This is a genomic window from Paenarthrobacter nitroguajacolicus, assembly GCF_029952445.1.
Classification (GTDB): Bacteria; Actinomycetota; Actinomycetes; order Actinomycetales; family Micrococcaceae; genus Arthrobacter; species Arthrobacter nitroguajacolicus_B.
In genome coordinates, this window is sequence record NZ_JAQPPK010000027.1 from 1 (window position 1) to 57,671 (window position 57,671).

Sequence of the window (57,671 nt, forward strand, 5' to 3'; positions counted from 1 at the left end):
GACCTACCACCGCAGGCGTCGGCAACGACGGCTGGGGAAGCTCACGCCCATCGAATATGAAACAATCAACCGGACCGCGCTCACAGCGGCCTAAGACCCCGAGTCAACAAAAGCCGGGGCAGTCCCGAGTCAACAATTGTCGGCTTTGGAGTGTGCGCTGGGTCGGTAACGAGCGCGATAGCTTTTTGACCGAGAAGCGTTGAGATTTGAGCTACTGGTTTCGGTCGTTTGCTGACGTGGATGAAGGCTCTGAGGGGTCGGTGAGATCAGTGCCACGTTGCCTCCTAATACCCCCAGGGGGTATTCTTGGAGTGCTATCAGTGACATGGTATGTCCCCGGCCGCGATGCTGAACCCGCGGCCCTCACAGCCGTCAACCCCAGCACCCATTGATGTTTCGTCAAGAATGGAAAACTGGCATGTCTCAATCTGAAATCCGCCCCGTACTACCCCTGGCTTCGTCGGCTGCGGGGTGCAGCTGTTGCTCCTCCGAGCCGTCGTCTTCGCGTGCCGGCGCGGGTGCCGTAGGGTACACGCTCAAAGGCCTTACGTGCGGGCATTGCGTCCGGACTGTTGAGAAGGCTGTTTCGGCCCTTGATGGAGTGGCGGCTGCTTCTGTTGAGCTCGTTCCGGGCGGCCGTGCCCGTCTGGTGGTTGACGGTGAGGTCGCCGCGTCCGCCATTCGTGAGGCCGTGAGTTCTGCCGGTTACGCCCTGGTCCAGTGACCCCGTGGAACTTCGTGCTTCCCTGCGTCTGCCAGGCATGTCTGAGCCTGCGACGCTACCCCTGAGGGGTATGACTGAGCTTCGTGTTGCCGGACCTGCCCGGTCTGCAACCTTTTTTGAGGAGATGTTATGACGTCAAGAACAGCACAGCGGCGCGGGTTGGTGCCGCTGTTGGTGATCGCGACCGCGCAGTTGATGTTGGTCCTGGACGACTCGATCGTCAACATTGCGCTGCCCAGCATTCAGCAAGAGCTGGGTGTGGGGCCGGTGGAACTGCCGTGGATCGTGAACGTGTACATCCTCGCGTTCGGTGCCTTGCTGCTGCTGGGCGGCCGGGTTGGGGATCTCCATGGGCGCCGGCGTGCCTTGAGGGCCGGCTTGGTTATTTTTGTACTGGCCTCATTGGCCGGAGGACTCGGTATCAACAGCGAGACGCTTATCGCAGCCCGGGCCATCCAGGGACTCGGGGCGGCTTTGGTGGCCCCGAACGCGCTGGCGCTGATCACGACGACCTTTTCGGACCGAAAGTCCCGGGATGCCGCCTTGTCACTGTACGGTGCGATGGCTGGCCTGGGGATCGTTGTCGGGCTGCTCTTGGGCGGTGTCCTGACTGGCACTTTTGGGTGGCGGTGGGTGTTCTTCATTAACGTCCCGATCGGAATCCTCGTACTGCTGGGCAGCCGGACCCTGGTCGGAGCAGACAGGCATTCCGGCAGCCTCGATGTCCCGGGAGCAGTACTGGGAACCGGCGGCATGGTCGCCCTGGTCTATGCCATCACCCGTTTTGGTGAGGACGGCTTCACCGATGCGACCGGGCTGGGACTTATCGGCGCGGCGATCGTGCTGCTCGCAGCGTTCGTCTTCACCCAGAACCGCAGCCACACCCCGCTGGTCCCCCTGAGCCTGTTCCGGGACCGCAGCCGTGCTGGGGGCTACGCATCCATGCTCCTGCTGGCGATCGGCCCGATGGGTACCTTCTACGTGGTCACCCTCTACCTGCAGCAGGTCCAGCACTACAGCCCCCTGCAAGCCGGGGTGAGCTGGCTGCCCTTCGCTGCCGGCTTGGTGCTGGGGGCAGGTACTGCCCCGAAGCTTCTGAACCGGGTTGCGCCGCGTTTCGTCGCTGCGGTTGGTGCACTGCTCAGCGCCACGGCAGCCTTCTGGTTCTCCTTCATTCAGGTCGACACGAATTACTGGCTGCAACTGGCACCGGCGATGTTCGTGATCGCAGTCGGTTTCGGCCTCGTTGTAATCACGCTGACTCAGGCAGCGGTCTATCACGTCGACAGCGACAAGGCTGGCGTTGCTTCGGCCCTTCTCAACTCAGCCCAGCAGATCGGCGTCGCACTCGGCCTGGCCATTCTGGCAGGCGTAGCCGCGACCGTGTCCGGCAACGCCCGAAATTCCGACCTCGCAGAGGCCGGGCAGCTGGTTACCGGGTATGGAACGGCGCTTGGAGTTGCCGCCGGTCTGCTGCTGGCAGGAGGAGTGTTGGCTCTGGTCACCCTGCCAGCCCGGACAATCAGCGAATCCGAGACAAAGACGACCATGACCCCGGGAGTAGAAGCGGAACACTAGACAAAGGCCGAAGACCCGACGTGCCCGCACCGGTATCGGTGTGGGCACGTCGGGTCTTTCGGTTGTCGGGCTGGTCGTTAGCGCACGCCCTTCACTTTGAGTACCGCGAGTGCGCCGATGATGGTGCACGCGCCGGCGACGAGGAACAGTACTGAGTAGTTCCCGCCGCCGATGACGAGGATCGCTGGCGCGATTGCCGGGGCGATGGATTGCGGGAGCGCGCTGGCGATGTTGAATACGCCGAGGTCTTTGGCAGCATTTTCGCGGTTGGGCAGTACGTCGGTGACGAGCGCGAGGTCAACTGCGAAGTAGATACCGATGCCGGCACCGGTGATCGCCATCGCGATGAGGAACGCATTCATTTCAGAGGAGAGCGCGACGACGATCAAGCCGATGCCGTAGACGAGCGCCGATGAAAGGACGAAGATCTTCCGTCGGCCGGTTGAATCGGAGAGTTTGCCGCCGACGAGGCTGAACAGGATCCAGCAGATCGATGAGACGACAGTGGCGATGAAAATGCTGTCCGGGAGCTCCCCTTCGGAGATGCCGATCTTGTTCAGCAGGTAGAAGGCTTGGTAGGTGAGCAGGAAGGACTGTCCCATGACGAACAGGAAGCGGCTGATCCAGGCCCAGGCGAAGTCCGGGGCCTTGCGTGGGTTGGTGTAGAAGGTGGAGGCGAACTCCTTGAATGACCATGCATGCTTGTCGTCGCCCGAGAGCCTGCGGTCCCTGAGGACGAGCATGAAGACGACCACGAATACGGCTGTGATGGCCATGGGGAACAGGAACATGGCGAGCTGTCCCAGTGGGGCTACGAGCTGAACGACGTATGCGCCGACCAAGAGCGCGATCGGTGCGCAGATGCCCAGCACTCCGGAAACGATCCCTCGCTGCCTTTCCGGAATCTGGTCTGCCATGATGGCGACGACGGCGGCCAGGAGAGCGTTGAAAGAGAGCTGGGTGATGGCCCAGCCAATCACTACGGTCCAGAGCGCGGGTGCCATCGCGACGATGGTCAGGCCTGCGATTGCGCCGACGAGGCCGACGATCATCCAGGGTCGGCGCATGCCGAGCCTGGCGGTGGTCCGGTCGCTGAGCCGTCCGAAGAAGGGGTTCCCGAACAGTGCGAGCAAGGCGCCGATGCCGGTGACCAGTCCGAGTGCTCCGGGTGCCGCGGCCGCGCCGACGAGGCCGTTGATTTTCAGCGGGAGCGTCACCAGGATCGGTGCCAGGAGCGCAAGCCACACGCCCATGTAGGCCAGGACGTAGAGGGTTATGAAGCCTACTCCTACGCGATTGATAATCGCTGTGGCGGAGGTGTTGGGAGCATCGGACATGATCCGATTCCTTTCTGATGAGTGCCGGGTGTTTCAGGCCCGGCAGGGTGCTCCGAGAAGGCGTAGGTTGCGTGGAGCACGGAGGTTTTTGGGGGTAAGTCTCTGGTCCTACAGGGAGGACAGGCGTGCGAGCAGGTGCTCGCGTTTGGTATCGGCGAGGTCGGCGGCGACCATGGCCACGACGGAGGTCACATCCATGCCCAGGGATACATTGAGCATGGGATGGATGAGCAGTTCGGGGAGTTCTTCGGTGAGAATTCCCTCGGCTTCGGGGTCTTTGAGCAGCAGCCCGATGCTGGTCCGGTGGAGTCGGTAGCGGCCGCCCTTACGACGGGAGAGCGTCGTGGATGCCTTCTCTTCATCGGTGGGGTGCGGACGGGGCTGCCAGTCCTGGTATCGCAGGCCGAAGCCGAATTCGAAGGCCGGGCTTTCGCTGTCCGATGGCACATCGGGTCTGCTCGCCTCGACGGCGGCCATGGAGGAGGGCAGTTCGATCGGCAGCTTTCCCAGCGGCTCGGCCTCGCCGAAGATGACGCGGGCGAAGGCCTCGTCGCTTGCCCCGAACTCGGCGATCAAGGAAGCGGCGTGTGGGAGCAGCGGCGTGAGGATCGCACCACGGTCCAGGTAGACGCCCACGACGGTGGGTAGGACGCTGGCGATGTCTTTCAGGTGCTCGATGTCCTCGTCCGGGAAGTTCAGGGACCCGGCGTGGAAGAACGATTCGAGGTCTCCGGGGTTTCCGCGCTGTTCAAAGGGAGCCGCGATACGGACGATCGCGACGTCGGCCTCATGGGCGGTCGCCACAACGTTGGCCCTTCCCGCCAAGGCGAGGGGGTCCATCCCTTCGACGTACACGTTGATGCCGTGGTCCAACGGGAGGCGGGCGCGCTTGGGGCTGTTCACGAGCAGTGTGTGAGCAGCCGCCTGTGCTTCGAGCCCGGCTTTGCGGGCGTCAGTGGCTCCGACGACACGTTCGGCGCGTTCCACATCGACCAGCGGGGCGTCGAATAGGCCCAGCGTGAACTTTTCCCGCAGCAAGCGCCGTGCCGACTCGTCGATGCGGGCTTCACTTACCAGGCCGGTACGGACCAGCTTGATCAGGATCTCGGGGATGGCCTCGCCCCCGAACTGGTCAAGGCCCGCCTCGAGGGCTTTGACCATCCGTTCTTCGAAGCTCAGGTGCTCCACGCCCCACGGGGTGGCCCCGATGATGCCCCAATCGCTGCACACGACGCCCTCGAACCCAAGATCCTTGCGCAGCAATTCGGTGATGATTTCCTTGTTGAAGCTGAACCCGACCTCCTCATACGTGGTGCCCATCGGGACGCCGTAGTACGGCATTATCTGGGAGATGCCGGCCGCCAGGACGTCCCTGAACGGCTGCAAGTGCATCTCCCACAGCCCGCCCGGGTAGACCTGCTCCTTGCCATAGGCGAAATGGGGATCCTCCCCATCGAGTTGGGGGCCGCCGCCGGGGAAATGCTTGCCCATGGCAGCGACCGATGCCGGGCCGAGTCCGTCCTTGCCCTGCAGGCCGCGGACGTACGCCACCGCGAGCCGGGAGGTTATTTCCACGCTCTGCCCGTAGGTGCCCCCGGCGCGGGCCCAGCGCGGATCAGTTGCCAAGTCAAGTTGGGGGTGCAGGGCAAGCGAGATGCCAACCGCGCGGTATTCCTGACGGACGATGTCAGCGAAATGCTCCGTCAGTTCCGGATCGTCCAGGGCGCCGAAACCAAGGGGCTCAGGCCACTGAGAGAACGGCCCCGCCCCGAGGCCGGTGCCAGGGTTGTTCCCGAACGCATGGCGCGGGTCACTGGATATCGTCACCGGGATCCCGAAGGGTTGCTTCCTCACCTCTTCCTGCACCGCGTTCGCCCACTGCGCCAATTCACGGGCCTTCGGAGCCTGCAGGGTGTTGAAATGATTGATCTTCCGTTCAAACAGCGTCCGGGTCGACGGATATCCGATCGGACCGGGGGCGTCGAAGTCCCCAACCGCGGCAAGCGGCTGGAACATCAGCCCCACCCGGTCTTCCAGGGGTAAACGGAGGATGAGATCCTCGGCCCTCTGCATCGGGCTCAAAGTCGGATCCTGGTAGGGGTAAAGCGCTTCGCTGGACACGAAGGGACCTGCTCTCAAGGACGAAGGCGGCTGTCAGGGCACACATCGCTTCCACGCGAGAGCGCCACAGCCGGCCAAGGGTGAACGTCTGCAACATCAGTGGAGGGGCGCCGGCGGCATCGCCAGGCTCCCTCGAAGCGCCGCACAGGACCGAGGACCTCATGAGTCCTCATCCCGTCGCGCCAGGATTAACCGAAAGAAAATCCTGAACAAACTGGTGAATCCTGTCACTGAATCCTGTCAGTGACACCATTCAGTGTTAGGCTTATCACGTCAGTTGTCAAGAGTTCCGCGATGAGGGAGGTCAGTGAAACTGTGTCGGCCAACACCCAAAAACGTGTGACCAGCCAAGATGTTGCCCGGGAAGCCGGTGTGGCACGTTCAACGGTCAGCTATGTGCTCAACCGGACTCCCCACCAGACCATCCCGGACAGCACCCGCAAAAGAGTGCTCCAGGCGGCCGAGCGGCTGGGCTATACGCCCTCCTCCGCTGCGCGCACGCTCAGGCGTGGCCGATCGGATGTCGTGCTGTGCATCCTTCGCGCTTGGCCTTTTGGATCGGCGGCGGGGACCCTGCTCGCCGAGCTGACTGCCTCCTTTAGCGAACGGGGGCTCAGCCTGGTGACCCACATCGAAGGCGCCGGAATGAAGACCCCGGACAAGGTATGGCAAGAAATCTCGCCCGCTGCCGTCCTGACCTACCACCCTGTCCCGCGGGATACCGAAAGGGCCATGCGCTCAGCTGGGGTCCAGTCCGTGGTGGTCCTCTTTTCCGCGGAAAACGAAACGGCCGGAAACCTCATCCGCCCCGACGGCAGGATCGGCCGCATGCAGGCCGAGCACGTGATCGCTGCAGGCCATCAACGGATCGGGTACGCCTACCCAGAGCCGCCAGCGCTTCAGGACTTCGCGGGACCGCGGCTCCAAGGGGTGAAGACGGTGTGCTCCGAAGCCGGGCTCCTTCCACCCGACGTCTGTACCGTCCCACTCGACGCGCAATCGGCTTCCAACGCCATCAAACACTGGCAGTCCCTCCCCCAGCCGGTCACTGCCGTCTGCGCCTATAACGACGAAGTGGCACAGGCACTGATCGCCGGAGCACGGCTCTCTCGCGTGGACATTCCCGGGGAGCTGGCCATTATCGGCGCCGACGACATTCCAACAGCCGCTTTGGCGACCCCACCGCTCACAACCATTCGGATCGACCACATCAGCGAGGCGCGGCGAATCGTCGACACTGTGACTGCCACGCTGGCAGGCAAAGAACCACCTGCCTCTTGGGATACCGCTGAGCTCTTCACTGCGGTCATCCGCGAGTCGGCCTGACGGCACCGTTCGTGAACGTGGAAGCCTCCGCCTCGGCATCGCGGGCACCGGAAACCGCTGCCCTCTCCCCCTAAGCAGCAGTCCGCGAGCAGGAAGCAAGCAGGGAAGCATCATGACCTCGCCCGCACCACCGTCCGAACCTTCGGCTTTCCGGGTGAGCCTGCGTTGGCTGAGGCCGAACTCATGACCACCGCCGTCAAAAAGACCGGCAGTCAATGATCGGGTTCAACCACCGCCGACCACCCCGGCCCAGACCAAGGAGCTGATCGTCGAGGGCCGGGAAAGGAGTCCGCAGGGTGTGCTCCTGTCTCTGGTAAAGGTCGAAAGCCCGGGCCGCGTAAATCGGCAGGTCCAAAGCATCAAATTCAGTCTCCTCGACCACCGCGACCACGCGCTAGGAGAAGACCTCGTCAAACAACTGCTCCTTGCTGCCGAAGTACCGGTACAGCATCGCCTTGTTGGCCAGTGCCTCGTCAGTAAACGGCAAGCCCTTGTCGGGGGCAGGCTGGGTGAGACACGGCCAAGGCTCAGCGTCAAGGTGCTCGATCGTCGCTTGCGATGCTGCCCCTACTTTGCTGTTTCTGATGACCCATTCGCATAGCGCTGCGGTAAGCGACGGCCAGGTTCAGGTGTGAGGCGTCGCCCCGGCGCTTCTCTCTTCTCTTGTCAGGCTGATTCGCTACCACCTCACGTCAGATTGGGGTGTTGTTCTGTCGAGCCGTAATGTAACGAGGGGCAGGTACACCCCAGGTTACGGTGAAGGAAAGCCTGGGCGCCGCTCCTTTTCACAATTCAGTCCTGATTTGCGAGGACCTGAGCCGTTACGTCCTCTGCTCCGTGAAGGACATACCTGATGTCGCCATTCGAGTCAGAAACCGGTGCATTCAGGGGTTGCCAATAGCGCTCTTCGTAGGATCCGTCGGGGAGTTCCATGTCGTACCGCTGGATCGGAAGGATATCGGTTTCCCGGGTCGCGAGAACGCGCTCAATGGATTGCCGGAGGACCGTAGTCCCGTTGGCGGTGGGGTCGTTAGGGTTGTCGGGGAAAGTGACAAGGATGTCGCGGCCTAAGATGTCGTTGCGTTGCTTTCCCGTGGCAGCGAGAAAACTGTCGGTCGCGGCAACTATTAGCCGTTGCGGGTCGATGACGATGTACTGATTCGGCAAGTTTTCAAACATCTGCCTAAAGTCCGGATTATTCCGGATTCAACGTACATTCTTGCTTCGTTCATGCGGCACCTCTCTGGTGTTACACAGGCGGCCTCGTTGGGGCCGTCAAATTCTTTTGGATTCTGGCAATGTGGAGCATGGCATGGGATATGTCCCTCGTATTTGAGACCTTGTAAACCTGACATGCGGTATTAGTGTTGCGGCCGAGACTGCTTCGTGACCTTGGAGTGGGCCCTAACGACCGACTGCAGGTACTAGGATCCAGATGACGTCCGCCCCATGATGCTCATCAGGATTGCGATATGAGTGCGGTTCCCGGCCAGCAAATGTGATGGCTTGGCCAGCTACCAGTTTCACTTTTCTGTTCGAAAAGAGAATTTCGACTTTTCCACTCAGGACGTAGGCGGTCTGGGTATCGCAGAACATGGGGTACAGATCGTCACCCGTTGAGGCGCCTGGCTCCAGCTCCGTATGAGTGACAGTGACGCCCTTCGTAGTACTAGGGGTCAAGAGACTATGGTTGATCCCTTGTTTCGACGATGTCCCCACTACGATCTGGCCCTTGGAAACTATCTCCGTGACCTCTTCGGAGAGTATCTCAGAGGCCTCAATCCTGAGGGTGTGACAAAGAACCATCAAGGTCGAGACTGTCGGCGAAACAGCGTCACGTTCAAGTCGGGATAGATACCCCTTTGATAAACCGGATGCATCAGCAACTTGCTGCATGGTCAAGCCTTGAGCGATGCGAACCGCCTTAAGGCGGGGGCCAATTGAGAAGGACTCGCTGACGCCGTCAACGGCGATAGAACGCGTGTTCAAAGTGAACCTTTCATCTCAGATCCGCTCTGGCTTGCGTCACAAGCCCGTGTCGGTCTTCCTCCATGCCGGCTGATTCCCGACCCGGCTTCCTAGGTTTGGCCCTCTTCCTCAGAACCGCCCAAAACAACAAATTCTAACAAGGTGTCGCCTCAAAGAGACGTTTCCCGATTAATCTGTTTTCAGGTCCCCCCACTGCTGCGATGACTTCGATCTCTACGAGGGCGCGGGAATTCGGGAGTGAACTGACAGCCACACAGGAACGTGCTGGCAAGATTGTCCCAAAGTATGAGCTATAGACGTCGTTCACAGCGGCGAAGTCTTCAATGCGCCGCAGGAAGACCGTTGCCTTGAGGACGTTCCGCAGACTGGCACCCGCTCTATCGAGGATTGCTGACAGATTTGCTATGACCTGATGCGTTTGAGCCCCGGCATCACCCGGTTCGACCACCTCCCCGGTCAATGGATCAATAGGCAATTGACCGCTGACGTACAGAATTCCTGCGTAGTAGGTGCTCTGCGAGTAAGGACCGGCCGCGGGGGGCGCGGCTGGGGTTGACATCCGGTGAATAGCTTCCGGTGTTGGCGTCGGGACACCCATGTAATCCTCCTGTATCTCAGATGAGTTCATTTCTTGGCCTGGTCGATCTGGTGCTTTGGAATGCCTCGGAGATCGCGGCGAGGATTTCTTCCAGGACCGGGTAAGGGGTTGCGAAGTTGAGGCGTGCGAAACCGGGCCCGGGAGATCCAAAATCAGCCCCTTCCACGAGCGCCACCCTGGCTCTCTGGCTGATGTGCGCCGAGGGACAATCCGCCCACTCTGTTTGGCGGAAGTCGATCCAAGCAAGGTAACTCGCGTCGGGAATGCGGTAGCCGACCCCCGGCAGCGAATCACAAATCAGCTCAGCGAGCCGCCGCCGGTTTTCATTGAGATAGTCCAACAGGTTCTCTAACCATCCTCGCCCGTCGTTGTATGCCGCTGCAGTGGCCCACAGGCCGGGCGTGCTGGCACTGTGGGAGAGCATGGCGTTGAGTCTTTGGGCGGTCGCGCGGTCACGTTCGGCGACGACAACGTGGGCAGCATTGATTCCACCCATATTCCATCCCTTGGTCGCCGACACACCAGTCATTGCGTGGCCAGTGGCAGCGTCGGTCACGGACGCATAGGGAACGTGCCGCTGATCTTCTCCTGCGGCTGATGTGTTGTACGTCAGTGGGCCATGAATCTCATCGCTGAAAACCCGCCCGCCATGGGCCTCCACGATCTCCGATAGGCTTGTCAGCTCGGCTCTTGTAAAGACAGTGCCCGTGGGGTTGTGCGGGTTGCACAGAATCAGCGTGCCGGCGCCTTTGGCGAATGCCCGCTCGATATCATCCAAGTCAAGACACCATCGACCATCCACACACTGCATGGGACTCTCAATCACGTTCCAACCCAGCTCGGTCGGGACATGGAGGAAGGGTGGATAGGAAGGAGTCGGAACGACAACGTCTTTTTTCTCTCCTGCAAAGAAGAGAAAGTATGCCTCAAGGGCGTGGACGAGGCCCCCGATTGTGACCACATCCTGTCGCTCAACGTCCCAGTCGTACTGGTCCACCAACCATTGCCTCATTGCCTCAGCTGCCGTTTCGATCACAGCCTGGTGCGGGTAGCCAAAGTCGCCCTTCTCGATCGCAGACCGAAGCGCGGAGACAATTTCTCCCGCCGGGGCGAAGTCCATCTCCGCTACGGCTGCGCCGAAAAGGTTGGACCCGAGTGTCCATTTGGCGCGTCCCATGCCCCGCAGCGCTTCGGAATCATAGGCTTCGAATAATTTCCGCGGGTTACGTAACAACGTCATTTGATGAAGAGTTCACGATCGAAGTGGGTCAGGACCTCGCAGCCATCTTCGGTGACCGCAATGGTCTCCGAAATGTTGAGCCCGTTGGCAGAGATATAGGCATGGAAGGTCATGCCTGCTTCGAAACAGAAATCGGCATTGTGGGTCACTTCAAGCTTTTCGTACGAATTAGGCCACAGGATCATGCCAATGCCATAGAAGGTCTTGTTGGGATACCGCTCAACCCACTTGGTCCCCAGCACACCTTCGCGGATGATCCGGTCCGGCACGGAACAGTGGACGCCGGCCTTAACGGTGGCCAAGGCCTCATCCTGAACTTCCGCAAACCGGCGGAATGTGTCTATCATCTTCTTTTCCGGCTCTCCGATCACGATGGTCCTCATTGAACGGGCGTGATAATTCTTCTTGTGTGCCGTCATTTCAAGGAAGACCAAGTCCCGGTCCGATAGGACGCGATCGCTGTACCAGTTGTGAATGTGATGGGCCCGGTCTCCGGAGGCAATCGGACCGGGATCACTAAAGTCACTGCCTCCGCGAACAGCCGCGGTTGACGTAGCGATTGCGATATCACGCTCCGTCCCCCCTGCCCGTGCCGCCTCAATGCCTGCGGCGTGCATCAGACCGACTACCTGGCCGGCTTCCCTGAGGTACCCCAGTTCAGCGGGAGACTTAATGAACCTCATCGACTCCAGTTCCTCACCGAGATCAACGAACTCGATCCCGTTAGTGCCAAGCACCGAATGAATGAGTGAGAACGGGGCTCGCCATGAACCACCGTCGAAGCCTACGCGGCCGGCTACCGACGCCTCCGACAGTGCCCGCCGCACAACCTCCGCAGCCGTTTCGCCGTCATACCAGAGCAGGTAGTTGTCCGGCCAAGCGCCTGTCGTGAGGAAATGGTGCTCCTCGGCCTTCCGGAGCACCGTGAGCGGTGTGCCGGAAGACGCGAGAAGCGCAAACTGGAACGACGTGCTGTAGCCCTGGGTGTAGAAACCCGTCAGATACGTCACCATCTCGGGCTCGAACACCATAAGGTAGTCCAACTCCCGATCCGCCATGTACTTCCGCGCTTTGTCAACGCGGGTCATGTATTCAGCGCTTGCAAACCACATGAGAACTCCTTAACTCGGCCAACCAGGCCCTACGAACGTTTCGTTAACGGCAGAAGCACCCATGAGCGCTTCCGGTTTCACCAGCAATCGTTGATCGAACCGTGCAGCTGCTGACATGCGACGTTGCCCGTCCAACAGCCTGCGTAAGTACTCCCACTAGTTCGACCAAAGGTGCCTATCGATGAAACATATGTTTCATGGAAACCCAAAAAATTTTCCTTGTCAAGGTCGGCCCTCTGCAAAGGTCAGGCTCGACGACTCACGGATTGGGTGGTTCAACTTAGGACAAGATCGCCCAGGCTTTGGTATCAATCGCAGACCCGGCAACGTCGTTTTGAAGATTCTCTTGACAGGCGACAGTGTGAGCCGTTTCATATAAACAACACAAGTTGCTTGCTACCTGTTATCTGCATTTCCTTCGGCAGGGGACGAAGCGAAGCAACCGGTGCTACGGCTGAAAGAGCCGCAACTCTGCCAGGCAATACAGGTATTCCAGACGACGAAGTCCGGATGTATAAGACACTTAGATCTCCTCGGAGATCGACGTTAGGAAGTCAGATGTCCACTAATGAACAGGCCCGTTCGCTCCGTCGCGGGGTCACGGCCGCCGCGCTGGGCAATATCATCGAATGGTTCGACTACGGGGTCTACAGCTTTGCAGCTGTCACCATTGGAACCCACTTTTTTGCCACCACGGACCCGTCCACCGCAGCTATCTCTTCGTTTGCCGTTTTTGCGCTTTCTTTCCTTGTGCGCCCCGTGGGCGGTGTTGTCATCGGCGTTTTGGGAGACCGTCGCGGTCGTCGTGACATGCTCATGCTTACGGTGGGACTGATGTCCGCAGCGACTGTGGCGATCGGGTTGTTGCCCACATATGCCCAAATAGGCTTCTTGGCACCAGCACTTCTCACCTTGGCCCGCCTAATTCAGGGGTTCTCTGCGGGTGGCGAGTACGGCGGCGCGAACACGTTCATGGCCGAGGTCTCGCCAGCAGGACGTCGGGGCTTTTTCGCCAGCATTCTCGAATCAGGGGTTCTCGTCGGATATTTGGGCGGCGCCGGCGTGGTGGTAGGCCTCATGTCGGCTCTCTCGGAGGATGCCTGGCAAGCCTGGGGCTGGCGCATCCCTTTCATCGTTTCTTTGCCTCTGGGAGTCTTGGCTTTACTACTCCGCAGGCACCTGGAAGATACCCCGGTGTTTGAGAAGATGAAGGCGGCAGCTGAGCTCACCCGTTCGCCGCTCCTCGATACGTTCCGCCGCGCGCCCCTTCCCTTGCTCGTCACCTTATTGATTGTGGCCTATGCAAACGGGGCGTACTACCTGATCCTGACGTTCCTGCCCTCATACGCACAGACTGAACTCGGTCTCTCGGCCAATCTATCGTTGACGCTCAGCATTGTGGTGATGCTCGCGCTGCTCCTGACGATCCCATTGTTTGGTCGGCTCGGAGACAGGATCGGACGGACCAAGCTCATCACAGCATCCGTGATCGCCCATTTCGTTCTGGCCATCCCTGCGGTCTTGCTGCTTACGTCGGGAAATGTGGTGGCAGTTTTCGCTGCCACGTTGATTCTTGGTGTGGCGATTGCACCAATGGCCTCACAATACGCCGCAGCCCTAACAGTGTTGTTCCCGCGGTCTATCCGATACACCGGATTCACCTTGTCATTCAACGTCGCGACAGCAATCTTCGGTGGATCGGCTCCGTTCCTCGTCGGGAGCCTCCTGTCCGCGACCGGCAATCACCTCATCATTGCATTCTTCCTCATGGGCACAGCGATTCTGGCGGGTATCGGCATCAAGCTCCTGCCTGAAACAAGGCACATGAGCGCTGACCATGACGAAAGCATGGGCGGGTCCGGAATCTCGCGCTCCCCTGAAGCGAGTGCTGTGACAGCTGACAGATGACGGTGATGCTTAGCATCTGAAGGTGCCTTGTCTGTTCACCGGTGGCTGGAGTAGCCCCAAGCCACCAGGCATACCTTCGGCAGTTATCCGCTGGACACTAGGGCTTGATTGTAGCTATTCGCTACGATCAAGCCCCTGGCGTTCTTGAGCCGAGTGAGGCTGCTGCAAGTTCACGACGTCCACGGTGTGTTGGAGGTAATCAAATAAGCTGCTGCTTGGGTACTTGAAGGCGCAGGCATCCGGATGCCTGGCAGGACCTAACCCGCTTCAGAATCAGGAGTAGAAGATCGGCAGCGACTGACGCGCCTGGAAGAATCCTGGACGTGGCGCGCAACGCCCGTAAGGTCCCGACTTGCGACGCCGCGATGCTCGCTGTCAGTAGCTGGAGGCTGAAATAGTCGCGGTAACACAAATGCGCCGAACGCTGACGAAGCAGCGTTCGGCGTATTAGGGCTGTTAGTGCAGCGACGAACCGACAGGAACTGTTGTTTCGGTAAAGAATCCGTGTCTATTTGGAACCCCAGGCCCGGGGTCTCGGGTACGTCGAGCCAACCATCGGTGTGTTCAAGTGGGGCATCGACCAATGCCGTCCGGAACGGGTGCGATGAGGTGTCGTATTCAACAGGGGCTGTGGTGCGAACAGCGCGTGATGGGTGGTCGGCGTGTTCGCGATGGCGTGCAGGGATGCGTATTGGCCGATGGCTGTTCCCCAGACGTGGGGGTTCACCTGGACTCCGCCGGCCTGTGCGAGGACGTTGATGTGTTTGAGCGCGGTGAAGCCGCCGGCGAGGCAGATATCGTGTTGGGCGAAGTCGATGGCGCCGGCGTTGATGAGATCCTGGAATCCGTACAGGGTGAATTCGGCTTCTCCGCCGGCAATGGGGGTGTCGAGGGCATCCCGGACGCGTCGGTAGCCGGCGCCAAAGGCATCGCCATCGGCAGCGCCGGGGAAGAACTGTCCCGAGGGCCGAGACCACGAAGCGAGACCGTAGGGACGGAGTGAAATTCTCCAGCCGCCCGGCGTGTATGTGCATAGCCGTTCTTGCTGAGTTTGAATTCCCGGTCGATATAGGGAATCGCCGGTAACAGTGAATCAGGCTTCTATGGGGGATAAAGCGGCACCCAGGCCGGTATTCTTGGTTGCGCTTTCGCGCCCCCTGGAGCGGCGCTCCACCTTCTGTCCGCCAGACCAGTCCGAGGACCCGTAACGACTGCAGTAATTTTTCGGAGCTTCATCACCGAAGACATGGATTCCGTGTTGGAGCTGTGGAGCATTTGTGGACTTGTGCGCCACTGGAACGATCCTAGAAAAGATATAGAGCGAAAGCTCCTGGTGCAGCCCGAGCTTTTCGTAGTGGCACATGACGGCCAGCGTGTGGTTGGGACGGCCATGTCAGGCCATGACGGCCATCGGGGCTGGATCCACTATTTCGCTGTCCACCCGAAGAGCAGGGCTGCGTGCTGGGCCGCGGACTTGTCCAGGATGTCGAGCAGCGGCTCGGTGCATTGGGTTGTCCCAAGATCCATCTCAATGTCCGAAGAACTAATGCGGATGCCGCTCATTTTTGGCGCGCCGTTGGATTCGAACCCAGCGACTCGCTGACGTTCGCCAGACGTCTCATTACAGACTGATCCGCAGAGTGAACTAACTACGTTCTCTTCCTCGCAGCTAACTGTGGTGCGTCCGCGAGGGCCGGCATGCTGGTCCTCCCCTGTGGAAATTCAGTCGGCTAATGCATCCGAGCGGCAGCGGGCTCATGGTCTCCCTAGTGCGTCGGGAGGGCAGCGTTGCGGCGGCTAGAATTCCAGCAGCCACCAGTAGCCTGGCGGCGACGAGTGCTCCGCTCTAGCCTGCCATCAGCTTTCGGACCCTCTGCCAAGTTGACGTGTTCAAAGTTGCCGCTGATGGTTGCGGAGATGCCAGCCAGACCAGCCAGTCCAAGGGTGACACCGATCGGTTGTATCGTGTTCAGCAGGGCGGAGGCAGTTCCGGCGTCCTGTTCCCTGATGTGGAAGACCTCGGCTTGGGTAAGGGTGATGATGCCGAGCCCGAAGCCAAGGGCGAGCTGACAATGCGCTCGGCTGGATTTCCCAGCCGAGCGCTGCCATTCTTTAGTTACCGAAACCAGTTCCCTTGCTTGGCCGCAGGTGCCAGTAACCGGCCCGGATCGGGATGCCCGTGTTACCGTACCTTTTTGACGGGGAGAATCGTTAGTGCCCCCAGCAGGGCGATGCCGGCCGCTACGGCGAGCAATAGGTCGTAACGGCCTCCGCCCATCGTGACCAGCGCTGCAGAGACTGCCGGGGCCAGCGTCTGCGGACCGGTCATGGCGATGTTGAATACGCCAAGGTCCTTCGCGGTGTCTTCCGGGTTCGGAAGGACGTCGATAACGAGGGCGAGGTCAACGGCGATGTAGATGCCGAAGCCAATGCCGATAACGAGTTCTGCCCAGTAGAACCCGCTGGTGGAGTCGGCAACAGTCAGCATCCAGGTGCCAATGCCGAAAATTATGGCAGACGTCCAAATGAAAACTTTTCGTCGCCCGAGCCGATCGGAAATCCACCCAGCAATTTGGCCCGCCGTAACCAGGGCAAGCGTGTAAATGAGAACGCCGGTTGCCAGCGCGCCTGCAGCATCCTGCTTGGACAGACCCAAATCCTGCTGCAGGTACAGAAGCCGGAAGGTGACGAACATGAACATCGCCAGGACTACAAGGAAACGGGACACCCATGCGAAAGCAAAGTCAGGGTTTTTGCGGGGGTTGACCCAGAAGGTCTTAAGGGCGGTCTTCAGGCCTCCCTCGGAGACCGGACGGCGTCCCATCGGCTGGTCCGGCAGCACGAAGGCGAAGACAAGAACCAGCAAGAGAGCGAGGATGCCGGGGACCAAGAAAAGCAGGAGCATATTCTGCCCGAAAAGGCTTGCCGAGTAGGCTGCGCCGAGGGAGGCGGCCTGGGAAGCGATGCCGATCATGCCGCTGACCTTGCCCCGCTGCCACTGGGGTACCTGGTCCGCCAGGGTGGCCGTATGCGCAGCGACCGCCGCGTTGCCAAGGGCCTGCGCGAAGAACCAGCCGATACCCAGCACTAGGGCATTCGGAGCCATGGCAATGACAGCCAGGCATGCCAGGAGCCCCACAGCTCCAGCAATCAGCCACGGACGACGGCGGCCGAAACGTCCAACCGTGCGGTCACTGAGTCGGCCAAAGATCGGGTCGAAGAGGAGGGCGGCGAGTGCGCCCATGGAGATGACGGCGCCGAGCGTAGGGGCCACATCCTTCGCCGGAACCAATGACTGCACCTTGAGCGTCATGCCGGCCACGATGGGCATAAAGAGGGCAATCATCAGACCCAGGCGGGCGAGCACCATCGTTGCGATGACACTGGCCTTGGCCTTTTCGACGGGAACGGGAGCGTAGGACAACGACTTGGGCGCTTCAGGTCCTGCAGCAGAATCAGACACAACCATGGGTCTCATTGCTTTCTGTGAAAGAGGGATCCGGGCCGCATATAGCCCGGTGTGATAGGCAACACACTACAGTATACCGACCGAGTAGGCGGTCGGTTTATCTAATCGTTACATAGGTCCTCGTAAGCGTCACTAAACCGACCGTGCACTCGGTCGGTATGCTAAGGTTGTGATTCATCGCACTGCTGTCAGTCCCTGATGGCCGCCAAATTTCCTGACGAAGGAGTCTCCCGATGAGCGTCCCCGCCACTGACCTTCCGCACGTGTCCGACGTGCGTTCAGAGCTTGTCGATGAAGCGGTGCAGTCCCTGGACCTCTCAGGAAAGATCCGGCTGTTGTCCGGCGCGAAAATGTTCAGCCTCTGGGGTGAGGCATCCATCGGCCTGAACGAGATTGTCATGTCAGATGGCCCGACCGGTGTGCGCGGGGAAGGAGTGGTCGGTGGCCGCGAGAGCTGCCTGCTGCCCAACGCCACGCTCCTTGCGCAAACCTGGAGCACCGCCGTGCTCGAGGAAGTCGGCGCGCTTCTGGCAGCAGAAGCCGCGGACCAGCAGACCCATATCGTTCTGGGCCCAACAATCAATCTCCACCGCACTCCACTGGGAGGACGCCTCTTCGAATGCTTCAGCGAGGACCCTTACCTGACTGGAGTTCTCGCAGCAGCCTATATCCGCTCACTTCAGAGCCGGGGAATCGGCGCGTCCCCGAAGCATTTCCTCGCCAACGAATCCGAAACACAGCGCACTACCGTTGATTGTGTTGTTGGCGAACAGACTTTGCGGGAGCTGTACCTGCTGCCGTTCGAAATCGTGGACCAGGACGCCCATCCGTGGACGGTCATGGCCTCTTACAACAGCATCAATGGCGTCACCGCCACAGAGCATGCGGAGCTCCTCAATGACATCCTGAAGAAGGAGTGGGGCTTCGACGGGCTGGTCATGTCCGACTGGTTCGCGACAAAGCGGACAGCAGAGAGCGCGAACGCCGGGCTCGACCTGGTGATGCCCGGGCCCGAAACGGTCTGGAGCACGTCCCTCGAGAAAGCCGTGCGTTCCGGAGAGGTTTCGGAAGAGACCGTTGATGGGCATGTCCGCCGGTTACTGACCCTTGCTGCCCGCGTGGGAGCTTTCGGGGAACACCGCACTTGGCCCACTGACGTCCCGGGTCCGGACAGTAACGTGCGCCGTGAACAGCTGCGCAGGATCGCGGCCCAGGGCATGACCGTACTCAAGAACGACAACGCCACGCTCCCGCTCGCCAAAGGGACCGGGACGGTGGCGGTCATCGGACGCCACGCCATCGACACTGTCGCCCAGGGCGGAGGCTCTGCCCGGGTCCGCCCGCCCCACATTGTCAGCATCGGAGACGGCCTCGCATCCGCGCTGGGCCCCGGGGTGACGAACTTGGACGGAGTGGAAACCCGGACAAGGATGGTGGCAGCGCCGGCTTCAATCGTGAGGGATCCCGAAACAGGGACCCCGGGCATGCGGGTCCGGGCCCTCGACGTGCACGGCAACGTCATGGAGTCCCGGCACTTTGACGTGGCTGAACTCGAAGTGGCCGAGGATGGCTGGCTGGCGGATGCGGTCCGGATCGAGCTGTCGGTGGATGTAAAGTTGCCCTCGCCGGCCCGGATGCGCGTCGGCGTCATCGGCCCCGGAGAGTGGACCGTCACTGCACCCGGCCACCACGAGTCATTTACCGTCACTCCTCACGATGGCCCGGGCGGCGGCCTTCACCGGCCCAAGAGCCACGTCTCAGTGGTTCCCCTGGAATCCGGGGCACGGATTACCGCCACCACGGGGCCGCACTTCGAGATGAGGGTCATCGGGCTCGTAGTCACGGCCGCCGCCCGTCCGGCCGCAGCCGCAATCCGCGAGGCTGTCGAAGCGGCAGCAGCTGCTGACACCGCCATCGTCGTCGTCGGCAACACCCAGGAACAGGAAACTGAGGGGCAGGACAAAAAGACGCTGGCCCTCCCCGGTGAGCAGGACGCCCTGGTCGCGGCCGTCGCCGCCGTCGCACCCCGCACCGTCGTTGTCGTTAACGCTGCCACACCGGTGCTGATGCCCTGGCTCAACAATGTCGACGCCGTGCTTTTCGCCGGGCTCCCGGGCCAGGAAGCCGGAGACGCCGTCGCTGCAGCACTGACGGGTGAGATCGAACCGGCGGGGCGCCTCGTCACGACCTTCCCGGCCCGCGACGGAGAAGGGCCGGCCTGGGCGACGGCACCCGATGCGGGGCGTCTTGAGTATGCGGAAGGGCCGCGCGTCGGCTATCGGGGCTGGCACCAGTCAGGAGCCGAACCGTTGTTCTGGTTCGGCCACGGCCTCGGCTACACCATCTGGGACTACACCTCCGCCCAGATCACCGAGCGCGACAGGGCAGGAGTCAAGGCGGTAACTGTCGCCCTGACCAACACTGGCCAACGCTCCGGCAACGAGACTGTGCAGGTCTACCACTTGCCCACCGACGACGGCCAGCCCGCACGCCTCATCGGATGGGCGCAGGTTTCCCTCGACGCCGGACAGAGCGGTACCGTTCAAGTTCAATGTGATCTGCGAACCCAGCGGATTTGGAACGTGAAAGAACACAGGTGGCTGCCGCTCTCCGGCGGTTCACTGGTCATTGCACGCGGCCTCGGCGATCCCCGAATCACGGTTCCGCTCGAGAACGGACAGGAGTCCTAAAGGCATGTCTTACCCACCCGGCTACCGCATCGAACGCGAACGAAACCGTACAGAAAAGGCCGGTGACATCGCCCGCGCCAAGGCCATACAGGCAGCAATAGAGCTGTTCTCCACCAGCGGATACAACAAGTCCTCAATCGCCGAGGTAGCTCTCCGGACCGGACTATCCCAGTCAGGCCTTCTCCACCACTTCCCCAACAAAACCGCCTTGCTCACCGCCGTGCTCGAACAGCGGGAAAAAGAAGACAGCGAATTCCTCTTCGGCGAAGGCGCAGCACCTCTGGGGTGGGCCGCATTCGACTCGCTCCTTGCCCTGGTCGCCCGCAACTCCACCCGGCCCGAATGGATCGGCCTGTTCGTCCGGATCTCGGCAGAAGCCACCGAAGCCAACCACCCGGCAAACCAGTGGATGCTCGATCACTACCGCAGCACCCGGCAATGGCTCACCCAAGCCATCGAAGACGGCAAGAGAACAGGCGAAATCCTCCCGGACGTCCCCGTTGACGCTATCGTCCGCAACACCATCGCCGTACTTGACGGGCTCCAGCAGCAATGGGTAGCCGAACCGGACAGCATGTCAATGGTCGCAGAGCTCCGGGTGTACCTCGACCAGCTTCGTTCTGCCTGGGGCAACCCCCAGCAGTAGCCGCCCCACCTGCAAGGCCAGCCCCGGCACGCGTACCAGCCAAACGCGCCCGGAAGTCTGGCGTACCCATGGCTCCCCTCGAAAGGCACTCCCTCATGCCCGCCCTCCCCCAGCACCTCTATGACTTCATCTCACAACCCAACCCTGCAGTAATGTCCACCGTCGCCTCCGACGGGCGCCCTGTCAGCGTTCAGATCGTCTATCTCGCTGAAGACGCCGAACACATCCTCCTTAGCATCGCTTCCGGTAATTCCCGCGGCGGCCGGCTGCAACACCTGCACAAGGACCCGCGTATGTCCCTGACAGTGCTTAGGAACGATGACTGGACAGAGGCCGTCACCATTCTGGGAACCGCTATCGAATTCTTCGACGACAAGGACCTCGAAATCATCGACGCCATGACCACCCACTACTTCGGTGCGCCCTACGCAGTCCGCAACCCCCGCACGGCGGTGAGGGTCCGCATCGATAAATGGACCGAGCACTCCAACGCGATGTTCCGCGTGAATAAAACCGGAGAAGGCGAAACCGTTGGCTGAGCTCAAACGCTTCCCCCCAACGGTTTTTGGGCAGGGTGACGAACCGGATCCCCGCTTCAGCCTCGCCAACGAACGGACCTTCCTGGCATGGATCCGCACCGCACTGGCATTCATCGCCGGCGGCGTCGCCCTCGAAGCACTCGGCCTCGGCATCCATCCCGGGTACCGACTCGCCACGTCCATCCTGCTCATCCTCACCGGAATCATGTCCGCGCTCCAGGCCTGGGGCGGATGGGCGAGAACCGAACGCGCCCTCCGCAGGAGTTCACCCCTTCCCCCAGCACCCCTCTCACTCCCCCTGACAATTCTGCTGGTCTCGGTCGCTACCCTCATTCTGATCGGAATCCTGCTGAAATGACCGTCCTCTTCGATCAAGGCCTCCAACCAGAGCGCACAGGCCTGGCCTGGCAACGCACCTGCCTGACGTTTCTCGCAGGCTCCCTCGCCGCGATGAAGATCCTCCCTCCCATCTTCGGGCCATGGTCACTGCTGCTTGGTGCCGTTGGGTTTCTCGAGGCGACGCTCTTACTGTTCGTCGTCCGGCGCCGATATCTCCGACAGCACCACACCCTTACCACACCCGGCGAGCAACCGCCCCGGGCGGCCGACGGTCGCCTTCCCGCCGCCCTCGGCGCCTCGACCGTGGCTGCAGGGATCATCTCGCTGACTCTGGTCCTGAGCATCCAGCACTAAGGACAACATGCACGCTACCCCAGCCCGCCTTGCCTTAAGAAGGCAGGATGCGGCCTCCTGGCTGGCACCAGACCCGGACGGCCAGGTCTTCATTGAGGATATGGAATACCGGTCCGAGCTTTCTGTCCTGCGCCACTACGTCGAGAACAGACTCGCCGCATTCGCCCTTGCCGTCAGCACGAATGACCCTGCCGCGCTGACATCCCTGCTGCAGTCCGTCCGCGTGGACCTCGTGGAAGCAAAGCGAAGAACGGAACCAGTGGACGCGCAGGACATCATCCATTGCCTGTCCCCGTGGAACCGTCCGGCCCTCCTGACCACGTGCAACCTCACCGTCCAGTCCTCCGGCGACGCCGCCCGCTACACCGCCACGTACCAGCTATGGCCAATGGCTGCCAGGAGCACCGAGATGGTGTCCTTCGGAGTGTTCCGGGGAACCTTCAACCGAGGGCATCAAGTCTGGAGATGGTCTGAACACACGGTCCAGCCCTCGGGTGCCAAAGATTAGCGGCATGAGCTCTTGATCACGACCGGGACGTGGTGACTATCGTCGCTGACAGCCAAGCGACCGTTTCCTGTGTGGCTCCGGCGGGCATCACGCCTGCAGTCGGTATACTTTTTGCACCTCGCCCCCGTGAGCCCGCTCCACCAACTGTCCCCCAACACCACCCCGAGGAACAGAGAATGCCCGCAGTTACTTTTCGCAGCTTCATCACTGGAGACGAGGACTCCGTAGTCGAGCTTTGGAGTATTTGTGGCCTTGTCCGCCCCTGGAACGATCCTCGAAAAGATATAGAGCGGAAGCTCCGAGTGCAACCCGAGCTTTTCGTAGTGGCCCATGACGGGCGGCATGTTGTTGGGACGGCCATGTCGGGCTATGACGGCCATCGTGGCTGGATCCACTACTTTGCTGTCCACCCTGAACAGCAAGGCCTCGGGCTGGGCCGAGGCCTTGTCCGCGACGTCGAGCAGCGACTTGGCGCGTTGGGTTGTCCCAAGATCCATCTCAACGTCCGCAGTACGAATGCAGCCGCGGCCGATTTTTGGCGCGCCGTCGGGTTCGAACCCGGTGACTCGCTGACGTTCGCAAGGCGCCTCATCACCGACTGACCCTCCGGGGCGCCGAACCACTTCCTACTTTGGCAGATTCACCAGGTCTTCTGAATGCTCGATGACCTGTCCCAGAGCGAGCGAGACCGGACAGACATGCTAGTCAGCTACCTGCCCGGGAGACCCCTCGCATGCAATCGGGCTGCACGGCAATGTCGTTGCCTAGTGTTGAAGACAGCCAAGCCGCTACCTCCGCGGCCGGCGGTTTGCCTCTTCTACCAACTCCGTAATCCATGGACGGTGTCCACGTCGAAATTGCATCCACTCGGGCAGGCCCTGAAGGGATAGGCCGGACTTGTCGATGTCAATGGTGATCCGGTCGCCACCAACCGGTGCGTTAGTGATGTGCAGGTCCCCATAGGCTTCCGGGAGCACAGGGTCCATCCACAGTTCCCGACGGGAGACATGGACGTCGTACCGCATGAGGTTCGTGACCAAGAGGATCGGAGCGGTCGCTGCCCAAGCCTGGGGTGAACACGCGGTTGGATACGGTACGGGTTCGGCAAACTGGTCCCGGCTGAAGCCGCAGAAAAGTTCGGGCAACCGCCCACCGGACGATTCGGCGGCTTCCAATATTGCAGTAGTAATGCGCTGTGCTTCTGTCACGAAGCCATACCGCAACAGTCCGGCAGCGATGATCGCATTGTCGTGCGGCCATACTGAGCCATTGTGATAGCTGGCGGGGTTGTAGGCACCCATGTTGCTGGCCAGAGTCCTTACACCCCAGCCGCTGAACATCTCTGGTGACATAAGCCGCTCAGCAACCTGGGGAGCCTTGTCCTCGTCAACGAGGCCATATACTAGACAGTGGCCCATGTTGGAAGCACACGCGTCCACCTGCCGTTTCCTGCCGTCGAGGGCGATTGCGTAATACCCACGGTCCGGCATCCAGAACTGCTCGTTAAACTTCCGCTTCAGCTCCGCCGCCAGATCGGTGAGCTCATCTCCACGTGCTGTGTCCCCTGCGTCGTATGCCATCCAGGCGCGCGCCGTATATGCGGCATAGACGTAGCCCTGGACCTCACAGAGTGCGATTGGGGGCTCGGCAAGCGTTCCATCGGCAAAATTGATTCCGTCCCAGGAGTCTTTCCAGCCCTGGTTTATTAGGCCTTGGTCGTTGAGGCGTTCATACTCAACAAAACCGTCGCCATCCTTATCCCCGTAATGACGTATCCATTCCAGGGCACGGTCCGCGTGAGGCAGCAGGTTGGCGATAATATCCGCTCCGAATCCCCACCGGCTGACGGCTCCAAGCACGTCCACAAACAGCGGCGTCGCGTCGACACTTCCGTAGTACGCCGATTTGCCTCCAAGGGCTAACCCGGTATTGACGCTAAGCCTAACTTCATGCAAAATCTTGCCGGGTTCCTCCTCTGTCAGCCGGTCCACTACGCTTCCTTGCCGGTCCGCCAGGGTCTGCAGCGTCCCCAAAGCCAGTGACGGATCCACCGGTAATGCCATCTCGGAGGCCCACAGGGAATCACGGCCGAAGAGCGTCATGAACCATGGTGCGCCCGCGGCCACCACAACACGCTCGGGATGATTCGAGTCCTCGATCCTGAGGGCGCCCAGATCTTCGTAGCTCCGCCGTAAAGTCCGTTCGATGGATCGATTGCCCATGCGAACGACCGGTATCTTGGCAACCCACTCCTTACGGCGACGGTCACTCGGGGACAATCCCTCCCCATCAGGGTGGACAAGTACGCCGCTCCGGTCGGAGGCTTCGAGCTCAGGTGTGACTCTGACGGCTGCACTCCAGCGGCCGTGCGGCGGGACGGTTATCTCGTATGTGACTCGCTCCGGCTTCATCTCTGCTCCTGCAGCCTGAATGGTCACCCGCTTTTGCACGCCTTGCCATTTGCCGGCGATGGTCAGTTGGTCTCCTCCGACGTAGCGGGATGTGTCCCACGTACGCTGGATCCGCGCTTCTTTTACCTCGAAAAGGTCCGCGAAATCCGCTTCCGCTTCGAGGGAAACCACGCATTCGACCGGCTCCCTCGAGTAGTTGCGAACGGTGATTTGCTCTTGGATACCGGCTCCAACTTCCCGCACCCGCTCTACGATCAGCGGGCTGTCAGCATACCCGTCGGACCGGCTAACACGGCCTGCAAACAGTGCGCGGAAGGGTTCCTGCGTCTCTGCCGCCAGGGACTCAAGCGCATGGCTGTTGATTGTCAGGTTCCAGCGGGACAGGAAGCGGGTGTCCTGGACGAACAGACCATGCGGATGTTCGGGAAGGATGTCCCCACTAGGCAAGGAAATACAGAACGAGGTTTCCTCTACCAGGGTGACGGTCCCTGCCCCCAGCGGGCCCGCAGCCGTGTCAGCATTCCATCCAGCCATCCGGGTTCCTCCAAGAAAGCAGCGCCGTCACAACGCGGTCTCCTGGTCGTTCCGGGCGACAGCGCCGTTGTTTAAATGACCCTACTCTCCCCTGGCTGAGTGGTGTAGTCCTTGTTTGGTGTCCCTCAGTTGCACCGGAAAGAGGGGAACATCAGTGGGGCACTGACATCAGGAAGCTGCCCGGGGAGTGAACCAACCCGAGAAGCCCGCAGCCCACTCCTCCGGGCCAACAAATCCGATGGAGCCCAGCTGCCGTGCGTCTTCACAACGGCGAAGACCCCACCAGAGATCGTAGAGGACCCGCGGAGCGACGTGGATCTGAAGATCCGGGATACGTTCTGAGCGGCCGATACTCGAGGTCGTCCTGCTGTTCTCTCTGCAGATCCAACCTTGCAAGGGAGCTCCTCTGGCGTTGTCGAATTCAAACGCCAGGACCATCGACTTCCGGGGCAGGGAATCTGTCATAAGGCTGCGGCCCATGTGTTCGAGCAGTGTGCCAAGCCCTGCCCGCAGGTCATTCTCAAAGGGTGCCTGCCACTGGCTGGCCCAGAGGCCGAGCGACTCCAAGGTCTGACGCAGCCCGTAGCCGATCGGCGTGAGTCTGTAGCGCCGTGAGCCGCGAGGACCGGTTTCATCGTTGCGAATGACAAGCTGGAGTTGGACCAGCCGCTTAAGCCGCTGGGAGAGCAGCGTCCGGGAGAGATCAGGCAGCGCACGGGACATATCATTGAACCCCATTTCACCGCCGAGCAGTTCACGCACGATCAACAGGGACCAGCGGTCACCCAGCAGCCGCAGCCCTTGCGATATGGACCAATAGTCGGCTCTCAGGCTTCCTGCTGCGTTTGCCAGTTCGTCGTGTTCCCGGGTGAATTGCTCTGCAATGGTCGTCATCGTCCCTGGGCTCCAAGCGGTCGGTGAGTTGTGCTGCCGCCATTCTTCCCGACTCATTAAGAGGTTGTGTGTGCGCCGCGCACACAACTCCATCCCACGTAGTCATGGCCGGCCTTTACTGGCTCCGTCTTTAAACGCAGAATCGAAGGTTGGCCGTTACGAATCCAACCTTCGATTCTGGGCTCCGATTGCTAGAGTCGGATGTCGGCAGACTCTCCTGGCTTGAGGGCGATGAGGAGGTCGTTAAGACCAGCGTCAGCGAAAAGCTTGCTGATCTGGTCTGCATTTTGACTGAAATGTTCCCATGAGTCTTCGTGTACAGGAACGACCTTCTTGACACCCATGATCTTGGCCGCTTCGAGGGCGCGGTCATTGCTGAGGGTGATGTACGCGCCGTCTGCAATCACGTCGAATTTGGCGCCGCCGACGAAGAGCACGGCGATATCAATGGCTGGAAAACGGTCCGCGATTTCGCGCACGATGTCCAGTTCGGAGTTGTCGCCGCTGATGTATATGGTCGGCATGCCCTCTGCTTCGAGGACGAAGCCAATGACCGGCCCGAGTGCGTCCCACACGCCTTCCGGGCCATGATGCGCCGGCACTGCCGTGATCTTCATCTGCCGTCCATCGGGAAGTGCAACAGTATGAGTCTCGTAGTCGCTGATCCCGAGGACATTGGGGCCGAAGTTCTCCGCTGCCTCTGTCGTTGTGAGGGCAAGTGGCACCATTGTTAGGAAACCCCGACCCGCTACGTCCAGATTGTCGATGTGCTCGTGGGAGGCGAGAGCCAGGTCAACCTGGCCAAGTTCCTCGGGGGTGGCGCTGGGGCCGAGCTTCTTGGTGACGGGCCCGGCGATCGGGTGGTGGTAGACCTGGGGAGAATCGAAGGTGGGGTCAGTGATCATCCGGTAGCCGGCGATCTCAAGGAGCAGGGTGGGCCCTCCAATGAGGGTTACTTTGACGTCGTCCATGATTCTTAGTCCTTATCGGGGCAGGGCGGCTAGGGGTTCAGCTTTTGCTTATCATTTGAGCTGTGATGTCTTCCGCCCCGTGCAGGACGTAGACGAGCTTGCCCTCGCCGTCGAAAGCCGGAGCGTTCAGAGGCTGGAACCAGCGGGGCTCGAAAACCCCGTCTGAGTTCTCGATGTCGTAGCGAACAGGCGGAAGAATGTCGATCTTGCCCGTCTCGACGACACGCTCGATGGAGCTGCGCAGTATCTCTGTGCCTTTGGCGTCGGGGTTGTCCGGGTTGTCCGGAAACGCAACAAGGATGTCTTTGCCGACGATTCCCTCACGGCTCTTTCCCGTAGATGCAAGGAACGAGTCAGTGGCGGCGACGATCGTTCTGTCGGGGGTCACGATGATGTATTGGCTCGGAAGACTTTCGAAGATTTTCTGAAAGTCGGGGTTACGTGCATCTGAGGATGACACTTCGACTCCTTTCCCTGATGAGCGACTTTTTCGCGTCTCGTAATGCCATTGCAGCAGGTAAGGCCCTCCCTCACTAGTACAAGACATGGACTGGAACCGCCCGTAGCCTTCCCGGCCTGGGCAGCTGCTGCGGTTTGTCTTAGTCGACCTAGAGTCCGAAGGCGGTTCCGTGGCCGTGTTCAAACACGAGGTTGGTCTGCGTGCCTGCGACGGCGGGATTCGATGACAGATGGTCCAGAACGAATTGACGGATGTGCTCGGTGTTCTTGGCCGTGATATGGATCAAGAAATCGTCTGCGCCTCCAAGTACGAAGAATTGTTTGATCTCGGGCAGGCCCCGCAACTCGTTTCCGAAGGCGTTCATCAGATGCCGGGCGCCAGGCCTAAGCCGCACGCTAACCAGGGCCTGCAGGGGCAGGCCCATCGCTTCGGGGGCGACTTCGACGGTGAACCGCTTGATCACCCCCGACTCTTTGAGTGCCTTGAGGCGGGCGAGACATGTTGATGGCGCAAGCCCGAGAGCTTCCGACAACGACTGATTGGTGCGCCTTGAATTATTGGACAGCAGGCCCAGAAGCTTGTGGTCGACTTCGTCCAAGGTCACCTGTTGCAGTTTCTGCGGGTCCGACACTTGTAACACTCCTCACATTGCAGAGATTCACCGCTTACATCTATTCTGCCGCAGATACTGCGGTAGAAGCCCAATTTTCTGCACTTTCTGTCATTCTTTTGCCCACAAGCTCTAATCCCATCAGAAGGCATGAAACATGATCATCTCCGTCCCCAAGGAAATCAAGAACAATGAGTTCCGCGTCGCCATTACGGCCGCCGGCGTGCACGAATTCAAAGCAAACGGCCATGACGTGCTCGTGGAAACCGGCGCTGGCGCTGGTTCCGGCATTAACGATGAGGAGTACGCACTCGCCGGTGCCGAGATCGTTCAGACTGCAGACGAGGCCTGGGCGCGGGCCGATATGGTGATGAAGGTCAAGGAGCCCGTGGCATCCGAATACCGCCACTTCCGCGAGGGCCTGCTCCTCTTTACCTACCTCCACCTCGCGGCGGAGCCCGCACTGACAGAGGCGCTTGTCGACTCCGGTGTAACGGCTATCGCCTACGAGACCGTCCAGGAAGGCCGGGCCCTGCCGCTGCTCGCCCCGATGTCCGAGGTGGCGGGGCGGCTGTCCGTCCAGGTCGGTGCGACCTCGCTGATGGCCCCGGCCGGGGGCAAGGGCGTACTTCTTGGCGGCGTTCCGGGCGTGCGCCCCGCCAAGGTTGTGGTCCTGGGTGCAGGCGTCGCGGGCACCAACGCCGCTGCCATGGCACTGGGACTCGGCGCCGACGTCACCATCCTGGACATCAACATCAACCGGCTGCGTGAACTGGACGCCCAGTACCAGGGGCGCCTGAAGACCGTTGCGTCTAACTCATACGAGATCGAGAAGTCAGTTATCGACGCAGAACTCGTGATCGGGTCCGTGCTGATCCCCGGCGCCAAGGCCCCCAAGCTGGTGACCAACGAACTCGTGGCCCGGATGAAGCCCGGCTCGGTGCTCGTGGACATCGCGGTGGACCAGGGCGGTTGCTTCGAAGACACCCGTCCCACCACGCACCAGGAACCCACCTACAAGGTCCACGACACCATCTTCTACTGCGTGGCCAACATGCCCGGCGCCGTTCCGAACACGTCTACGTACGCGTTGACCAACGTCACGCTCCGGTATGCGGTGGCTCTGGCCAACCACGGCGTCAAGGGCGCTTTCGACCGGCTCCCCGCTTTGGCTGGCGGTCTGAACGTGGCGGCAGGAAGGGTCACTCACAAGTCTGTCAGTGATGCCCACGGGCACGCCCTCGCCGACTGGCAGGACCTGGTAACTGTTTAGTAGGACAATCGGCCGTGTCTGCCCGATGGAGGGCAGACACGGCCCGGTTCACAGGAAGGGCACATCGCATGGCATTTCACCTGCAACCCAAATGGCAGCCGCTGATTGGCCAGCTGGTCATCGTTAAACTTCATGATGAGGAGATCCGCCGTGGAGTTGTCGATGCAGTCACCGATGATGATCAAATCTTGTGGCTCGACAATGACGGCCCCGAGCCCCGCCGCCTTTTTCACCGGGCAGACGGTTTCAACGTGTGGATCGATTACAAGTGGGAAACGGATAGGCCCAACCTTAGCGCTGGCTTCCATCCTGCGGCCGCACCATGAGGGGCGGCCAGCCCAGCACGCCTGAACGCGTACATCATCAGGAACGGGTTCATAGTGACTATGAAGTGGCAGGGGCCATCATCCGGCTCCGTTCCCAGCGAGTCCATCGCGAACCCTCAGGTGTTCTTGTCACCTGGCACAGCCCTTGGTCATACACCCTTGAGTTCTGCCACCAGATTCCTCCCGGACTCGTCTACGAGTGCCTCGCCCCTGAGCAATTGAACATCCCAGTCCAATTCAGAACCGGTTTCACTGGTCGCGCCCCTCAGCGCCCCTCCCCGGAGATTCCTCTCACCCGTTGACAGTGGCGGCGTCAATGCCCCTCCGGCAGGCTCTGGATATCAAAAGACGGGTCATTTCCGGGGTCCACGGTCCACACGGATGGGCACCAGGCACACGGCCGGTACGAACATTGTGCCCGCAGTACATGTCGATCATCTGAACCGGCATGAAGATGGTCGAGTATGAACAGCCGGCAAGCCACTCCGGTTCCCGGTGTGCGGGAGCGGGAGCACCACCGGCCGTGTGCAACCCGGCAACGATGAAGGAACCCTGATGTCCGAACTTACTGTTGAAAGAGCAGATCTCGGCATGGCCTGGGCGGTGAAAGACAGCTTCGTCCGGTATGTGCAGTCCATGCGCGATGGCCGCATCCTCCTGCGCGAGGGTGCCGCCGCGACCAATACCCGACAGTTCTATTTCCCGTTCAGAAGCCTGGACCAGTCCAACGGGGAGAACTTTGTGCTCCAGTTCGGCGGGGAGGCCCGATTCCTCGCCCATCATGGACTCATGTCGGTCTCCATTAGCCGTCCGAAGATCGAAGTCGGGCCCGACGGGGCATACCTGTCCATCGAGCAAGGAAATGAAATCGTTCGCCTTGCCGAACTCAGTCTGCCGTCGGTGTCGGTGGAAGACGGCGTCTGCATGTGGGCGGATACCCAGGTGGTGCTGACCGGCCCGGGCGCGGCTGTCTTCGCAGACAGCTACTCAGCCGGAGAACCCCTGGCACCTCTGACCATGAGAGCGCCATCGCTCGTGAACATACCCTAAGGAAACCTGTGGGGCACGAGCTGGTCCGGCGCCGGGCCACGCCTGAAAGAGACGGCGCCTTGTCCCGGATACCGTTCAGCCGGTGCATCCAAGCGCCATGGCGGCCGCCAACGACGTTTCCTGCAAGTGGGCTGACTGCATCGTTGGAACAAACGGGAGCGCGCCGGCTTGGATTCTACAAATCCAAGCCGGCGGGCGGCGTTCCGCATACTTTCTTACTGTGAAGCCACAGTTGCGGTTGTTCGGACCATGTGGGCGAAGCGGCGCGCCATTGCTTCGGTATGCTCCTTCACGATCCGGTCCTGATTCTCGAATGCCTGCATTCCGCGTCCTGCCCGCTCCACGGAAACCGTGTCATTCTCGTTAACCAGGGACAACCATCGGCGATAGCCCTCCGGAGACAGCTCAGGGTGAAACTGAACGCCCCAGGACACGTCGCCTACCCGGAAAGCCTGGTGCGGATATTGCGACGTCATGCCGAGCCAGACGGCCGAAGGGGGAAGCTGGTCGATCATGTCCCCATGCATCGCTCCGGCGAAGAAAGGGCCCGGCAAACCGGCCATCAGGGGATCTTCCGCAGCCTCGGCCCGCAGCGCTACCTCTACGACTCCCGCCTCCAGGCCTTGGTCGCCCTTGGCCACGGTTCCCCCGAACGTCTGTGCCATCAGCTGCGCTCCGAGGCAGATCCCGAGCGTGGGCTTCCCCTGGCTGGCCGCGGCTGCCATAAGGCTTCGGATGTCGGCTAGCCAGTGATAGACATGATCGTCCAAGGAGCTCATGTCCCCGCCCAGAACCACCAGGGCGTCCTCCTGGAATAATTCCGGAATCACCTCGTCCTTGAAAGGCTGGACCGTTCTCGTGCTTATCCCTTCGTCGTGCAACCACGTTCCGAGGCGGTCGATCGGACAGTAGGGATCCGGCTGGATGACGAGGGCCTGCAGAGTGCCGGCGCCTCGGTGCGGATCTGACTGAGGGGTCATAGTTGAATGTCCTATCGGGCGGTCGGGGTTTCAATACTTCAACGTAGCGAACAGCGTCGCCGGGACTGCAGTGCCACGTGCACATTTGAGATCCACATGTGTGTGCGTGCCGGGGGGCAGATGCTTTTGCATCGGACGGCGGCTGGCTTGGGATCCGTTTGGGCAATTCAAGTGTTCAGCTCCGGAAATCAGAGCAGGCGGTGGCGCGCGTCACTGAGGAACGGCGCGGTGTCCTTCCCTCACTGCCAGTCGTGCGGCAATACCGGTGGGAAGCCAGTCCCCTGCTTCTTCGAATGAATGACCGATGAGCTGCTCCACGCGCTGGAGGCGTTGTCGGAGTGTGTTGCGGTGAATGTGCAGTTTGGAGACGGTATCGGCAATGGATCCTTTATTGGATAGGAGCATGGCGACTGTTTCGGCCAGCTGCGTTCCATTTTCCGCGTCGTAGCGCGTGAGAGACCTGAGTTCAGCGAGCACATTCCTGATCTCTTCAGACATTCCTTCGCCGACAAGAGGCAATTCCTGCAGATGTTCTATTTCGCTGAACGAGGTAACCCGTCGCCCGGACGTCCTGGTAACCAGTTCTGTCCACGCCAATGCGGTTTCGGCGTCCGAAAGTGCCGGCTGAAGAGAGGCGACGTCGCGCGCCAGTGGCCCAATGCCGGCGAAAGCTGAGACGCCGCGGTGTTCGTCGAGCTCCGAAAGAGTTGTCTCCAGCTTCGTCCTGATCTCTTCTCCTGAACCGGAGGGAGTATCAATAAACAGCAGGCTAAGGGGCCCCTCGGTGAAGACCAGGGAGCGGGAGCCCGCCAGCTCCTGGAGGTAGGGGGCGATGCGCCGGGACACAGCATCAGAGTCGAATTTCAGCCGTTTCACCCGTACAAGGACGGGCAGCGTTCGGCCCTTGGACCAGCCTGACTCCTCGAGAATGCGGGCGAATGTACTCGTGCCGACGCTTCGCAGGAGGCGTGAAGCGTGGGATGAACCCACCGATTCCAGTTCTACTGCCTCAAACAGGGCGGCGAGCTGAGAGCAAATGGCGCTAAGCCGGTCAAGCTCCCTGGTGGAATAGCGGCGTGGACGGTAGCAGGTCACGATGCCCCGGGTGCTTGTGAGACCGAAGGAGACAGATATCCGCTCGTGCCCCGCGAAGTTGGATTCAATGAATTCGGACGTTGCTGTCCGTGAATGAGTGGTTCGGACAATGCTTCCGCTTCGCTCGCCCTTGTCCATCGCGATGGCGGTCGGCGGCGACGTGGCTGGGCCACGGCCGAAATATTCGATGACGCAACCGTCGGAACTCATGTGCTTGAGAATCGACTGCGCGGCCACTTGAGCGCATTGGAGAACCGACGTGGCAGAGTTGATCGGGAAATCGACAAGGAAATGCGCTGCAGCGGACTGACGCCGCAAGTCATCAACAGTCTCAGCCTGCAGCAGGCCGCTGGCAAGCAGCATGCCCACCTCGTCCGCAATCAGCTTTGACTCCCAGGTGAAGGTTTCCTCGGCATAGGACCAGAGACTGAACACGCCCAGGAGCGTCCCGGTCGGAGCCACGATCGGGACTACCAGCATCGAATTGAAATCTTCTTCCTGCAGTTCGCTGATGCTGACGAACCGCGGATCTTGCTGAATATTTTTGTTAAGGACAACTGACTGCCGGGTAAGCCCTACCCAGCCGGTTACCCCCTCGCCGAGGCGAAGGGTAACCCTTCCAACTTGCTGGCTTTGCACTCCAGCCGTGCCTGCACGCATGACCAGGACCTGTTCCTGTTCATCCCACAGGTAGACGAAAACCCCTGCTGAGTTGGTTGCCCTGGCTACCAAATCCACTGCCCTTTGAGCAAGGGCGAGCGGATCTGGGCCTTCCATCATTAGCTGCGTGAGCTCGGACAGGGTATCTGCCCGGAGCTCTGCTATTTGGAGTTTCTGGCGATAGTCAGCGGGCAGGACCTCATTCGGTTGCGAGGCCGTGGACTCAGCAGGGGTTTTCACCATTTCAGCTTAGAAGGCTCATGCCCATGGCGGCCCGACTGAACTGCCTTGGCGCGTTGACGCCGATCCAGGCCGCCTCTTCCTCCGCCGATCCGACCCGGTATAGGGCGGCGTTGCGTTCCTCCGCAGCGTAGACCTGGACAAGTTCGCCTGCGGGCGGAAGCATGCCGTGCACCTGGACCTTTCGACCGAACTGCTCCGTCCACCCGTACGGGGCCATTTCCAGTTCGGTGGATTCGAAGCCGGCAAAGTACTCAGCAAGGGCTGCGCCATGCCGTTGGGCCTGGGTCCAACTCTCAAACCGCCGATAGGTTCCGTCCTCGACCCGCCGGGCCGAAACATCTCCGATAGCGAAGATCCCGTCAGCGACTTCGCCGGTGTTCAGCAGGGCCTTCCCGTCCGCAGTGCAACGGACTCCATTGGAAAGGTCGAGCCCGCTGTAGGTCAGCCATTCCGTGTTGGGTCTGGCGCCGACAGCGCTGATGACCAAGTCGGCGTGCAGGTCAAGACCGCTGACGCTGACCGTCCAGTGGGCGTCCGCCTTCTGGATGGATTCCACAGCAACTCCAAAGTGAGTCACAACACCGGCCTGGTGCATCCATGCCTTCGCCTCCTCCCCCAAGTGTCCTGAAAAGAAGCGCTGCATGGGTTGCGGAGCCAAATCCACCACCGTGACGGCAAGCCCGCGCTGCGCGAGCGTCGACGCCAATTCCGCACCGATGGTTCCGGCGCCGATGATGATGGCGCTGGCAGCCCCTGCATCCACGGCGGTGCGCAGGGCCACGGCGTCCTGGGCAGTTCTTAGGCTGAGAACGCCCGCCGGCTCATTCGGCAACCGGATTGAGCCAGCTCCTGTTGCGATGACGACCGCGTCAGCCGCTACCTCTCCTAGCTTGTCCAGCAGGATTGTCCGCTTGTCGGTGAGCAGCCCGATCGCCTTTGCGTTGATGACCGGCGTAGCCTCCGGCCACCACTCGGCAGCCTCGACCGGACCAGTGCCAAGAAGAAACTGCTTGGACAGCGGAGGCCGGTCGTAGGGCGCCTTCGGATCTGAATCCAGGACGATGAATTCGCCTGCAAAACCCAGCTCACGACTGCGTTCAATCAGCATCGCCGATGCAACCGAAGCCCCAACGATCGCTACCCGCTCCGGCAGACGTGTCACGACGCCGAAACCTCGGAGGCCTTTTCACTGGCCTCGTTCGTTTCCCGTTCCAGGATTGCCCGTTCAGGGCAGTTCCGGATGGCCTTGCGGACGTTGGGCTCGTCACCGCTGTTTTCACGGCCGGGAATGACGTGGGCGTAGCCTTCCTCGTCGATCTCGAACGTTTCAGGTGCCAGAGCCCAGCACCGGGCGTGGCCTTGGCAACGCCCTCCGTCAACCCAAAGTTCTCCCATGGTGATCAAGCTCCAATCTTGAGGGTCAGCGGGCCGACGCCGTGCCACGGTTCGTCGTCATTCGCCCGTTCAAAGTGAGGGACAGCCTTCAGGAATTCCTCCATGGCGATAACCATTTCGGCGCGGCCAAGGTTCGATCCAAGGCACCGGTGGATACCTCCCCCGAAGGCCAGGTGGCGGTTGTCTTCACGGTCAATCTTGATTTCGTTCGGTTCTTCGTAGACCTCCGGGTCACGGTTGCCCGCACCGAAGACCAGCACGACGCGTTCGCCGGCCTTGATCTCCTGGCCCCGGACAACTGTGTCCGCCTTGGCCGTGCGGGCCATGGCCTGGACGGGGGAAAGCGTCCGCAGGAACTCCTCGGCAGCTGTGGGGATCAGATCCGGGTTCTGACGCAACTGCTGCTGGGCCTGCTGGTTGCCGGCGAGGTACCAAAGGGCAGAACGGATCGCCCAGGCAGTCGTGTCAAGCCCGGCCAGGAAGAGCAGGTAGCAGTACGACAGCAGCTCCTCGCGCGTGAGCTTCCGGCCCTTCACTTCGGCTTTCAGAAGCTGGGTGATCAGATCATTGCTGACCTCTGCCTCCGGTCCGGCCTTTTCCCGTTCGTCCAGAAGGCGGTCGAAGTAGTCGTTCAGTTCGCGTCCGGCCGCGTATGCGGTTTCCGGGTGCGCGGTGCGCTGATAGATGATCTCGTCGATCCATCGGTCGAAAATGGGCCAGTCATGCTCCGGATATCCGGCCAGCCGGCCGAAGATGATCGTCGGCATCGGGCGGGCAAGTTTCGCCGACACATCAACGACGTCGCCTGCCGCAAGAACCTCCTGACACAGCTGTCTTGCGGTCTCCCGCATTCCCGGCCCCAGCTTTGAAACGTTCATGGGAGTGAACATCGGGAGCAGGATTTTGCGGAAGTCAGCGTGGGTCGGCGGATCGATATCAATAGGAATCAGGGGGACATCAGTGCCGAACGCCGGAAGGAGCATCGAAGGTCCGACGGCGAAAGTGTCCGGGTCCTGCTCCGCGTTGAAGATGTCTTCGCTCTTGGTGATGTACCAAAAGCCGCCGTACTTGTCGCTGTGACCGACAGGACCGTTGGCGAGCATGTCCTGGTAATCGTCGAAGATGTTGTCGAGGGCCCGTCCGTGGAAGTCAAAGTCTGACTTGTTGTGGCTGAGCCCGTGCTCGGTTTCTGTGCTCATGAGTATTGCTCCTGAAGTAGTTGCTCTGACTGTGCGTGCGCCGCGGCCTTCTCCACGAGATCCACGAAGAGAGCCTTCTGGGCTTCGTCATAATCGACCATGTGTTCGGGGTGCCACTGCACTCCGATCAGGCTGGCATCATCGGCTTCGATTGCTTCGATGACGTCGCCCTCCCGTCCCACGACACGAAGGCCCTTTCCGAGTCTTCCCAGGCCCTGGTGGTGGTAGCTGTTCACCGGGATGCTCAGACTTCTGGCGATGCGGGCAAGTTCGGAATCGGGTTCCAGTTGCACCCTGTGCCATGGTTCGTGTGCCGGGTTGTCCTGCCAGTGCCCCCGGTCCGGGCTTACCTCCTGGACGAGGGTTCCACCGCGAATCACATTGATAAGCTGCATCCCCCGGCAGGTCGCCAGGATGGGTATGCCACGGAGCATGGCCTGGTTGTAAAGCTCGATTTCGAAGTCGTCTCGGATGTCGCACACGTCGTAGACCGTGTCGATCGGGTCCTCGCCGTACAGCCGGGGACTGATATCGCCTCCACCGGTGAGGATGAGCCCGTCGAAGCCGTCAAGCGCCCCATCGGGAATTGTTGCCGAAGAGGGAAGAATGGCAGGGCGTCCTCCCGCGGTCAGCACACCATTGGCATAGGCCATGTTCTGGACTGTCGAAGGCATCGGGCCAAACGCGGTGTCGACGGTTTGTCTGGCCGCTGAAATGGCGATGAGGGGGGCCCGCATGTCAGTACACCAGCCAACCGCCGTCGACGTGGATGGTGGTACCGGTCACCCAGCTGGCCTCGTCGCTGGCCAGGAACGCGACAGCGTTGGCAACGTCGGATGGCCGGCCGATCCGTCCGAGCGGCGTACGGTCGAGGAGGAACTTCACGGCTTCCTGGTTTTCCAGCACGGACTTGGTGAACGGGGTCTCGATGAAGCCGGGGGCGACAGCGTTGACGCGGATCTTGGAAGCCGCGGTTTCGATGGCCAAAGCCTTCGTGAACATTAGGAGTGCACCCTTGGAAGCGTTGTAGTGCACCTGGGGATGCCCGCTGCTGGCGATGACGATGTGGGCTTCGACAGAGGTGATGTTGACGATGGCGCTGGTTGAATCGTCGCCACGGGCGGCGGCGCCCTTCTCCAGCAGCGGTCGTGCGGCCTGGCTGACCAGGAACGGTCCGGTCGAGTTTACGGCGAAGACCTGGTCCCATTCGGCTACGCCGAGGTCGTCGAAGTTGCTGCCCTTGACGATGCCTGCGTTGTTGACAAGGGTGTCCAGCCGGCCGAATTTCGCGTCGATCTCGGCCATGCCGCTGTGGACCGAGGCTTCGTTGGCGACGTCCATAACAACAGGAACCATCTCCGGGTGCTGGGCGACCAAGCGCTCGAGGGCAGCCTCGTCACGGTCGAGGGCTACGACGGTGGCCCCCTCCTTGAGCAGCTTTCCTGCGATGGCAAGGCCGTTTCCGGACGCGGCTCCGGTGACTGCAGCGATCTTTCCGGGGTGAGTAGTCATTGTGTGCTTCTTTCTGGGTATGAAATGTGGAGAATGAACGTTCTTTAGCTGCTCTGGGCGCTAGATCCGTTCCAGGTAACGGGCGATTTCGAAGTCGGTGACACTGGTCTGGAGCTTGCGGAGCTCCCAGCGCCTCGTCTGGACGTAGTGGGTCACGAATGTTTCGCCGAAGTACGCCCTGGCGACCTCGCTTTTCTCGAACTGTTCGATGGCCTGGTCAAGTGTTCCGGGCAGCTGCTTGACCTGGTGTCCTTCTTCCAGGGCATAGGCGTTGCCAACGATCCGCTTGGGAGCGGTCATTTTGGTGTCCACGCCGTGCAGGCCGGCGGCGATGCTTGCGGCGATGACCAGGTAAGGGTTGGCGTCGGCTCCCGGCACCCGGTTTTCGATGCGTGCAGCACTGCCCTTTGACGGGATCGACCTGATGGCGACCGTACGGTTGTCCAGCCCCCAGGTGGCACTGGATCCGGCCCACTGCCCGCCTTCGGTCCGCTTGTAGGAGTTGATAGTGGGCAGGTAGAGGGCTGTCAGCTCCGGTGCCGTCTCTACGACGCCCGCCAGGTAGTTGTACCCGATGGCGCTCAGCTCGCCGGGTTCTTCGGCATTGGCGAAGGCTGACTTGCCGGATTCCGGATCCCAAAGACTTTGGTGCATGTGCCCGGACGATCCGGCCCACTCGGGATTGATCTTGGCCATGAACGATGCCGTGTAGCCGGCCTCAGCGGCCACTTCCTTGACGGTGGCCTTAAGCCGGAGGGCGTTGTCCGCTGCTGCAAGAGCATCGGAATAGTGGATGTTCATCTCGAACTGGCCGGGTCCGTTTTCGCTGTTGCTGGCCTCGATGAAGATGCCCTGCTCGGACAGGCGGCGCCGGATCTCACCGATGAGGAACTCGGTGCCTGTGTCCCTGACGAGGCTGTAGGTGTGGCTCCCGGCAGTAATGGGGGTCAGATCCCGCCAGCCTTGGGCAGCAAGCTCCGTCGGAGTGCCCTTGAACAGGTAGAACTCGAACTCGTAGGCGCAGACCGGCGTGTAGCCGAGGTCTTCGGCTTTCTTGATGACCCGCTTGAGAATGCTCCGGGGACAGATCGCCGCAGGCTCGCCGGACATCTCGTAAGCGTCGCAAATGACGGAAGCCACGCCGGGCTCCCCGGAAACGACCTTCAGGGTGCTCAGATCCGGGAGGAGCGTCACGTCAGGATAGCCTGAGTCCCAGCCCGTGTAGCTGAGATCGGAAATGATTTCGTCCTGAATATCCCAGCCGAAGATGATGTTGCAGATATTTGTTCCGCGCTCAGCGACACTTTCGAGGAAATACCGGGCCGGGATGCGCTTACCGCGCCACACTCCGTCCAAGTCCACCACGCCCACTTTGAAGGTTTTGATGTCGTTTTCTGTGACGAATTTTTGCAGTTCGTCGTGGGCTGACGCCGCCGGGGATTGATCTTGCATGTCAATAGCCTCGAGTTCTTGGAGGTCCTCCGGGACCTGTGTGATCGGACTCACTGTGTACCTCTTTATCCTCATTGATATTGGTTACTAAAAACACTAAATGGGGGGTGTGCTTGGCGTATGTGCAAGGCGCACATCATGATTGCCGGCTGCATGCATCCGGTAAGCCAGCTCACATTTGATGGGTTCCTGCCCGGCACCAAGGGCGCGAAGTCTTCTCGGAACCGGGCAGGGTGAGTGGGCCTAGTAGACGTCCTTGACATAACGTCCTTCGCTCTTCATGGACTGCAGGTAATCGTGCGCCTTGTCGGAGGTCATTGCGCCATTGCTGCTGAGCACGGCCAGCAGGGCTTCGTCGATGTCAGGTGCTATCTGTTTGCCACCGCAGACATAGACCGAGGCTCCTCCCGATAGCCACGCAAAGATCTCTTTACCTTCTTCGCGGATCCGGTCCTGGACGTAGACCTTGCCCTGTTGATCCCGCGAGAAAGCCAGGCTGAGCCGATCCAGCACGCCGGTTCCCTGCAGTTCTGCCATTTCCGCCTGGTACAGCCAGGAAGGCCTTTCGTGGCGGTCCCCGAAGAAGAGCCAGTTCCGTCCCCGGGCCTGTGAGACTTCACGTTCACGGAGGAAGCCACGGAACGGGGCAACTCCGACACCGGGACCGATCATGATCACGTCAGCTGAGCTGTCGGGGGGCAGGTGGAACTCGTGCGCTGGAAGCGGGAACACTTTCATGGCTGTCCTGGTCTGCGCGGCGGACTGGAGGAAACCGCTGCACGCACCCGTATGCCGGCGGCCGGCAGTCTCGTATCGCACGGAGGAGACCGTCAGGTGGACGCGGTCCCCGTCAGCGAGAGGGCTGGATGCGATGGAGTACGACCGGTGCTGCAGAGGCCTCAGCATGGAGAGGAACTCCTGGGGGTCGACGTCCTTTGAACGGGTTTCCTGCAACACGTCCAGCATGTCCCGTCCCCACAGCCAGTCTTCCAAGGCGTTCCGGTCACCGGACTCGACCAGGCTCCGCACAGGATGGTCCATCCCAAGATCCTCGACCAGCCAGGCCACGATTCCCAGATGGGGCAGCCGGAGCTCATAATCGTCTTGAAGCGACTCGCGTACAGCCTTGCCGTCATCGCCGAACACCTCGCTGCCCTCAAGGCCAAGGAACGCGAGCAGGTCTGCCACCAGCTCGATGGAGTTGGTCGGAATCACAGCAAGTGAGTCACCTGGCCGGTAGTTGCAGCTGTCACCGCTGACCTGAAGCTCATAATGCCAAACCTCTTTTTCGGAACCCGGCGCGCTCAGGAGACGCGCCTCGACGACCGTGGCGGTATCAGGCTCCCGGCGTGTGCTTTTGGGCTGCTCGGCAGCCCTTGTTCCCTGGACAGTGGAGCCGTCCGGGTTCGTCCCTGGCTTCCTCGGAGCAACAGTCTTGAAGGTCTCAAGCATGCCCTTGATCCACTTGCCCGACGTCAGGTCATAGTCAACGTCGCAATCGAGGCGGGCGAGGATCCTTGTGCCGCCGAGCTCGCCAAGGCGCTCGTCAAGGTCGATGCCGGCCTTGCAGAAGTCCTCGTACATCGAGTCGCCAATGGCGAGGACCGCGAAGGGAACATCCTTGAACAGGTCAGAATCGGCGCTTTGGAGCAGATCCCAAAACGGCTGCGCGTTGTCCGGCATGTGACCGTTGTCGTGTGTGGCGGTAACGATCAGTACGCGTTCCTTGCGTGCCGCATCTTCCGGGCTCAGCATGTCCAGGCTCATGAGCTCCGCCGCATACCCCTGGGCATTTGCCTTGTCCACGATGTTGGAGGCAAGGAATTCCGCGTTCCCGGTCTGGCTGCCGTAAAGGACGCTGAGGGCCTGCACAGCGGTGCCTGTTTCGCTGGAAACTTCGGAAGAGGTGCCTTGGTCAGTGCGGACCAGCTCCCCTGTATCAGTTGTCACGATCAGTCCTTACAAAGACGGTTTTGAGTTCGGTGTAGGCCTCGATGGCCGCTTGGCCCAGTCCGCGGCCGATGCCGGACTGTTTGAAGCCGCCGAAGGGCGTTTGCATCCGGATTGAAGAGTTGGAGTTGACTGAGAGCGCGCCGGACTCCACACCCCGTGCCGTCCTAAGGGCCTGGCCCACATCGTTGGTCCAGATTGAGCCGCTCAGCCCGTAAATGGAGCTGTTTGCCAGAGCGATGGCTTCTTCTTCGGTGTCAAAGGGAATGACCGAGGCGATGGGGCCGAAGATCTCATCAGTTGCCACCCTGCTCTTGGGGTCCGGCGCAATGACAATTCGAGGTGCCATCCAGAAACCGGGACCCTCCGGTGCTTCGCCGGCGGTGACAACGTTCAGCCCTTCACCCAGGAAGCTCGAAACGGATTCGCGGTGGCCCGCCGACACCAGAGGGCCGAGGTTCGTTGTGGCGTCGAGCGGGTTACCGATCTTCAGGGCCCGGGTTGATTCGATGAACCCTTCAACGAACTCGTCGAAGACTCCCCGCTGCACGAGAAAGCGGCTGCGGGCGCAGCAGTCCTGCCCGGTGTTGTCGAAGACTGACATGGGAGCCGCCTGAACACACTTGGCAAGGTCGACGTCGTTGTAAACGACACTTGCGGACTTGCCGCCCAGCTCAAGTGTCACCCGTTTCATCGTCTTGGAAGCAGCCTGGATAATCGACCGGCCGGTTTCGGTGGAACCGGTGAAACTGACCTTGTTCACGCCGGGGTGTTCGGCAAGGGCGTTACCAACGCGTGCCCCGGATCCGGTAAGAACCTGGAGCGCGTCGCCTACGACGCCCAGTTCGTTCACGATTTGGCCGAGACGGACAGTGGACAGCGGGGTAAGGGCCGCCGGCTTGACGATGACAGCGTTGCCGCAGGCGAGGGCGGGTGCAATACCCCACGACGCAATCGGAAGGGGGAAGTTCCACGGGGAGATTACGGCTACGACGCCCATGGGCTCGCGGAAAGTCATGCTGATGCCGCCGTCCACGGGGATGGTGTCTCCGAGGATCTTGTCGATAATGCCCGCATAGTACTTGAAGCATTCGGCGACTCCGAGCACTTCCTGGCGGGCGGCGGCCAGCGGTTTGCCGACGTCGGTTGATTCGAGCAATGCCAGCTCATCGCTGTGGGCGATGACTGCATCGGCGATGGCCCAAAGTGCATCACGGCGCTCGGCTATCGGCTTCCGCGCCCAGATGCTTTGCGCCTTCCTGGCACGTTCGACGGCGGCGTCGACTTCTGCCAGGTCGTGCGAGGGGACTTCGCCGATCAGTTCCTCCGTAGCGGGGTTGTAAACGGAAATGATGCTGCTCATACTCGGGTGCTCCTTCAGGAGAGTGGTCTTCGTCGAAAGATTCCTAGCCGTTTGTGAAGTCTGGGAAGCTCCGTTGTTACCGAGCATGCCCGCGCACCCGGTCCAAGAGCGAGTGCGACGGGCACCACATCAATGAGCGCCATGTGCAAACTGCACACTGAGGCGATCCGGCGCGGAAACTGTGCATTGCGACCATGAACGGTGGCGACAGTGTGCAGGGCTGACACAGGCGCAGGCAGCGCGGAACTTTAGGCTGTAACGCAGTTCACACGCTGTGCGGCAAGGGGGCCGCGAAAGCTGAGTTCCGCGACGCCTGATTTGGTTCCGTCTTATCGAAGGCGTCGTGAAGATCATCGAACTTCGAACGTCCTGGAGGGACGAATGGCAACTAACAATGTTAAATTTGAGCCCGTGGATGCGGGACCCAACGGAATGTTGAGTCCGGATAAGCTACTTGGCCGCGGGCTCGGCGTCGGGTCGATCGTGTTCATGGTCGTGGCGGGTGCCGCACCAATGACAGCTGTGGTCGCCGGCTGGCCCGTGGTGGTCTCTGCCTCCGAAGGCACGGGCGGCCCACTGTTTTTCCTGATTGCGACGGCGATCCTGTTCCTGTTCGCCGTGGGCTTCACCCGGATGACACCCTACGTGAAGAACGCAGGGGCCTTCTACTCGTACATTCAGACGGGCCTCGGCCGGGGCATGGGGCTTGGTGCATCAACCTTCGCACTTGGCACATACCTGCTCCTGTTTCTCGCACTGTGTTCCTATTTGGGATCGGCGGCCCAGACCACTGTCCATGACCTGGGTGGTCCGGATCTTCCCTGGTGGCTGTGCAGCCTTGTGCTGATGGCAACGTGCGGTGCCCTTGCGTACCGGGATGTCGAGCTCTCCGCCAAGGTCCTGGGCGTGGTCCTGGTCATCGAAACTGTCGTTTTGTTGGCAGTGAATATCGGCGTCGTCGTGCATGGCGGTGCCGAGGGGTTGAGTGCTGACTCGCTATCCCCCGCACGTCTGGGGGAAGGTGTGCCCCCGTTGGGTGTCATGTTTGCCTTCTTCTCGTTCATCGGCTTTGAGGCGACCGCGGTCTTTCGCAACGAAGCGCGTGACCCCGACCGGACAATACCGCGCGCGACGTACATTGCCGTTCTTGGTGTCGGCATCTTCTACACCTTCACCGCATGGGCCATGCAGGCCGGAGTCGGTGACAGCCACATCGTCGAAGCGGCAACAGACGATCCGACCAGCATCGTGGTCGGTCTGGCCGCCAAGTACGTTTCCCCTGTCCTTGCCACTCTTCTTCAGGTCTTCCTGATCAGCAGCCTCTTCGCGTGCATTCTGACGTTCCAGAACGTACTTACGCGCTACCTGTTCACCCTGGGATCCCAGGGCGTGCTGCCGGCGGGGCTTGGCACCGTCCATCCTCGCCACCGGGCTCCCTCGAGGGCCTCATTGACTGTGTCAATAACGGCCATTGCCTTGCTTGGAGTCGAGGCGCTCATCGGGCTTGACCCGGTGACGGAGGCCTACACCTGGTTCTCCGGATCTGCGACGCTCGGTGTTGTGGTTCTGATGGCCCTGACCTCCTTCTCGGTGCTTGTGTTCTTTCGGAGAAAGGCAAGGGGAAAGCTTTGGGCCACGCTGTTCGCGCCGGCACTTGCAGTGATGGGTCTGGCGGCGATTGTCTTCCTGGTCGTGCAGAACTTCGGCCTTCTTGTCGGCGGTGACCTCGCCGCAGGCATCCTACTGTCGGTGATGGGAGCCCTGTTTGTCGGCGGTTTGGTGACCGCCCTGGTAATGCGCTCAAGGCGGCCTGATGCCTACGCCGCCCTGGTCCCAGCAATGTCAGACCAGGAGCACGAACCCGCTGAAAGCCGGAACGGCGCAGCCGCGGAATAAGAGCGGCACACCCCGTCTCCGGTGCCCGGGTCGTTGTCACGAACGACCACACGGCACCGGAGGCACTGCCGTCGTATCCGTCTCGTCGTGACAGTGCCAAGAAGCCAAACCATAAAGGAGTTTTCCAGTTCCATGAGCGCTCTGTTGAAGCAGACCATTGACAAGACGTACCCGGTGGTCACGCATGGCCAGGGAGTCTACCTGTACGACTCAGCCGGTCGGCAGTACCTGGATGGATGCAGCGGCGCCATGACTGCAAACATCGGCCATGGGGTTGAAGAAGTTGCAGAGGCCATGAAGGACCAGGCCGGCCGCGTGGCTTTCACATATCGAACCCAGTTCACCAATGCGCCCGCCGAGGACCTGGCGCGTCGGCTCACCGCTATGGCTCCCGGCGACCTTGACTGGGCGTTCTTCGTAAACAGCGGCTCGGAGGCGTCCGAATTCGCCATTCGGTCTGCCGTCGGCTACTGGCGCGAAAGGGGCGTCCCGGGCAAATTCAAAGTCCTCGGCCGGAACATTAGCTATCACGGCATGACTATGGGAGCGCTGTCGATGTCCGGGCACGCAGCACGCCGCCCCGACTACGGGCCGTTGTTGCATGCGTTCTCCTTCGCCCCGCCAGCGTATGCATATCGCTTCGCTCAGCCGGGCGAGAACGAAGAAGACTACGCGCTGCGAGCTGCGAGAGCCTTCGAAGAAGCCATTCGGAACGAGGACCCCGGCACAGTCGCAGCAGTGATCGTGGAACCAATAGTGGGAGCCGCCGGCGGGGTTCTTACACCTCCGGCCGGCTACCTCTCCCGGCTGCGCGAAATCTGTGACCGGCTGAATGTGCTGCTGATCATTGATGAGGTGATCACGGGTATCGGACGCACGGGAGATTGGTTCGCGAGTTCCTATGAGAACGTCGTGCCGGACCTTCTTCTTATGGGCAAAGGATTGAGTGCCGGTTATTCCCCTGTTGCTGGCGTCCTGCTGCGAAGCCACATCGTCGACGCGCTCAGGGAGGGCAGCGGCGTCGCCCCGTTCGGGCACACCTTCTCGGGGAACCCCCTCGGGGCAGCCACCTGCCTGGCCGTCCTGGACTTTATGGAACGCCGGAACATCCTCGCAAACGTCCGGCAACGGGGGGAACAGCTCGAAGAGGGTCTGCTCTCCCTGGCAACCCGGTACCGGTGCATGGCCGACGTCCGCGGCCGGGGCCTCCTGTGGGGCTTCGAGTTCGTTATGGACCAGGAAAGCAAGCAGGCACCCGATCCGTCGCTCGGAACGGCCAACACATTCGTGCAGGAATGCCTCGCCCAGGGACTCATTGTCTATCCGGCCGGCATCGCCCCGCTGAACAACGCTGTGATCCTGTCCCCGCCCTTGGTGATCAACGAAGAGGAGACACGGGTACTCCTGGCGAAGCTGGAGAAAGCGGTCTGCGCCATGGAACGCCACGTGGAGCGCTGGGCAGCAGCGGGTGACAACCGGCGTGGAATCCGAGTTGGAATTGGAAGCTGACCTCATCCCTTCAGGTCAACAGTGGAGCCGGCGCTGGTCACCTTGCACATAGCGGTCGTAAAGGCTGTTCCCTCCACACACTTTTGAAATTCCACCAGGGCTGAAGATGGTCGAAGCGACTCATCTTCCAGCACCTCAACCAACAAGGAAGCCAAGTGACTACACCGATTCTTGCCGCCGTGCTGGAAAAGCCCGGTTCCCCTCTCCAGTTCCGCGAATTGCTGCTGGACGATCCGGAGGACAATGAGGTTCTCATCCGGACCGAGCGCGTGGGACTGTGCCATAGCGATCTGCACTACCTGAAGGGGTCGCTGGATATCTCTCTGCCGGCTGTCCTCGGGCATGAAGTCGCAGGCATTGTCGAGCGTGTTGGCTCTGCGGTCACAAGAATTAAGACCGGTGACCGGGTCGTGGCAACGGTCACCCCCTCCTGTGGAGCCTGCCGTAACTGCATCAGCGGGCGCCCGACCCAGTGCGAACGGGTCGATTCAATGCGTGAGCGGGCTCGCCCCAGGCTCCTCTCACCTGATGGATCAAGCGTTGAGTCGCTCGGCGGTATCGGCGCATTTGCCGAGGCCTTCCTGGTGAGAGAGGCATCCGTTGCAGTGGTCGGCTCGGACCTGCCTCCCCAAGTGGCCTGTCTTCTCGGTTGCTGCATCAGCACGGGAGTCGGCGCGGTTATTCACGGCGCAAAGGTGGGGTCAGAACATACTGTTGCCGTAATCGGTTGCGGCGGTGTTGGAATAGCTGCCATTCAGGGTGCCAGGTTGGCTGGGGCCCGACGAATCATTGCCATTGACGCCGTGCCGGCGAAGCTGGAGCTAGCCCGCAACTTCGGAGCCACAGACACTGTCGTATCATCACCCGACCCGACAGAAACCCTCAGCCAGGTCCGATCACTTCTTCCCCAGGGTGTCAGCCATGCAATCGAGGCGGTGGGCCGCAGCCAGACAGCGGAACTCGCCTTTTCGCTCCTGAGCCCGACCGGAATCGCCACCATCCTCGGTCTCATGCCCACAGGGTCCGAACTGCGTATCCCCGCAGATGCACTTGTCTACGGTGACAGACATCTGCAAGGCGCCTACATGGGCGCGAACAGGTTCCTCAGCGACGTGGACATGTTCACAGACCACTACCTGAACAACCGACTGGATCTCGATGCAATGGTCACCAAAGAACTGCCCTTCGAACGCATCAACGAGGGGTTCGAAGCGATGGCGGAAGCATCAACCATCCGCGTGGTGCTGAACATGACCGACAGGTAATCGTGATCCGGAGAACCTTGTAAATCGTTCCGACACGAAAGCGGCGCGACGAGGCGCTGCAAATCCTCCCACACATGAACAGCCAAACGTCAGGGCCCAACATTCGCCATCGCTGGCCATGAACGAAAAAGACACAAACGAAACCAGAGGAGCCACCTTAAATGACTGCTGAAGGACTAGCACAACTGACAGACATTGCCCCCGACCTCGTCGAGCAACGCTCCTTCATTGATGGTGCATGGCTGCAGCTCGAAGAAAACGGCCGCTACCTCACCAACCCGAATACCGGCGAACCCCGACAGCCGATGCGCAAGACCGCGAAAAATGATGTCGAACGCGCACTCGCCGCAGCAGCGACACTGCACGGGTCCGGAAAACTTGAAGACATCAAACTCCGCGACCGTCTTGAGCTCCTGACAGAGGTAGCGGCGTCCCTCGATGCCAAGAGCGAAGAAATCGCTTTGCAGGACAGCATCAACACCGGAGTCCCTATCCAAACCACCCGCCTGATTGCTGGCGCACTCGGCGACAGAATCCGCGGCACTATTAGTGAAGCAGAGCAGCTTGGTGAATCGGAGACCCTTGACCATGACAGGTCTGTGGTCATCCTGCGCAAGCCACTCGGCCCCGCCCTCATCGTCGGCCCCTGGAATGCCCCAACCTTCACCGTAGTCGGCAAGGTGGCGGCAGCCATCGCGGCAGGTTGCCCGGTGATTCTCAAACCCTCCGAGAATGCCCCCGGCGGTTGCCAGCTCTTCGCCGAGTCGATCGTGGCTGCCATGACCGAGCTTGATTACCCGGGCTCCGCGTTTCAGCTGGTTCATGGAAATTCGGAGACAGGGTCACTGCTGACATCAGACCCCAGGATCGAGGCTCTTTCGTTCACGGGCGGCGATTCCGCAGGCCGCACAGTCGCGCAGGCCGCCGCATCCAATCTGGCGGTGATGCAGATGGAGCTCGGATCCAACAATCCCGTGATCATTCTGGATGATGCCGATGTCAGCTCTGCGGCTCGGTCCATTGTGCAGGGCATGACCCGTCTCAACGGCCAGTGGTGCGAGGCGCCCGGCAAGGTCCTGGTTGACGAGTCTATTCACGACCGTTTCGTTGAGGCCATGAAGTCCGAACTCAGGAAGCTCCGGGTCGGAAACGCCCTGGATGAATCGACGCAAGTGGGTCCCCTGGCATTCCAGCGACAGCGCGATGGCTTGAAAGCCTCAGTAAACCGGCTCCTCGAGCTGGGGGGCAAGCTCGTCACTGGCGGCGAGCTGCCGGATTCTGACGGTTGGTTCATGGCGCCGGGGATGATCGTCGGATGTGCCGCCGAGGCAGCCTCCGAAGAGCTTTTCGGGCCGCTCGTAACGGTACATGCCGTACATACGGTGGAGGAGGCGCTTAGCCATGCCAACGGCCTCGCAACCGGCCTGGACGCCTACGTTTTCGGCGGCAACGAGGCAAGGGCCGTCGAAGTGGGATCCCGTATCCGTGCCGGTGAAATCCGCATCAACGGCACCTTCATGAGCGACCTCGCCGGCAATTCACGCCAAAGCTTTTGGGGCACCAGCGGTATCGGTGGTCACGGTCCGCAGTACGGCGTCCGTTTCTTTACCGGCGACCGCGTGATTGGCGTGGACAGGACCGACCTTCCGCTCTAAGGGTCATCTCCGACCGCAACATGAAGCCACGTCCCGCGGCGCTTGAGACAAATTTTCCGGGAAACGTGACTCACGGTCACGAAGCCCCCCTATGTCAGGAATGGCGCACCGGGGCGGCCAACACGAGAAAGTTCCTTCAATGACCAATACGACACCAACAGATGCCGTGCCCTTTTCAGCGCTGAGCCTCCTCGAGGGCGCCTCAGCGGCGATACCGTCCTTCGAAAGTGACTTGGTTGATTTCCGCAGGGAAATGCACGCAGAACCTGAAGTCGGCCTGCACCTGCCCCGTACCCAGGCACGGGTCCTGGAAGCAATCAAGGAACTCAACCTCGAAATAACGCTAGGACAAGCCGCCTCCTCCGTTGTTGCGGTACTACGCGGCGGGGCAACCCAGTCCGCGCTAGGAAGCCGTTCCACGGTACTGCTCAGAGGAGACATGGACGCATTACCCGTGGCAGAACAGACGGGTTTGTCCTTTGCCTCGACCAATGGTGCAATGCATGCCTGCGGCCATGACCTGCACACAGCAGGTCTCATTGGTGCCGCCCGTTTGCTTTCATCAGTACGTGACAGCCTTACCGGCGACGTCATCTTCATGTTCCAGCCCGGTGAAGAGGGACATGACGGAGCCCGCATCATGCTGGAAGAAGGCGCTCTTAGCGCGGCCGGCAGGCGACCGGATGCTGCCTACGCCCTGCACGTAGTTTCGGACATGCCCGCTGGACTGTTCACGACCCGTGCCGGCTCCTACATGGCAGCCTTCGGAGACCTTTCCGTCAAGGTTCTCGGGCGGGGTGGGCACGGGTCCCGACCCTATCAGGCTCTGGACCCGATACAAGTGGCTGCTGAAATGCTGGGCGCACTACAGACATATATCACCAAGCGATTCAACGTCTTTGATCCCGTTGTCCTGTCCGTGGGCCAATTCCATGGCGGTTCAGCCTCTAACGTCATACCTGACTCGGCGGAATTCTCCGCCAGCGTCAGATCCTTCAGTCCCGGGGTTGAAGCGCGGCTCGCACAGGAACTGCCCGACTTCATCCGGCAATTAGCGACCGCACATCAACTGACGGCTGAGGCACGGTTCACTCCGATAATGCCCGCCACCATCAACCACGAAAGTGACGCCGAACTTTGGAGCCAGACTGCGCGCAACTTCTACGGTGACCACCGGTTCATACAGAGCCACAACCCCCGGACAGGCTCTGACGATTTCTCACGTTTGCTCGTTGAGGTCCCCGGAGCGTACGGGCATCTCGGCGCCGGATCACTGGACGTCGACCCCGCAGAGTGGGCTCCCATGCACTCCCCCAGGGCAACGTTTGATGACAGCATCCTGGTCGACCAAGCACAATTCATGGCGGGCGTGGCACTGGGAAAGCTACAGGAGCTGGAGTTTTTGGGGTAGCGGCGGGCGCAGCCTGATCGTTCCCGGACATCCTGCGCCTCCACTTGAAGCAGTGCACGTGGCAGCACTGGTGTAGGAGCTCCGAATGAAGGGCAATCCAATCAGTCAAGTTGACGCAAGCCCAACCTGACGTCAGGCAGGTACTCACAACGAGTGGGAACGGGGATCGATTCTTCTCTCCCTGACCCTAAATGGAGAAACTCGCAGAACTAAATCCGGGCACGGCCCCAAGCGGCAGCGCAGCGTATTGGTTCTGGTTGGAACGTCTTCGCCAGAAGTGGCCATCGTCATCGGTGGAGCATACATGATGCGGTGACATGACGATCTCCGCACATTGTCAACCAGAGGCCACGAAGAAACACCTGACCCTGAACGCTTTGAAGTATCCTAAGTTTAGGATGGACTCCGGTTGAGTCCGAATAACATTGCGAAATCATGCTGAGATCCATGCAGGAGCAGGAAAGACGGACATCAGGGCTTCTCCGCAGTCCCTAATTTCGAACCCTAAGCGGCTCAGAGTAACCAGCAGGGGCAGGCAGCGGCTGACGAAATCTCCATTTATCGGCATTCAAACACGGGGTAGAAGTAGACCCTCAGGCCCGCACGGCGTCCGGGTTCCAACAAGTTGAACGCCAGACGAAACACATTCATTCATGTCCAAAAGCCAGGTTGGTCATACACCCGGCGGGACCACCCGTCACTAGGATGGGTCAGCAAGTCCCGTACACAACGGGTACCCCATCACCACGGGGCCATATTCGATTCATTCTCGCGGCCGCCTCCTGCGCTCGACTTTACGATAACCCGTATGAGCTTCTGAAGGACAACCCATGACCCTGCGCCTTGGCAAAGAGTGTTAAGGATGGGGCACGTTCGCAACGTCGTCTTCGTGCACCTCGGCGGTGACCGCAGTGCCCTGTTGGACCGCATGAACGCCCGCGACCTCGAGTTCATGCCGAGCAGCCTCCTCGACTCGCAATTGCGCACTCTCGAACCCCTGGGCCGGAACGAAGAGCACGTGTTGGCCAACTTCCAACTCGCTCCCCCGCTGCTCGTGGATTCGATCTGCAAAGAGAGCTTGCCGACTAGTCGGATCCTCAGGATGCATTGTCCGGCCCTAGTGGATCGCCGGTGGGGCAGCAATCTTGCGAATATGGCACGTCCGGGCCTGTAACTGTAAAACTGGGGGCAGGAGGTAACTCATGGCCAGGATTGTGCGTACATCTTCCATTCCGGCCCGCAATCGGGTGGCGTTTTGGACTGAAAGCGTCTCTGAGGCTTTCGTCAGCCTGGAGTGCAAGGCCGGTGCCGGCCATGAGGACATCCAAGGTGAATTGTCTGTCCAATCACTGGCTTCCTTGGACCTCGCCCGTGTTCGAGCAAGTGCTCAGGCTGTTCACCGTACGTCGGCCAACATCAGATCATCCCAAGAGGATTTTTACCTCGTTGGCGTTCAAACCCAGGGTTCATGCGTAGTAACCCAGGCTGGAAGGTCTGCTGTCATAGCGGACGGCGCGTTCGCACTATACGACACATCGAGGCCGTATTCCCTTGAGCTGACAGATCGCTTTGAGCAACTGGTCCTGCGCCTACCACGTGCAGCGTTTGAAACACACCTCCCTGGCGCGGAAGGTCTGACAGCGCAAGCGGTGATCGCCAGTCCAGGCGCAGCACGCATCCTGGTCAATACCGTAAAAATGCTCGCGGATGATATCGAGTTCCTGACACCGGCCGCGGCACTGGCTGTTTCACATGGTCTGGAGCACTTGATTGTCGCTGGTCTCCGCGGACTAACCAGCGATGCCGCCGATGATTCCAGCACGCTCAGGAAGGAAATAATCCAGCGCTACATCATGGACAACCTGAGGGATGATTCGCTCAGCATTGCAAACATCTCCCAGCAACTCCATCTCTCACCAAGCAGCATCCACCGTTCCTTCGCCCTCCAAGGACAAACCGTCATGGGTTGGGTGTGGCGTCAACGGCTGGAAGGAATCCGTCGGGAACTCCTTGCCGGCAGCCACAAAGGAACGTTGAGCCAGCTAGCTTACTCCTGGGGATTCTCAGACTCCGCACACTTCAGCAGGGCTTTTCGTCGACAGTACGGCCAAGCCCCGTCATCACTGCAACGGCCGCTAACCTAACCGTGAACCACTGTCGCCGGGCCTGCAGACATCACCTAGGCGAAATGACACGTAGAGTCAACGAGATTGCCATGAAGGGGCAAGACATGGGTAAGACAGCTACCTAACGTTGAAAGCATCCAAGAAGCCGTGTTCTCGGTCACATAACTTAGGAGCTTTCAATGGACCACCCCAAGTTCAAGGCCGCCGCCATCCAGGCCGCGCCCGTGTTCCTCAACCTCGACGCCACCATCAACAAGGCGGTCGCCCTCATCGAGGAAGCATCGAGCAACGGCGCTGAGGTCATCGCCTTCCCCGAAACCTGGCTCCCGGGCTACCCCTGGTACGCCTGGCTGGACGCACCCGCTCTTTGGCTGGCGAAATTCGGGCAGCGCTACTTCGACAACTCCCTCGAATATGGAACACCCCAGGCCGAGCGACTCGCCAAAGCCGCCAAGGACAACAAGATTATGGTTGGCATGGGCCTAAGCGAACGCAATGGCAGCAGCCTCTACATCGCTCAATGGATCATCGGCAACGACGGAAAAACGATCGCCCAGCGGCGCAAGCTTAAGCCGACCCACGTTGAACGCACCATTTATGGCGAAGGCGACGGCAGCGACCTCTCCGTCTGGGACACCAACCTTGGACGTGTGGGCGGCTTGTGCTGCTGGGAACACCTGCAACCATTGTCCAAATACGCAATGTACTCCCAAAACGAACAGCTCCATTTCGCAGCCTGGCCCAGCTTTTCCATCTACGAGGGGGGCGCCTATGCACTCAGCGGCGAAGCCAACGTCTCAGCCTCCCGCGTCTACGCACTGGAAGGATCCTGCTATGTCCTAGCACCCACGGCCATCGTTTCGCAGGAAATGCAAGACGAAATGTGCGAAACCGAACTGCAGAAGGCGCTCCTAAAAACCGGCGGCGGATACAGCCGCATCTTTGGACCCGACGGTAAACAACTCCACGAGTCGCTCCCAACGGATCAGGAAGGAATCATCTACGCAGACATCGACCTGGGCACAATCTCCCTCTCCAAAGCCATTGCAGACCCAGCCGGTCACTACTCCCGCCCCGACGCTACCCAACTCGTCCTGAACAAGACCAGCCGACGTGCGGTTGTCGATACAACACCGGACGAACAAACATCGCGTTATCCCGACGCCGCATCCCACCCAGATGATGTCGCCGAAACCCCCATGTGGGGTGCCGCATCGGCCGATATCGACACGCTGGTTAAGGATCCGCAGGCTCTCTAAAGGTCAAACCCGGGTGTGCGGTGGTTCGGATCCTGAGCCGCCGCACACCATACCTAACCGCGATGAACCGCCGCGCGCTCCGGTGCTGGCCTTGATGGAAATTGTGAAGGGGTGTGGTGCTCGAGTGGCTATTTTGATGCCATGAGAGCTTGGAGGCTGTTTGTTTCATGCGTATTTGCAGCCATTTGAGCTTTGTGCCGGTTTGGCCGTCGCAGTCGTTGACGACTTTGAGGAGTTCTTTGTCTCTAGTCCTTGAGCTGCCAGGATCTGGCTGTATTTAGGCCAATGGACGTCGGTTGCCACATTCATGAGAAGCGTCAGTTCCCCGGTGGTATGGGCTTCCAAGCGCGGTCCCTGCCTCAGGGATTTTTCGATCCTGTCCAAATCGACGGCCTTCTCACTGTTTCCTGCCACGGTCGCAGTGCGCTTACGCCGCCGTAAGGTGATTGCGCAATCGATCCGCGCTTCCGCAGGCTGGCTCATGGCATTAGCCGCGAATACGGTGACACCCTTGAGAATGCCTGTGATGTCCGAACTACCTGTCACCAGCTCATGAAAGCTTCTGATGTGCTCCTCGTGCCTGCTGCGCGTGCCCGCTTCAATCCGATCGGGCGGCTCGGACAGTCTACAACCGGCTTTTGGCCGGAGTTCACATCCGTCCCTGCCCACTAGGCAATTCTCGGACCTTGACAAGCACGGTGTCGCTGAACGGGCTATCGGTTCCTATATAAAGTGACACCGCCCCACTTTACAAAGATGAATTCAGGACTACTGGAACTCAACCATACGATCAGACGAGGAAGTGTGAAACATGCCGAAAATTTGGGGCGAGAAGTCTGCTCGCTGCCGGTTTCGTTGCCGCGGCCGTGGCCGTGGCAGGCGCAGCGCCGGCGGGCGCAGCAAATCGGAGTGAGGCAGCTACCGAATCATCGACTTCGATGGGCGCCCATTTGGACGCACCCACGAAAAATGCCTACGGCCATCAACATCTTATTCACACCTACCGCAAGTATTCCTGTTTGTAGTTGAAGGCCCCTCCATCAGGGATGAATACCGTACATACCACTTGCCAGGCCCCAGGACGGTCTCTGGTTCATCGGAGATGGTTAGGTTGGTCAATACATCCTTGAGACTGTAAGTGGCGGCTTTGCCCTTATCGATACGCTGAACAACAGCAGTGAGGTTGAGCAATGTACGATTCCCGCCCTGGAGTCACTCGGCCTGAGTGACGCCAAACCCCAGGAAGGCGTGCTCATCTCACACGGCCACGGGGATCATGACGGCGGAGCCGACGCGCTCCGTGCTCCCTTTGGGCCCAGTCTTCCCATCTACATAGGTTCCGGGGACGCGGCAGGCAAAACTTGCGGACTCAAGCTGGTCAACACCGAAACGACGGACATCCAAGAAGCTAGCATCGGTGGGACGACCATCTACGCACAACCAACCCCAGAACACACCTCGGGCAACCTGGTCGGGTTTGTCCCCGTGGAGACCGAAGGGGAACGCCAACTGCTGCTCCTGAAAGGCCACTCAGCCGTGCCGCGGAACCTCGAAACTGCGCTTCAATACTTGGCAGGGACTGAACTGCAGTAGAAGGCGGCCCGGACGTTAGGGGCAACCGGAACGATTCACACCCACCCCATGTCTGACGGTTGACTGCGTCAAATCAACGCAGTCAACGCCACAGCGGTCGGCGATCCGAACTTCATCCTCGGCAAAGAGCATACACTTCGGGCCGCAAGTATTTGGCGCGAGTGCGCGGCCGCCCATATAGCAGAACTCGTCCCCTCGATCGAGATCCCCGTATGGCGCGCCACCAAATCGCATTGCCGTCCTGCAAGCCCCTGACAAGGCAGCTCACAGCGAAAGTACGCAGCCCGTGGGGCCCGTTGCAGGCGAGGTCATCACTTCCCGGGCTGGGTCCGACACGGCATGCTCCACGGTTACGGACTTCAACGGTGTGGCGGCCTGCAAGAGCGACAGGCCAATCCATCCAGGCCAAATGGTTAGTGACACCTTCGACGGCAACGAAGGCCAAGGATTCCTTAACCTTCCCATCCATTCTTCTGCCGCCCATCGCCTTCCAGGTGGTCTTTGGCGTCGCTCTTCTTGGTGCGGCGCCGCATCGACATGGAGGTATTGCACTTCGCCCGGTCAGGATCTGCTAGTTTGCGTAAATGAGCCGATTGAACGATTTTTCCGAGACTTTGTGCAATCGCTGTCCCATTGTCAGGGATCGTACGGGCCGGTTACGCATGTTGGCCTGACGGGACGGGGAAACCCAGGCTGGCTATGGCCTAGCTGACGTCGGCTGACAGCAGCTTGGTGACACGGGCGGCGCTGGACCGGACAGCTGTGGTCAGCTCCACCAATGGAGCTTCCTGCACCCGGTACCGGGGAATGGTGATGGTAAGGGAGCCGCGCACTTTCCCGTCCACAAAGAAGGGGGCAGCTGTGCCGTATGCCTCAGGGATTCTCTCACCGTCACCGACGGCCCAGCCTCGGTTCCTGACTACGTCAAGATCGGCTTTCAAGGCAACTGCGCTTGTGATGGTTCGTTCCGTGAAGGATTCCAGGTCGACCTCGCTCAAAGCCGGGGCTAAATGGGCAAGGATTGCTTTTCCGGCTGCTCCTGCATGGAGCGGAATTTGGGAGCCGATTTCCAGCACGTAGCGGACGCCGCTGTGTTTGCCGGCATGCGTTGCGGCGATATGCGCTGTTCGACTTTCATCGTTGAGCAGCGCGAGGCCAACTGTCTCACCTGTTTGCCGGGCAAGATCGCGGAGCTCGTCGTCAATCAGTTCAGTTAATGTTGTGTGGTGGCCTAGCTCTGCGGCCCAACGCATGAGCGTTGGGCCGGTGATCCAATGCCTGGGTCCGGTTTGAATCATAAGGCCGGATTCCGTGGCTGAGTCAGCGAGCCGGCGCGCGGCAACGGATCCAGCCCCGAGTACCTCGGCCAGATATCCGGAGTCAAGCTCGGTGACGGGCTTGGCGGAGAGTGCTGTCAGCAGCCTTGATATGCGCTCGATCAACGTCGCTGGTGCCAAGTCGCGCTTTCCCCGTGTAACGGACTCCCCGGATAAGGACTGGACCGCAGTTTCGAGTTCCGAGGCTGCGTTGTGGAGCAAGCCGGCAGTCTTGGTGATATCTGTTTCATCGAATTCATTGCGGGGTCTGGAAAGCGAAATCGACCCGATGATGTGTTGGCCAAGGACGAATGGCACGGCAATGCCGGCCGCATCCGGGATGTGCTGGCCGAGGCTAACGACGGCGTCAAGGTCCGCATGGGATTGCAGTGCCTGTTCGACCTGGGCGCGGGTTGCCATTGAATTATCGGTGTACTGAGTCAGATGTTCGGGCAGTCCCTCGGTTCCTCTCCGCGACAGGATCGCCAACCCGAGCGCGCCTGCATGCAGTGGCAGTCGGCTCCCGGGCCGAAGTGTATAGCGCACGGGGGAATCGGGTTCGTGGGAAATCAGTACAAAACACTCTTCAGCGAGATTCGACGCGATAGCGAGCAGGGCCGTGGCACCTGTGTCCTTGCTGAGCTGCGCCAGCAACCGGCAGCCCTGGGTGAAAAGCGGGTGACGTTCGTGGAGCGTCCGTGAAAGAACCCGGAGCCGCGGGCCGACAAAATGCGCGCCGTTGACGTCACGCGACAGCAGCCGTTCTTCGACCAGTCTCCCCAAGG

The 57,671-nt window shown here is 60.6% G+C and carries 50 protein-coding genes and 1 pseudogene (1 of these 51 running past the window's edge); 24 read left to right on the forward strand and 27 right to left on the reverse strand.

Annotated features, from left to right (window positions below; translation table 11 throughout):
- The first annotated feature begins 418 nt into the window (after positions 1-418).
- Together PJL15_RS17740 and PJL15_RS17745 are read left to right on the forward strand one after the other, a co-directional pair.
- On the forward strand, positions 419-724 hold the full coding sequence (locus tag PJL15_RS17740) for a heavy-metal-associated domain-containing protein (RefSeq protein ID WP_281452456.1): 306 nt from the start codon (positions 419-421) through the stop codon (positions 722-724).
- Positions 725-853: 129 nt separating this feature from the next.
- Positions 854-2,302, forward strand: coding sequence for an MFS transporter (locus tag PJL15_RS17745; RefSeq protein WP_281452457.1), 1,449 nt, complete (start codon positions 854-856; stop codon positions 2,300-2,302).
- A gap of 77 nt (positions 2,303-2,379) precedes the next feature.
- Here PJL15_RS17745 and PJL15_RS17750 read toward each other — a convergent pair whose 3' ends face one another.
- Together PJL15_RS17750 and PJL15_RS17755 are read right to left on the reverse strand one after the other, a co-directional pair.
- Positions 2,380-3,639, reverse strand: a complete 1,260-nt coding sequence (locus PJL15_RS17750; protein ID WP_281452458.1) for an MFS transporter — start codon at positions 3,637-3,639, stop codon at positions 2,380-2,382.
- A 108-nt stretch (positions 3,640-3,747) separates the two neighbouring features.
- On the reverse strand, positions 3,748-5,760 hold the full coding sequence (locus tag PJL15_RS17755; protein WP_281452459.1) for a glycoside hydrolase family 3 protein: 2,013 nt from the start codon (positions 5,758-5,760) through the stop codon (positions 3,748-3,750).
- Positions 5,761-6,054: 294 nt separating this feature from the next.
- Here PJL15_RS17755 and PJL15_RS17760 point away from each other — a divergent pair, with 294 nt between their 5' ends.
- Positions 6,055-7,086 carry a LacI family DNA-binding transcriptional regulator gene (locus PJL15_RS17760; RefSeq protein ID WP_281452460.1) on the forward strand — a complete coding sequence of 344 codons (1,032 nt, stop codon included), beginning with the start codon at positions 6,055-6,057 and terminating at the stop codon, positions 7,084-7,086.
- Between the two features lie 394 nt (positions 7,087-7,480).
- On the opposite strand, the gene PJL15_RS17765 is transcribed toward PJL15_RS17760, so the two are convergent.
- From PJL15_RS17765 to PJL15_RS17790, 6 genes are all read right to left on the reverse strand, one after another.
- Positions 7,481-7,573, reverse strand: coding sequence for a TetR family transcriptional regulator (locus PJL15_RS17765; RefSeq protein WP_281452461.1), 93 nt, complete (start codon positions 7,571-7,573; stop codon positions 7,481-7,483).
- A gap of 305 nt (positions 7,574-7,878) precedes the next feature.
- On the reverse strand, positions 7,879-8,265 hold the full coding sequence (locus PJL15_RS17770; RefSeq protein WP_281452462.1) for a PAS domain-containing protein: 387 nt from the start codon (positions 8,263-8,265) through the stop codon (positions 7,879-7,881).
- A gap of 225 nt (positions 8,266-8,490) precedes the next feature.
- Positions 8,491-9,075: a helix-turn-helix domain-containing protein gene (locus tag PJL15_RS17775; RefSeq protein WP_281452463.1), complete on the reverse strand. Its 585-nt coding sequence runs from the start codon at positions 9,073-9,075 to the stop codon at positions 8,491-8,493.
- Positions 9,076-9,208: 133 nt separating this feature from the next.
- Positions 9,209-9,703, reverse strand: a complete 495-nt coding sequence (locus tag PJL15_RS17780) for a RidA family protein (protein WP_348651496.1) — start codon at positions 9,701-9,703, stop codon at positions 9,209-9,211.
- Complete coding sequence (locus PJL15_RS17785) at positions 9,690-10,793, reverse strand: MalY/PatB family protein (RefSeq protein WP_281452464.1); 1,104 nt, start codon at positions 10,791-10,793, stop codon at positions 9,690-9,692. Before PJL15_RS17785 ends, PJL15_RS17780 begins: the two co-directional genes overlap by 14 nt.
- 116 nt (positions 10,794-10,909) lie before the next feature.
- On the reverse strand, positions 10,910-12,025 hold the full coding sequence (locus tag PJL15_RS17790; RefSeq protein WP_281452465.1) for a M24 family metallopeptidase: 1,116 nt from the start codon (positions 12,023-12,025) through the stop codon (positions 10,910-10,912).
- A 558-nt stretch (positions 12,026-12,583) separates the two neighbouring features.
- Here PJL15_RS17790 and PJL15_RS17795 point away from each other — a divergent pair.
- Positions 12,584-13,933: an MFS transporter gene (locus PJL15_RS17795; RefSeq protein WP_281452466.1), complete on the forward strand. Its 1,350-nt coding sequence runs from the start codon at positions 12,584-12,586 to the stop codon at positions 13,931-13,933.
- A 508-nt stretch (positions 13,934-14,441) separates the two neighbouring features.
- Here the strand turns inward: PJL15_RS17795 and PJL15_RS22750 are convergent.
- On the reverse strand, positions 14,442-14,990 hold the full coding sequence (locus PJL15_RS22750; protein ID WP_432443836.1) for an enolase C-terminal domain-like protein: 549 nt from the start codon (positions 14,988-14,990) through the stop codon (positions 14,442-14,444).
- 189 nt (positions 14,991-15,179) lie between these two features.
- Here PJL15_RS22750 and PJL15_RS22650 point away from each other — a divergent pair.
- Positions 15,180-15,565, forward strand: a pseudogene (locus PJL15_RS22650) (GNAT family acetyltransferase).
- A 550-nt stretch (positions 15,566-16,115) separates the two neighbouring features.
- Here the strand turns inward: PJL15_RS22650 and PJL15_RS17810 are convergent.
- Complete coding sequence (locus PJL15_RS17810; protein ID WP_281452469.1) at positions 16,116-17,402, reverse strand: MFS transporter; 1,287 nt, start codon at positions 17,400-17,402, stop codon at positions 16,116-16,118.
- Positions 17,403-17,635: 233 nt separating this feature from the next.
- Between PJL15_RS17810 and PJL15_RS17815 the strand changes: the two genes are divergently transcribed.
- The 7 genes from PJL15_RS17815 (at position 17,636) to PJL15_RS17845 (ending at position 23,080) form a co-directional block, all read left to right on the forward strand.
- Positions 17,636-20,092, forward strand: a complete 2,457-nt coding sequence (locus tag PJL15_RS17815; RefSeq protein ID WP_281452470.1) for a glycoside hydrolase family 3 C-terminal domain-containing protein — start codon at positions 17,636-17,638, stop codon at positions 20,090-20,092.
- A 4-nt stretch (positions 20,093-20,096) separates the two neighbouring features.
- On the forward strand, positions 20,097-20,738 hold the full coding sequence (locus tag PJL15_RS17820) for a TetR/AcrR family transcriptional regulator (protein WP_281452471.1): 642 nt from the start codon (positions 20,097-20,099) through the stop codon (positions 20,736-20,738).
- 95 nt (positions 20,739-20,833) lie between these two features.
- Positions 20,834-21,277: a pyridoxamine 5'-phosphate oxidase family protein gene (locus tag PJL15_RS17825; protein ID WP_281452472.1), complete on the forward strand. Its 444-nt coding sequence runs from the start codon at positions 20,834-20,836 to the stop codon at positions 21,275-21,277.
- A complete protein-coding gene (locus PJL15_RS17830) occupies positions 21,270-21,635 on the forward strand; it encodes a YidH family protein (RefSeq protein ID WP_281452473.1) in 366 nt (121 codons plus the stop codon). Before PJL15_RS17825 ends, PJL15_RS17830 begins: the two co-directional genes overlap by 8 nt.
- On the forward strand, positions 21,632-21,970 hold the full coding sequence (locus tag PJL15_RS17835; RefSeq protein WP_281452474.1) for a DUF202 domain-containing protein: 339 nt from the start codon (positions 21,632-21,634) through the stop codon (positions 21,968-21,970). Before PJL15_RS17830 ends, PJL15_RS17835 begins: the two co-directional genes overlap by 4 nt.
- Positions 21,971-21,977: 7 nt before the next feature.
- Complete coding sequence (locus PJL15_RS17840) at positions 21,978-22,478, forward strand: hypothetical protein (protein WP_281452475.1); 501 nt, start codon at positions 21,978-21,980, stop codon at positions 22,476-22,478.
- 176 nt (positions 22,479-22,654) lie between these two features.
- A complete protein-coding gene (locus PJL15_RS17845; RefSeq protein WP_281452476.1) occupies positions 22,655-23,080 on the forward strand; it encodes a GNAT family acetyltransferase in 426 nt (141 codons plus the stop codon).
- Positions 23,081-23,266: 186 nt separating this feature from the next.
- Here PJL15_RS17845 and PJL15_RS17850 read toward each other — a convergent pair whose 3' ends face one another.
- From PJL15_RS17850 to PJL15_RS17870, 5 genes are all read right to left on the reverse strand, one after another.
- Positions 23,267-25,423 (reverse strand): amylo-alpha-1,6-glucosidase, encoded by a 2,157-nt coding sequence (locus PJL15_RS17850; RefSeq protein WP_281452477.1) that lies wholly within the window; start codon positions 25,421-25,423, stop codon positions 23,267-23,269.
- Positions 25,424-25,591: 168 nt separating this feature from the next.
- Positions 25,592-26,317: a winged helix-turn-helix transcriptional regulator gene (locus PJL15_RS17855; RefSeq protein ID WP_281452478.1), complete on the reverse strand. Its 726-nt coding sequence runs from the start codon at positions 26,315-26,317 to the stop codon at positions 25,592-25,594.
- Positions 26,318-26,508: 191 nt separating this feature from the next.
- Positions 26,509-27,288 carry an MBL fold metallo-hydrolase gene (locus PJL15_RS17860; protein WP_281452479.1) on the reverse strand — a complete coding sequence of 260 codons (780 nt, stop codon included), beginning with the start codon at positions 27,286-27,288 and terminating at the stop codon, positions 26,509-26,511.
- A 37-nt stretch (positions 27,289-27,325) separates the two neighbouring features.
- Positions 27,326-27,748 carry a PAS domain S-box protein gene (locus PJL15_RS17865; RefSeq protein ID WP_281452480.1) on the reverse strand — a complete coding sequence of 141 codons (423 nt, stop codon included), beginning with the start codon at positions 27,746-27,748 and terminating at the stop codon, positions 27,326-27,328.
- Positions 27,749-27,896: 148 nt separating this feature from the next.
- Positions 27,897-28,346, reverse strand: coding sequence for an Lrp/AsnC family transcriptional regulator (locus tag PJL15_RS17870; RefSeq protein ID WP_281452481.1), 450 nt, complete (start codon positions 28,344-28,346; stop codon positions 27,897-27,899).
- 169 nt (positions 28,347-28,515) lie between these two features.
- On the opposite strand from PJL15_RS17870, the gene ald reads away from it, so the two are divergent.
- From ald to PJL15_RS17885, 3 genes are all read left to right on the forward strand, one after another.
- A complete protein-coding gene (ald, locus tag PJL15_RS17875; RefSeq protein ID WP_281452482.1) occupies positions 28,516-29,631 on the forward strand; it encodes an alanine dehydrogenase in 1,116 nt (371 codons plus the stop codon).
- Between the two features lie 68 nt (positions 29,632-29,699).
- Positions 29,700-29,957 (forward strand): hypothetical protein, encoded by a 258-nt coding sequence (locus tag PJL15_RS17880; protein ID WP_281452483.1) that lies wholly within the window; start codon positions 29,700-29,702, stop codon positions 29,955-29,957.
- 555 nt (positions 29,958-30,512) lie between these two features.
- Entirely contained in the window at positions 30,513-31,007 is a 495-nt protein-coding gene (locus tag PJL15_RS17885; protein WP_281452484.1) for an HtaA domain-containing protein, read from the forward strand.
- A 215-nt stretch (positions 31,008-31,222) separates the two neighbouring features.
- Here the strand turns inward: PJL15_RS17885 and PJL15_RS17890 are convergent, their stop codons facing one another.
- The 10 genes from PJL15_RS17890 to PJL15_RS17935 form a co-directional block, all read right to left on the reverse strand.
- A complete protein-coding gene (locus PJL15_RS17890; protein ID WP_281452485.1) occupies positions 31,223-31,987 on the reverse strand; it encodes a type 1 glutamine amidotransferase in 765 nt (254 codons plus the stop codon).
- Positions 31,988-32,197: 210 nt separating this feature from the next.
- The gene (locus tag PJL15_RS17895; protein ID WP_281452486.1) at positions 32,198-33,985 is read right to left on the reverse strand and encodes a helix-turn-helix domain-containing protein; all 1,788 of its coding nucleotides are present in this window, start codon (positions 33,983-33,985) and stop codon (positions 32,198-32,200) included.
- Position 33,986: 1 nt separating this feature from the next.
- Entirely contained in the window at positions 33,987-35,147 is a 1,161-nt protein-coding gene (locus PJL15_RS17900) for an NAD(P)/FAD-dependent oxidoreductase (protein WP_281452487.1), read from the reverse strand.
- Entirely contained in the window at positions 35,144-35,380 is a 237-nt protein-coding gene (locus PJL15_RS17905) for a ferredoxin (protein ID WP_056332056.1), read from the reverse strand. Before PJL15_RS17905 ends, PJL15_RS17900 begins: the two co-directional genes overlap by 4 nt.
- A gap of 5 nt (positions 35,381-35,385) precedes the next feature.
- Positions 35,386-36,579 (reverse strand): cytochrome P450, encoded by a 1,194-nt coding sequence (locus PJL15_RS17910; RefSeq protein ID WP_281452488.1) that lies wholly within the window; start codon positions 36,577-36,579, stop codon positions 35,386-35,388.
- Complete coding sequence (locus PJL15_RS17915; RefSeq protein ID WP_281452489.1) at positions 36,576-37,316, reverse strand: gamma-glutamyl-gamma-aminobutyrate hydrolase family protein; 741 nt, start codon at positions 37,314-37,316, stop codon at positions 36,576-36,578. Before PJL15_RS17915 ends, PJL15_RS17910 begins: the two co-directional genes overlap by 4 nt.
- Before the next feature lies 1 nt (position 37,317).
- Positions 37,318-38,091 carry an SDR family NAD(P)-dependent oxidoreductase gene (locus PJL15_RS17920; protein ID WP_281452490.1) on the reverse strand — a complete coding sequence of 258 codons (774 nt, stop codon included), beginning with the start codon at positions 38,089-38,091 and terminating at the stop codon, positions 37,318-37,320.
- Between the two features lie 60 nt (positions 38,092-38,151).
- Positions 38,152-39,543, reverse strand: coding sequence for a glutamine synthetase family protein (locus tag PJL15_RS17925; RefSeq protein WP_281452491.1), 1,392 nt, complete (start codon positions 39,541-39,543; stop codon positions 38,152-38,154).
- A gap of 243 nt (positions 39,544-39,786) precedes the next feature.
- Entirely contained in the window at positions 39,787-41,493 is a 1,707-nt protein-coding gene (locus tag PJL15_RS17930) for a diflavin oxidoreductase (RefSeq protein WP_281452492.1), read from the reverse strand.
- Positions 41,483-42,856 carry an aldehyde dehydrogenase family protein gene (locus tag PJL15_RS17935; protein WP_281452493.1) on the reverse strand — a complete coding sequence of 458 codons (1,374 nt, stop codon included), beginning with the start codon at positions 42,854-42,856 and terminating at the stop codon, positions 41,483-41,485. Before PJL15_RS17935 ends, PJL15_RS17930 begins: the two co-directional genes overlap by 11 nt.
- A 381-nt stretch (positions 42,857-43,237) precedes the next feature.
- Here PJL15_RS17935 and PJL15_RS17940 point away from each other — a divergent pair, with 381 nt between their 5' ends.
- The 8 genes from PJL15_RS17940 (at position 43,238) to PJL15_RS17975 (ending at position 53,977) form a co-directional block, all read left to right on the forward strand.
- A complete protein-coding gene (locus tag PJL15_RS17940; protein ID WP_281452494.1) occupies positions 43,238-44,752 on the forward strand; it encodes an APC family permease in 1,515 nt (504 codons plus the stop codon).
- Positions 44,753-44,884: 132 nt separating this feature from the next.
- Positions 44,885-46,261 carry an aspartate aminotransferase family protein gene (locus PJL15_RS17945; protein WP_281452495.1) on the forward strand — a complete coding sequence of 459 codons (1,377 nt, stop codon included), beginning with the start codon at positions 44,885-44,887 and terminating at the stop codon, positions 46,259-46,261.
- A 155-nt stretch (positions 46,262-46,416) separates the two neighbouring features.
- Positions 46,417-47,526 carry a Zn-dependent alcohol dehydrogenase gene (locus PJL15_RS17950; RefSeq protein WP_281452496.1) on the forward strand — a complete coding sequence of 370 codons (1,110 nt, stop codon included), beginning with the start codon at positions 46,417-46,419 and terminating at the stop codon, positions 47,524-47,526.
- Positions 47,527-47,687: 161 nt separating this feature from the next.
- The gene (locus PJL15_RS17955; protein ID WP_281452497.1) at positions 47,688-49,181 is read left to right on the forward strand and encodes an aldehyde dehydrogenase family protein; all 1,494 of its coding nucleotides are present in this window, start codon (positions 47,688-47,690) and stop codon (positions 49,179-49,181) included.
- Positions 49,182-49,320: 139 nt separating this feature from the next.
- Positions 49,321-50,592, forward strand: coding sequence for a M20 metallopeptidase family protein (locus PJL15_RS17960; protein WP_281452498.1), 1,272 nt, complete (start codon positions 49,321-49,323; stop codon positions 50,590-50,592).
- Between the two features lie 862 nt (positions 50,593-51,454).
- Entirely contained in the window at positions 51,455-51,766 is a 312-nt protein-coding gene (locus PJL15_RS17965) for a hypothetical protein (RefSeq protein ID WP_281452499.1), read from the forward strand.
- Between the two features lie 28 nt (positions 51,767-51,794).
- A complete protein-coding gene (locus PJL15_RS17970) occupies positions 51,795-52,736 on the forward strand; it encodes a helix-turn-helix domain-containing protein (RefSeq protein ID WP_281452500.1) in 942 nt (313 codons plus the stop codon).
- A 161-nt stretch (positions 52,737-52,897) separates the two neighbouring features.
- Positions 52,898-53,977, forward strand: a complete 1,080-nt coding sequence (locus PJL15_RS17975; protein WP_281452501.1) for a carbon-nitrogen hydrolase family protein — start codon at positions 52,898-52,900, stop codon at positions 53,975-53,977.
- 165 nt (positions 53,978-54,142) lie between these two features.
- On the opposite strand, the gene PJL15_RS17980 is transcribed toward PJL15_RS17975, so the two are convergent.
- A complete protein-coding gene (locus PJL15_RS17980) occupies positions 54,143-54,646 on the reverse strand; it encodes a hypothetical protein (RefSeq protein WP_281452502.1) in 504 nt (167 codons plus the stop codon).
- Between the two features lie 453 nt (positions 54,647-55,099).
- Between PJL15_RS17980 and PJL15_RS17985 the strand changes: the two genes are divergently transcribed.
- The gene (locus PJL15_RS17985; protein ID WP_281452509.1) at positions 55,100-55,570 is read left to right on the forward strand and encodes an MBL fold metallo-hydrolase; all 471 of its coding nucleotides are present in this window, start codon (positions 55,100-55,102) and stop codon (positions 55,568-55,570) included.
- A gap of 704 nt (positions 55,571-56,274) precedes the next feature.
- Here PJL15_RS17985 and PJL15_RS17990 read toward each other — a convergent pair.
- On the reverse strand, positions 56,275-57,671 hold the 3' portion of the coding sequence (locus tag PJL15_RS17990) for an IclR family transcriptional regulator (RefSeq protein ID WP_281452503.1). It continues 136 nt past the right edge of the window; only the last 1,397 of its 1,533 coding nucleotides appear in the window; its start codon lies off the right edge, out of view — the gene reads right to left on this strand; its stop codon occupies positions 56,275-56,277.

Coding starts and splice junctions, on each gene's coding strand:
- PJL15_RS17740 (WP_281452456.1), top strand. CDS start 419: ATGTCTCAATCTGAAATCCGCCCCGTACTACCCCTGGCTTCGTCGGCT.
- PJL15_RS17745 (WP_281452457.1), top strand. CDS start 854: ATGACGTCAAGAACAGCACAGCGGCGCGGGTTGGTGCCGCTGTTGGTG.
- PJL15_RS17750 (WP_281452458.1), bottom strand. CDS start 3,639: ATGTCCGATGCTCCCAACACCTCCGCCACAGCGATTATCAATCGCGTA.
- PJL15_RS17760 (WP_281452460.1), top strand. CDS start 6,055: ATGAGGGAGGTCAGTGAAACTGTGTCGGCCAACACCCAAAAACGTGTG.
- PJL15_RS17770 (WP_281452462.1), bottom strand. CDS start 8,265: ATGTTTGAAAACTTGCCGAATCAGTACATCGTCATCGACCCGCAACGG.
- PJL15_RS17780 (WP_348651496.1), bottom strand. CDS start 9,703: ATGAACTCATCTGAGATACAGGAGGATTACATGGGTGTCCCGACGCCA.
- PJL15_RS17785 (WP_281452464.1), bottom strand. CDS start 10,793: ATGGACTTCGCCCCGGCGGGAGAAATTGTCTCCGCGCTTCGGTCTGCG.
- PJL15_RS17790 (WP_281452465.1), bottom strand. CDS start 12,025: ATGTGGTTTGCAAGCGCTGAATACATGACCCGCGTTGACAAAGCGCGG.
- PJL15_RS17795 (WP_281452466.1), top strand. CDS start 12,584: ATGTCCACTAATGAACAGGCCCGTTCGCTCCGTCGCGGGGTCACGGCC.
- PJL15_RS17810 (WP_281452469.1), bottom strand. CDS start 17,402: ATGGTTGTGTCTGATTCTGCTGCAGGACCTGAAGCGCCCAAGTCGTTG.
- PJL15_RS17815 (WP_281452470.1), top strand. CDS start 17,636: ATGAGCGTCCCCGCCACTGACCTTCCGCACGTGTCCGACGTGCGTTCA.
- PJL15_RS17820 (WP_281452471.1), top strand. CDS start 20,097: ATGTCTTACCCACCCGGCTACCGCATCGAACGCGAACGAAACCGTACA.
- PJL15_RS17825 (WP_281452472.1), top strand. CDS start 20,834: ATGCCCGCCCTCCCCCAGCACCTCTATGACTTCATCTCACAACCCAAC.
- PJL15_RS17835 (WP_281452474.1), top strand. CDS start 21,632: ATGACCGTCCTCTTCGATCAAGGCCTCCAACCAGAGCGCACAGGCCTG.
- PJL15_RS17840 (WP_281452475.1), top strand. CDS start 21,978: ATGCACGCTACCCCAGCCCGCCTTGCCTTAAGAAGGCAGGATGCGGCC.
- PJL15_RS17845 (WP_281452476.1), top strand. CDS start 22,655: ATGCCCGCAGTTACTTTTCGCAGCTTCATCACTGGAGACGAGGACTCC.
- PJL15_RS17850 (WP_281452477.1), bottom strand. CDS start 25,423: ATGGCTGGATGGAATGCTGACACGGCTGCGGGCCCGCTGGGGGCAGGG.
- PJL15_RS17855 (WP_281452478.1), bottom strand. CDS start 26,317: ATGACGACCATTGCAGAGCAATTCACCCGGGAACACGACGAACTGGCA.
- PJL15_RS17860 (WP_281452479.1), bottom strand. CDS start 27,288: ATGGACGACGTCAAAGTAACCCTCATTGGAGGGCCCACCCTGCTCCTT.
- ald (WP_281452482.1), top strand. CDS start 28,516: ATGATCATCTCCGTCCCCAAGGAAATCAAGAACAATGAGTTCCGCGTC.
- PJL15_RS17880 (WP_281452483.1), top strand. CDS start 29,700: ATGGCATTTCACCTGCAACCCAAATGGCAGCCGCTGATTGGCCAGCTG.
- PJL15_RS17885 (WP_281452484.1), top strand. CDS start 30,513: ATGTCCGAACTTACTGTTGAAAGAGCAGATCTCGGCATGGCCTGGGCG.
- PJL15_RS17890 (WP_281452485.1), bottom strand. CDS start 31,987: ATGACCCCTCAGTCAGATCCGCACCGAGGCGCCGGCACTCTGCAGGCC.
- PJL15_RS17895 (WP_281452486.1), bottom strand. CDS start 33,985: ATGGTGAAAACCCCTGCTGAGTCCACGGCCTCGCAACCGAATGAGGTC.
- PJL15_RS17905 (WP_056332056.1), bottom strand. CDS start 35,380: ATGGGAGAACTTTGGGTTGACGGAGGGCGTTGCCAAGGCCACGCCCGG.
- PJL15_RS17910 (WP_281452488.1), bottom strand. CDS start 36,579: ATGAGCACAGAAACCGAGCACGGGCTCAGCCACAACAAGTCAGACTTT.
- PJL15_RS17915 (WP_281452489.1), bottom strand. CDS start 37,316: ATGCGGGCCCCCCTCATCGCCATTTCAGCGGCCAGACAAACCGTCGAC.
- PJL15_RS17920 (WP_281452490.1), bottom strand. CDS start 38,091: ATGACTACTCACCCCGGAAAGATCGCTGCAGTCACCGGAGCCGCGTCC.
- PJL15_RS17925 (WP_281452491.1), bottom strand. CDS start 39,543: ATGCAAGATCAATCCCCGGCGGCGTCAGCCCACGACGAACTGCAAAAA.
- PJL15_RS17935 (WP_281452493.1), bottom strand. CDS start 42,856: ATGAGCAGCATCATTTCCGTTTACAACCCCGCTACGGAGGAACTGATC.
- PJL15_RS17940 (WP_281452494.1), top strand. CDS start 43,238: ATGGCAACTAACAATGTTAAATTTGAGCCCGTGGATGCGGGACCCAAC.
- PJL15_RS17945 (WP_281452495.1), top strand. CDS start 44,885: ATGAGCGCTCTGTTGAAGCAGACCATTGACAAGACGTACCCGGTGGTC.
- PJL15_RS17955 (WP_281452497.1), top strand. CDS start 47,688: ATGACTGCTGAAGGACTAGCACAACTGACAGACATTGCCCCCGACCTC.
- PJL15_RS17960 (WP_281452498.1), top strand. CDS start 49,321: ATGACCAATACGACACCAACAGATGCCGTGCCCTTTTCAGCGCTGAGC.
- PJL15_RS17965 (WP_281452499.1), top strand. CDS start 51,455: ATGGGGCACGTTCGCAACGTCGTCTTCGTGCACCTCGGCGGTGACCGC.
- PJL15_RS17970 (WP_281452500.1), top strand. CDS start 51,795: ATGGCCAGGATTGTGCGTACATCTTCCATTCCGGCCCGCAATCGGGTG.
- PJL15_RS17975 (WP_281452501.1), top strand. CDS start 52,898: ATGGACCACCCCAAGTTCAAGGCCGCCGCCATCCAGGCCGCGCCCGTG.